Raw genomic sequence first — 57,671 nt, forward strand, 5'->3', positions numbered from 1 at the left:
CATTTCGCCCACGTCTGCCCCGATCCTGCTCTGGGGGGCGTCTCCTCCACACAGCCCCCCCCACCGCACCCGTTTTTCGCCCCGCCACCCGCCCCCGGCCGGGGGGCCGCCGGACCCCCGGCCCGGCGCCCCCCGGCCGTTTCGCACGGCCACGCCCCGCCCGTGCGCGGGTGGGGCGTGGCCGCCGCGTCACGGCCGGAGCCGGGCGGTCAGGTGCGGTAGGCGTAGTACGACGCGTTCGGGTACGACGCGATGATGCTCGTCACCGACCTGCTGTAGGTGTTGGTGGAGTGGTACGTCAGATACGGCACGCCCTGGCTGCGGGACGTGACGATCATGGTGTGGTCCTTCGAACCGTTGTTGTCGAAGTCGATCTGCAGCACGTCGCCGACGTCCATCTGGTGGACGTTGGCGAGGCTGGTCGTCCGCTTCGAGTTCTGGGCGAACCAGGACCACTCGTTGACGCCGACGAACGAGTGCGACTGGATCTCGGCGTTGCCGAACCACCGGGTGTAGTCGTACACGTAGCCGGGGACGTGCTTCCAGCCGCCCTCCTTCAGGGCCTGGCTGACGAAGTTGGTGCAGTCGCCGCCCGCGCCCGCCCCGTTGAAGTTCGGGTAGTCCGGGTTGTAGTTGGACCAGTGGCGCTTGGCGTAGTCGGCCATCGCCTTGTAGTCCAGACCGCTGGCGGTGAAGTTCTTCGGGTTCGCCGGGCCGGGGAACGCGGTCGAGGCCTTGGGCGCCGCGGGCGTGGTGGTGGCCGACTTCACGGTCACGGGCTCGGTGGTCGGCGGCGCGGTCGTCTCGTTCACGGCGAGGTTCTCCTCCTCGGCCGGACGGATCCCGGTCAGCTGCCAGTCGCCCCGCCGGTCCGCGGTGAACGTCAGCTCGTGGCGGGTCTGGAACCCCGTGGTGTTCGGCGCACCGCCGCGGGCCTTCGCGTAGGTGAGGGTCGTGGTCTCGGTGGCCACGGCCTTCGCCTTGCGGCCCTTCACGTTGGTGGCGCCCAGCGTGACGGTCGTGCTGCCCTTGCTGTACTTCTCGCCCAGCTTCGCGAGTGCGTTCCGGCGCCGGTCCAGCTTCGACAGGGCCGTGTCCTCGCTGCGGGCCGTCCCGGAGGACAGCCGGACGTCTCCGGAGAAGCCGCCGGTCCGCGGCTTGTTCCGGTCGCCCTGGCCGCCGGCGACCAGGGCCTCGGTGCGGTCGGTGAAGACCGCGTCCGCGAGGCGCTGGAAGGTGGCCTTGGTCTTGGCGTCCACCGTCGGGTCGTCGGTGACCGCGGCGCCCGCGCTCCAGACGGGCAGCATCGCCGCTCCGGCGACGACGGAGACGGTGGCCGCCCCGAATATGGTGGCACGGCGCCGCGTGCGGCTTATTCTTCTCGACTTCATGGATGTTTCCCCTCTTGCCCCGGCTGGGGGATGCCGGGAAGCCGCATCCTCGCATGAGATGTGCGGCATCTGTGAAGAGGGGTGGGCCAGTTGACCCTGTGGTGACGGTTCCTCACTTCACCACGGTCGCCCAGTCCGGTGACTGGGCCGGGTCGAGGGTGCGCAGCCGCTCCAGCGTCGCGGGCTTCTGCACATCCATCCAGTCGGCCAGTTCCCTGAAGGACACGCACTGGACGTCCTTCTTGACGCACACGTTCCTGATGACCCGTTCCACGGCCCGCATGTAGATGCCGCCGTTCCACTGCTCGAAGTGGTTGCCGATGAACAGGGGCGCCCGGCTGCCGTGGTAGACCCGGTTGAAGCCCGCCATGTAGGTGCCGACGGTCTCCTCCTCCCACTGGGGGTACATGGCCGGATCACCGTCGGTCTTGCCGTCGGACTGGTTGTAGAGGAAGTTGAAGTCCATGGACAGGCCCTGGTACTTGCCGCCCTCGTAGGGGAGCATCTGCAGCGGGAAGTCCCAGACGCCCTCCTTCTTGGTCGGCCATATCTGGAAGTCGCCCGCGGAGCTGGAGTCGTAGCGGTAGCCGTAGTCCTTGATGGCCTTCAGCAGGTTCGCCTGGCCCTCCAGACAGGGGGCGCGCCCGCCGATGACCTCCTTGTCGACGTCGAAGGGCAGCGGGGACAGGTCCGTGTAGCCGGTGTTGGTCTTCCACTTCTTCACGAAGGAGTTGAACTGCTCGATCTCGCTCTTCCACTCCGCGACGCTCCAGTCGCCGCCGCCCTTCTCACCGCAGAAGTGCCCGTTGAAGTGGGTGCCGATCTCGTTGCCCGTCTTCCAGGCCCTGCCCAACTGCTCCAGGGTGGTGCGGATGTGCTCGTCGGTGGGGTAGCTGATCGCCGCGGCTCCCCTGTCGTGCTGGGGCGGGTCGTACAGCTCCTTCTTGGTCTTCGGCACCAGGTAGATCCCGGTGAGGAAGAACGTCATACGGGCGTCGTTCTCCTCGGCCACGTCCAGGAAGTGCGAGAAGAGGCCGTCCTCGCCCTGCAGTGCGCCGTCCCAGGAGAAGACGACGAACTGGGGAGGCTTCTGGCCCGGCTTGAGCGGCTCCGGCTTCAACCGGTCTTTCTGCGGGCCGGTGTAGGAGGTGGATCCGTCTCCCAGGACCTTGGTCTTCCCGTCCCATTCCGGCTCCTCCGCGGCGGCCCCCGCGGCCTTCTTGCCGTCCCCCGAGGAAGCCGTCGGCGCGGTGTCGTCCGTGCCGTTCAGCACCAGGTAGCCCGCCGTCAGCGACGCGACGGTGAGGAGCGCCGCCGACGCCAGGACCGCGGGGCGGAGGAGGACGGCGGTGCGACGCGGCGCCTTGGCCTTGCGGCGGCGCCCCGACGATGGCTTCATGTGCGGCTCGTTCTCCAGAGTCGGTGGGGGGACTGCGGTGCCCGGCCGGTGGTCATCCGGAAAGGCCCAGGGCACCGGACCAGATGCCATAGGGGACGCTGTCGTCGGCGGTGCCGGCGATACCCTCCAGCGGCAGTGGTTCGAGGCTCTCGGTGAGGTCGATGCGGTAGACGACGACGGCCGTGGAGACGGACTCGTGCGTGCCGACGTACCAGGCGGCGGTGTCCTTCTCCGTCGTTCCGGGCTTCCCGCCCACCTTCTCGGTGGCGGGCGCGCCGTCGGGGTGGGCGGTGCGGAAGGACTCCGTGAGCGCGGAGCTGACCTCCTCGGCCACCTCGGCGCGGACCGCCCGACGTGGCTCGGGCAGGTCCAGGGGGATCTTGGCGCCGTTGCGGGTGACGCGGCGCACCGAGTACGGCTCGGTGTGCTCGCCGGCCGCGGCGAACGTCGAGTAGCCGCCGGCCATGCGGATGGCGCTGGGCGTGGAACTGCCCATCGACAGCACGGGCACCCGGGCCCCGATGCTGGAGGGCAGCAGCCCGGAGGCCACGGCGGTGGCGCGCACCTTGTCCAGGCCCGTGTCCATGCCGAGCTGCATGAACGGCGTGTTCACCGAGAGGGCCATCGCCCGGCGCAGGGAGATCTGCCCGTAGGACTTGTCCCCGTCGTTGCTGGCGGCCACCTTGCGGCCGCTGCGGTCCCAGTACGGCCCCTCCGGCGTGCTCACCGGCACGTCGTCGTCGCCGTTGTAGAGGGATTCGCCGGTGACGGGGGTCCGCTCTCCGTCACGGGTGGTGCGGACGCCGTGCTGCAGTGCCGCCGCGTACACGAACGGGGTGAAGGCCGTACCGGCCGGGACAGTCGTGGCGTTGGACTCGTTGTAGCCCTGCTTGCGGTGGTCGGGGCCGCCGTAGACGGCGAGGATCCGGCCGTCGGCGGCCACCGAGGCCGCCCCGTAGTGCACGGTCTTCGCGGCCTTCGGATCGTCCTTCAGCGCCTTCTTGCGGGCCTTGGTGACGACGTCGGTGAGCCGGTGTTCCCGCTCCTTGTCGAAGGTCGTGTAGATCTGGTAGCCGCCGAGGTCGAACTGCTTCTCGGAGATCTTCCCGGACTTCTTGGCGTACTGGGAGGCGAGTTCGACCAGGTAGTCGCTCTGCTCACCGGTGGAGTACAGCGGGTTGCTCTTCAGCGGCTCGGGGAACTTCTTGTACGTGGCCCGCTCGGCCGGTGAGAGCTTGCCGATGTCGACCATCCGGTCGAGGGTCCAGGTCCAGCGCTCCACGGCACGGTCGCGGTTGGCGCTGCTCAGGGTCGGGTCGTACAGGCCGGCGCCCTTGAGCAGGGAGGCCAGGAACGCGGCCTCGCCGGCGTCGAGTTCGCTGACGTCCTTGCCGTAGTAGGCCTGGGCGGCGCGCTGGATGCCGTAGGTGCCGCGGCCGAACCAGCTGGTGTTGAGGTAGCTCTCGAGGATCTCCTCCTTGCTCATCCGGTTGTCGAGCTTGAGGGCGATCATCGCCTCGGTGAACTTGCGGCGGACCGTCTGGTCCTGGTTCAGATAGGCGTTCTTGACGTACTGCTGGGTGATGGTCGAGCCGCCCTGGGTGTCGCCCTGGCCGAACGTGCGGAGCACGGCGCGGGTGAGGCCCATCACGGAGATGCCGGGGTCGTTGAAGAAGTTCTCGTTCTCGGCGGCGAGGACCGCCCAGCGGACGTCCTCGGGGATGTCCCGCAGCGGCATCTCCTGGCGCTGCACCCAGCCGGTACGGGCCATGGGCGTCCCGTCGGCCCAGAAGTACACGTTGTCCTGCTGGGTGGCGTGCGAGTTGAGGTCGTCCGGGATGTCGGTGGCCGCGTAGGCCACGACGAGGAAGAGGAAGCTGAGACCGATGCCGGCGAACGTGCCGCCGAGCCACTGCCGCCCGGAGGGCAGCCAGCGGCGCCAGTCGGTGCGTCCGGGCCGGGGGTACTCCGGCTTCATCCGGCGGGCGTGGGGCGCGAGGCGGGCGGCCGACGCGGCGAGGAAGCTCAGCAGGGGCGCCAGGCGGGGGTTGGCGGCGAGGCGGGAGCGGAGGGAGGGGCGGGGGGCCTTGCGGGGGTTCCGGTTCCTGGAACGGGGAGATCGGCCGGCGTTCTCGCCGCCGCGTATTCGCCCCGAGGGGGCCGGCTCCGCGGCGGCGGAGGCGGACCCGTCGGCCGTCCCGGGCACCTCGGGCACCTCGGTGGCCTCGGGCTTCTCGTTCTTCGTGCCGGCTGTGCGCTGCACGGGCATGCGCAACTGCACGGTCTCTTCTGCCTTGAACGAGCCGAGCGCTTTCAACTGCATGGTGACGTCGGGTTCTTCCCCTCGCCCCTCCGGCGTCACGTGTCCCCCCTCGCACTCAGCACCAGTACCGCACGCAAGACGTACGAGCCTACGACTTGGTTGCGGTCGACACGACTGCGGACCGACTGCCGCCTCACGGTTCAAGGCACTGAAAAGTATCAGCGTCCTGCACAGTACCTCCACACGTGAAAGCGCGCATGGCAAGGCGTGGTTGGTGATGAAGAGCACTCCGGAGCGCGAGGGGTGACATCCGCTCAGGAGGGATCGGTGACGATCCGTCCGGTTCGTCGAACCGCTTCACCGGCGCCGCGGCCGGTGCGTCGTCCTAGAGCGAGCCGACGACCTTGCGCGGGGTGACCCGGACGACGACGCGGGGGGCGTCGGCGGCGGAGGCCGGGTTGAAGTCCGCGTAGGCCTTGCCCGTGTACTTGCGGGAGAGCTCCTCGATCAGCTCCGGGCCGCCGTCCGTGTCGAGCGTGGCCGTACCGCGCACCTCGGCGTAGGTGTACGGCGCGGTGGGCGGGTTGATCATCACGGTGATCCGCGGGTCGCGGCGCAGGTTCCGCTCCTTCCTCCGGCCCACGGTCGTGGAGATCAGCAGGTCGTCGCCGTCCCGCTTGATCCAGGTCACCGTCAGCTGCGGACTGCCGTCGGGCTGGAGGGTGGCCACCGTCGCGAAGACGGGGGTGTCGTCGATGAGCTTCTTGAGGTCGTCGGAGAGTTCGGCAGACACGGCGGGCCCTTCCACGTGGACGTCCCGTACCCGCGGCACGGGACTCGGCAACGGCTGGCACCGCATCACGTTAGCCCCACGGCACGGCGCCCCGGCCCGGGACACGGCGGCCGGGGCCGAGTGGGCGGCTCCCGGCGTCAGCCCCCGTGCACCGCCGCACCGGTCCTGCTCCGCCGGCCGGCGCGGCGCTCCGTGCCGTCGGGCCACAGGCGGGGCCTCCGTTTCGCCGCCAGGTCCTCGACCCAGCCGACCGCGAGGACCGCCAGGCCGATGAGCGGCCAGACCAGGGCGAACATCCACAGCGTGTACGTGCTGCCGATGGCCTCCACCCCGCGCTCGCTCTGCAGGAACGGGACGCGGTACAGCAGGTCGACGAGCGGGACCGTCGCCAGGATCAGCAGGTTGTGCCACAGGTAGATGGTGACCGCGCGGTTGTTGGAGAGGGTCACCAGCTTCTCCCACTGCGCCAGGCGCCCCGGGAGTTCCCGCCACGACGGGGAGTACTGGAGCAGGATCACCACGAAGCCGAACGACCAGGTGGCCTGGGCCAGCGGGATGTCGTTGAGGTCCCAGCCGTCGGGGCCCAGGTGGCCCGAGGCCCACCACAGGCCGAAGGCCATCACCAGGGACGCGCAGGAGACCGAGAGGTAGCGCGGGATCCGCTGCAGCACGCCCTCGTGGTGGGCGAAGCCCAGCACCCAGCAGCCGCCGTAGACCGCGAAGTCGGTGACCGCGTTGCCCGTTTCGCCGGGGATGGTCACCAGGCCCGTGCCGACGACCGCCGTCAGGCCCAGCGGGGCGAGCAGCGTCGGCCAGGGGGCCCGGCGGAACGCCCACAGCAGCAGCGGCGACGCGATGACGAACCACAGGTAGGCGCGCAGGTACCAGAGCGGGCCCGCGGCCTGCACGGCCCAGGTGGCGTCCAGCAGGCCGGAGGCGGAGCCGAGCTGCTCCGGGTAGGGCGGGGCGCCGATCGGGACGAGGTAGTTGGCCAGTCCGGCCAGGCCCCGGGCGCCGTCCTTCGCGGGGTTCCAGCCGTTCACGAACATCATCGTCAGCGCGACCGCGGCGAACGCCCACAAGGGCGGCAGGAGACGGCGGATCCGGCTGCGGATCACGCTCGCCGCCGGGCGCTTCAGGGAACGCGCCATCAGTGAGCCCGCGAGCGCGAACATCACGCCCATCGACGGGAACAGCACCGTCAGCCAGGCCCAGCCGAACAGGTGGTAGACCACGACGCGGACCAGGGCTATGGAGCGCAGCAGGTCGAGGTACCGGTCGCGGCCCGGTTTCGCGGCGTCGGCGGTCCGGGCGGCGGCCGGCTCCGGTACGGGTGCGGGCTCGGTGGTGTGCTGGGTCATGCCACGGGCCTCCGGTCGTCACTGCTCGGCGCGCGCGGGCCGGGTACGGATCCGCCGGGCGCCTCGACGACGCCGGTGCGCCGCAGCTTCTGCCAGCGCAGGCGGCCGCCGGTGAGCGCGGTGATCCAGGACTGGAGCAGCACCACGTACATGAGCTGGCGGTAGAGGACCTGCTGCAGCGGCAGCGAGATCAGATGGGTCATGCGTTCGCGGTCGAGGCGGAAGGCGAAGGCCGCGCAGACCGCCTGGACGGCGAGGACGCCCAGCCACGCCATGATCGTCTTCTGGGTCGGGCCGAAGACGATGCCGTAGAGCAGGAAGACGTCGATCAGGGGGGCCAGCAGCGGGGCCAGGACCATGAACAGGGAGACGAAGGGCAGGCCCACGCGGCCGAAGCGGCCCGAGGGTCCCTTCTCGATCACGGAGCGGCGGTGCTTCCAGATGGCCTGCATGGTGCCGTACGACCAGCGGTAGCGTTGGGACCACAGCTGCTGGACGGTCTCCGGGGCCTCGGTCCAGGCGCGGGCGTTCTCGGCGTAGACCACGCGCCAGCCGGCCCGGTGCAGCGCCATGGTGACGTCGGTGTCCTCGGCGAGCGTGTCGTCGCTCATGCCGCCGAGCGGTACCAGTGCCGAGCGGCGGAAGGCGCCGACGGCCCCCGGGATGGTCGGCATGCAGCCCAGGATGTCGTACATGCGGCGGTCCAGGTTGAAGCCCATCACGTACTCGATGTGCTGCCAGGCGCCGATGAGGCTGTCCTTGTTGCCGACCTTCGCGTTGCCCGCGACGGCCCCCACCTTCGGGTCGCCGAAGGGCTGGACGAGTTCGCGGACGGTGGACGGCTCGAAGACCGTGTCGCCGTCCATCATCACGACGATGTCGTGGCGGGCGTTGGCCAGGCCCCGGTTGAGCGCGGCCGGTTTGCCCGCGTTGAGCTGGCGGATCACCCGGACGTTGGGCAGGCCCATGGCCTCCACGATGCGGGCGGTGCCGTCGCTGGAGCCGTCGTCGATGACCAGGACCTCGATCGGGTGGTCGCTGTCCATCAGGGAGCGGACGGTGTTCTCGATGCACTTGGCCTCGTTGTAGGCCGGGACCAGCACCGTCACCGGCTCGGTGACCGGCGGGCCCCAGCTGAAGCCCCGGCGGCGGACCCGGCGGGCGTGGGCGCCGGCGAGGAGGAGCATCAGCACGAAGCGGGCGATGACCAGGGAGCCGATGACCGCCAGGCCCACCACCAGACCGCCGGTGAGCTTCTCCGAGGCCTGGACCAGGAAGACCCACGCCTTGCCCTTCCACAGTTCGGCACCGGTCACCGGGCTCATCGCGCTGGGCGCGTCCAGGGCATCGGTGAGGTTGTCGAACTCGTAGCCCTGCTCCTTCAGGTCGGGCAGGAGCCTGTCCAGCGCCGCGACGGTCTGGCTGCGGTCGCCGCCGGAGTCGTGCATCAGGACGATGGCGCCCTCGCCGTTCTCCGGCGTGGCGCGGCGGATGATCTCGTCGGCGCCGGGCCGCTGCCAGTCCTCGCTGTCGGTGTCGTTGACGACGGTGATGTAACCGCGGCTGCCGATGTACTCGGTGACCGGCCAGGTCTTGTTGTCCATGGCGGCGGAGAAGGAGGAGTACGGCGGGCGGAAGAGCGAGGTGCGGATGCCGGCCGCGCCGGTGATCGCCAGCTGGTTCTGCGACAGCTCCCAGTCGATGCGCCTCTTGGACTGGAGGGAGAGGTCGGGGTGGTTGAACGTGTGCAGGCCGATCTCGTGGCCCTCGTCGACCATGCGCTGGACGAGGCCCGGGTAGCGGGAGGCCATGGTGCCGGTGACGAAGAAGACCCCGTGCGCGTCGTGCTTCTTCAGCACGTCCAGCACCCTCGGCGTCCAGACCGGGTCCGGGCCGTCGTCGAAGGTGAGGACCAGCCGGTGGTCGGGCACGCTCAGGCTCTCGGTGCGGCCGCCGCGGGCGTCGATGACCGGGCCGCCCCCGAGGATCTCGTCGGGCACCTCGTCGGTGGGCGCGGGCGGCCGGACGCGGTGGTCGGCGAGGATCTCGCTGTGCGTGTATCCGCGCAGCATGAGCATCGCCGCCAGGGCGACGAGCACGAGCAGCGGAAGCATCAGGCGCAGGGGCAGGCGGCGGCGCCTGGGGCGGCTGCGACGCCGGGAACCGCCTCGGTCTCCGGTCGCGGGCCCGGGGCGGCGGGGGTGGGATGCCATCAGAGGACGTGCTCCGGGGACGGTGCGACGGGGGCGGTGGACGGGGTCGGCGGTGCGGCGGGGCTCTCGGCGGCCACGGTCGGCGGGTCGGCGGGCGCCCGGGCGAGGTTGTCGGCGCCGGCGGGTTCCTCGTCGCCGGGGTCCTCTCCGGCGGGGGGTGAGGCCGGAGCGGTACTGGCGCCGCCCGAGGGGGTCGGCGTGGCGGTGGGTTCCGGGCCGGCCGGAGGGTCGGCCGGGGCGGTCGAGGAGGCGCCGGCGCCCGGCTTCGGGGTGGTCCCGGTCGACGGCGTCGGCGACGGGGCGGCGGGCTCGACGGCTCCGTCACCGGCGGCGGTCCCGCCGCCCGCGGGGAGGCCGGCGTCGGACGGGGTGGCGGGGTCGGGTTCGTCGGCGGTCGGCCCGGTACCCGGGTCCGGGACGACATCGGCGTCGGGGGAGGCGTCCGGTTCGGCGGGCCGGGGCGAGGTCTCGGCCTTCTCGGCGGGCTGCCCCTGCTCCTGATCGGGGACGGGCACCCAGGGTGCGTCGGAGTTGCCGGACAGCAGCGTGGCGACGATGACGACGGCGTACGCCGCGCAGGCGAGGCCGAGGACCAGGCCGATACGGCGGTAGCGGCGGCCGCGGCGGCCCGACTCGTCGACGAAGACGGGACCGTCGGAGGGCTCGTGCACCGCTCCGTCGCCGGACCGGTCCGGCGTGCCGAGCAGCGCTCCGTTGCCTATCTGCACGGCGTCGAGCTGGATCGTCACCTCGTGCGGGTCATGGGTCCGCCCGGCGGTGTCGTCGGCGGCGGTGTCGGGTGCGTCGGCCGCGTTGTCGGCGGGTGCCGCGGGGGCGGGGGGCAGGACGGCCGTCGCCGGGTCGTCCTCCTGCCAGGGGTCGCGCAGCGCTCCCTGCGGTCCGCGCTGCACGGGCGTCCTGCGCGTGCCGTCCGCGGCGGGCGTGCCGTCCATCGGACGCGTCACGGCGCTCGTGTCGTACGGATAGGGCCAGTCGTCCCTGGTGGCGGCGTAGGGTCTGGGCTCCGGTTCGGCGGCGCGGTCGGCCGCGCTCCGGGAGAACCAGCTCCCGTGGTCGCCCTCGGACGCGGACGCGGTCTCGGACCGGTCCGGTTGGGCGCCTTCTCGCCACTTCTCCACGCACTTCCCCCACGAGACTGTTCCGGGGTGCGCTCACGGCTCGAGCACCCACCGTCGGATTCGAGCCTCCCACCCGCTCCGAGCGCCCCTTTTATCACACTGTGCTCGAGCGTCGAATGTAGCGTACGCGGAGGTTCTGTGTTCCTCCGGTACTGATTCGTGTCATTCGTGAGACATCAGGAAGAACTCATGACAACAAGATCACTGGCCGAAACCCATCCCTCCGCAGGAGGCCGCAACCAGCCCTCCTCGGCGGCGATATCGGCGGCAGCCCTGCGAAGTCCGTCCAGGGCGGGGTGAATCCTGCCTTTCCGCCATGCCAGCGACACGGGCGACAAGGGAACCGGGTCGACGAGCGGGCGCACCACCATCGAGGTCAGCGCGGGGAAGCCCACCACGGCGAGGACGGGACAGCGTGTTCTGGCCATGATCCGCTCGAACTCCTCGTCCCCGACGGCCAGGGGTTCCGGCGGCGCGAGGGCGATGTCCCGCCCCTCGAACAGCCGCAGGGCGAGGTCGGTCCACTCCGGTGTGCGCGGATTGCCCGCCCCGGCGTACACCGTCTCGCCGGCCATCGCGGCGAGCGGCACCTCCTCCAGTGCGGCCAGCCGGTGGTCCTCGGGCAGCACCACCGCCATCGGCTCGTACCGCACGGGCTGCTGGTCGAGCCCGGCCCGCAGCGCCTCGGGGAGTCCCGCGAACCGCCCGAACGACGCGTCCAGCCGTCCCGCGAGCACCTCGGCCGCGGCCCAGGTCAGACCGCTCTCGTAGCGGGCCATCAGCTCGTGGCCGGGGGTGAGTTCGCGGGCCCGGTGCAGGACCCGGCGCGGGGTCGGCAGGCCCGGGGAGTTGAGGTCCACCAGCAGCGGCCGGGGCTGTCCGGCGGCGGCGATCAGGTCGTCCTGCGCCTGGAGGACGCGGCGGGCGTACGGCAGCAGGTGTTCGCCGTCGGCGGTGAGCGTCACCTGGCGGGTGGTCCGTACGAACAACTCGCTGCCCAACTCCCTCTCCAGCCGCCGCACATCACGGCTGAGCGCCTGCTGGGCGACGTACAGGCGCAGGGCGGCGCGGGTGAAGTGCAGTTCCTCGGCGACGGTGACGAAGGCGCGCAGGAGGCGGGGGTCGAGGTGGGTGGGGGCGGACATCCGGTGAACTTACAACGCCGGTGCGTGAATCGGTGCCGATCAGGTGTTGGACCGGTGCCGCGGGGGCGGGCGACCGTGGGTGCATGCCTCAGCCGACCTTCCACGGCCGCCGTACGGCCTCCCGGGACACCCCGCTGTTCACCGTCACGGCCGACACCCTGGTCGCCGTCGACTTCGCGCCGCGCGGGCGGCCGAAGAAGCCGGAGGACCGGGAACGGGGCCCGTACCGCCGCCTGTTCGCCCTGCCCGGCGCCCGCGCGTTCACCGTCTGGAACCTCGTCGCCCGGCTGCCGATGGGCATGTTCAGCGTGAGCGCGGTCATGATGATCGCCGGGACGCGGGGGTCGTACGCCCTGGCCGGCGCCGTCGTCGCGGCCGGGCTGGCGGCGACCGCGGTGGTCGCCCCGTGGACGGCACGGCTGGTCGACCGGTACGGGCAGGCCCGCGTCGCCCTGCCCGCGACGGTGTTCGCCGTGCTCGGCTCCCTCGCGCTGCTGCTCTGCGTGCGCCACGGCGCCCCCGACTGGACCCTGTTCGCCGCCTACGCCGCCACCGCGACGACGCCCAACACCGGCGGGATGTCCCGGGCCCGCTGGGCCCACCTGCTGAAGGGCCGCGCCGACGCCGCCGAAGGGCTGCACACCGCGAACTCCTTCGAACAAGCCGCGGACGAACTGTGCTTCATGCTCGGCCCGGTGCTCGCGGCCTTCCTCTGCTCGGCGCTCTTCCCGGAGGCCGGCACGCTGGTGGGCGCGGCGCTGCTGCTGACGGGCGTGACCCTGTTCGCCGCCCAGCGCTCCACCGAGCCGCCGGCCGAGCGGCGCGCGCCGGGCCGGGCTCCCTTCCGGGCGCCCGGGATGCGTCCGCTGCTCGTCGTCTGCCTGGCGACCGGTGCGGTGTTCGGCTCGATGGAGGTCGTCACGATCGCGTTCGCGGACACGCAGGGGCACCACGCGGCGGCCGGCGCGGTGCTGGCCCTCCAGGCGGCCGGCTCCTGCGCGGCGGGCCTCGCCTACGGGGCGGTGCGCCCGGCGGGGTCCGCCTGGTCCCGGCTGCCCCTGTGCCTGGCCGCGATGACCGCGCTGATGGCGCTGCCGCTGCTCGCGGCGGTCCTCACCGGCTCGCTCCCGCTGCTGGCGGGGGCGCTCCTGGTGGCCGGAATGGCCACGGCGCCGACGATGGTCACGACGATGACACTGGTCCAGCGCTGCACCCCCGAGGGCCGGCTGAACGAGGGCATGACGCTCGCGGTGACCGGCCTGCTCGGCGGGATCGCCTGCGGCAGCGCGGCCGGCGGCTGGGTCGTGGAGCACGTCTCGGCGGCGGCCGGGTACGGGGTTCCGATGGCGGCGGCCGGGGCGGCCCTGCTGACGGCGCTGGCCCTGTTCGGACCGCTGGGCCCCCGCTCGCCGTTCGGGCCGTCGAACCGCCCCGTCGAATCCCGTCCGGCCCATTGACGGCCCCCGGGCTCACCCATACCTTCACCCGTCGAAGCGCTTCGACACCCTTTCCCCTGCCTTTCCCCTCCCGTTCCCCTCCCGCCCCTTCCCCCGCGAACCGTGTCAGTGGAGGACTCCCGATGGCGAAGATCACGGATGTGGCCCGGCGCGCCGGGGTCTCCCCCAGCACGGTCTCGTACGCGCTCAGCGGCAAGCGGCCGATCTCGGAGGAGACCCGGCGCCGCGTCCTGACCGCCGCCCGTGAGCTGGGCTACCGGACGCCCGTCCGGGGCACCGCCCTGGGCGGCTCCCGGGTCCTGGCGCTGGCGGTCCCGGTGCGCTCCGGCGTCCATGTGCCGGTGGTGACGCAGTTCGCGGTGTCGGTGGTCACCGCCGCCCGCGCCCACGACCACGATGTGCTGCTGCTCACCCAGGAGGAGGGCGAGGAGGGGATCGAGCAGGTCGCGGAGACGGGGGCGGCGGACGCGCTGGTGGTGATGGACGTACAACTCCAGGACCCCCGCCTGCCGTTGCTGCGCTCGCTGCCCCTGCCGTCCGTACTGATCGGCGTCCCGGCCGAGCCGGACGGGCTGACCTGTGTCGATCTGGACTTCGGTGCGGCGGGCGAGCTGTGCGTGGAGCACCTGGCGCGGCTCGGGCACCGGACGGTGGCGCTGGTCGGTTCGCCGCCGGAGGTGTACGTCCGGCGGACGGCGTTCGCGCGCCGGCTCGTGCAGGGCTTCACGGCCGCCGCCGACCGGCACCGGCTCGCCTCCGCCGTGTACCCGTGCGGGGCGGGCCGGGGGGCGGCCCGCGCGATCGCCGAGCGGCTGCTGCGCGAACAGCCCGCGCTGACCGGGGTGGTGGTGCACAACGAGCCGCTGCTCGACCCGCTGATCGACGCCTTCGAGCAGCTCGGCCTGCGGATCCCCGAGGACCTCTCCCTGGTCGCCGTCTGCCCGGCGCCCGTGGCCGCCTCGGCCCGGGTCCCGGCCACCTCGGTCGCCGTGCCGTCCACCGAACTGGGCACCCGCGCGGTGCACCTGCTGCTACGGAAGCTGTCCGGCGCCCCGGTGCCGGAGGCCACCCTGCTCCCGCCCCGCCTGACGGAACGCGCCAGCACCGCACCGCGCGCGGAGGCACGGGCGGAAGGGTGAGGTCAGTGCCGCGGCTCTTCCTTCTCCGCCGCACTCGTCGCCGCACGCGCCGCCGCCGACGCCTCCCATCGGGCCGCGTGCCGTACGAACCAGATCGCCACCGGCGAACCCAGCAGGGCGGGCAGGAACCACACGATCATCCACGGCCCGCCGAACACCACGCCCACCACGGCCGAGCCGTACACCAGTAAGGCCATGGCGTAGACCGCGGCCGACTCCGCCCTCACCCGCCGCACCGCGGCCCACCACCCCACCATCGAAACCGAGCGCTCCCCGTCTCCTGCACACGCCCGCCGCACCGCGCCTCGTGAGCGGCGGCAGGCGTGCATCGGTCGACACGGATCCGATCACGCGACGCGCGCCCCGGGGAGTGAAATCTTCACGAATACGCCCGGACAGAGGTATCGCCGGTCACAGCCAGCCGTGGCGTTCGGCGATGCGAAGGGCGTCGACGAGGGTGCGGGCATGGAGCTTGCCCACGGCGGACGAGAGCCGATTGCGCACCGTGCCGACGCTCAGGAAGAGTTCGGCGGCGATCTCACGGGCATGCGCACCCGAGGACGCCAACCGCAGCACCTCGGCTTCCCGCTCGGTCAGAGGGCTGACCTCGTGGACCCGGCCGCCCCGCATTCGCGAGTCGATCACTCGTCCGCCCACGGCGACCCGGCGGATCGCGTCCGCCGTCTCGGCGGGGGTCGCGTTCTTGAGGAGATAGCCGGAGGCTCCTGCGGCGAGCGCCCGGCCCAGATGCCCGGGCCGGTCCAGCGCCGTGAGAATCAAGGTGCGGCATTCAGGCAGCCGTTCGGCGAGCACGGCGGCTACGGCGATGCCGTCCATGCCGGGCAGATCGATGTCGAGGAGAGCCACATCGGGCCGCAGCCGAGTGGCTTCTGCAAGCGCCGCAGGCCCGTCGGCCGCCTCGCCGACGACGGCGATGCCCAACTCACCCGAGAGCAGCACCGTGAGCCCGGACCGCACGACGGCATGGTCTTCGACCACCAGCACTCTGATCACCGACCGACTATCCCTTTCCGTTCCTGCCCGAGCGCATGAGGTTCAAGAGGTACCCACCCCAGACCAGTGTCAGCCCAGCCAGAAGCCCCCCCAATGCCGTTCGGATCAGCGAACCAGCCTCAGAATCTGCCGATATCTGACCCACCACCTGCAGGGAAACAAACATGAAAACCACAAAGACCAGAGTGGCAAGTACCGCCTTGATGAATTTTTTCACAAAAACCTCTGCAATGCCCTCGAGCGGAAAATCACGACCAGTTAAAGCAACGTTTCGCCGCTGCCGACAAGATCTCCTTGTCGGCAGCGAGTCCGAAACGGTTCCTCAGAGGGATTTTTCACCCTCGACAAGCGTCTGGGGAATCAGAGCCTCCAGGCTCCGCGGTGCCTTCCGCTTCCCCGGAGGACTCGCCAACCGCGAGTCACCGCGCTGCCGCCCACACGCATGGTGACACCACCGACGAGCCCAGCACGGACGTAACCCCCACGCGACCTCTTCGACACACCGGCGCGGTAACCGACTGCACCACCGACCGTACCGCCGAGCCAGAGGCAGCCAGCCGCGAAGGCCCCACCCGTGGCAATGGTGCAGCCACCGGAGACAGCGATTCCGACACCCCAGGTGACAATCGTCTGCTTGTTCTCACTCCAGGTTTTCCGCGCAAAGGATCTAGCATACCTGAGACCCGACCTGCCCTTCTTTCCCCACCGCTTGATCCGTTTACCCCAGCTCCATTTTCCATTGAGGTCGTACCGGTTGAGCGGGTCGGCGTGAGCGTACTCATAGGCGTTGAGGTTGCCGCCGTACACCGGGTCGACCGACAGGAAGCGGCCGGTGGCCGGATTGTAGAGGCGGACGCCCATGAGGGTGAGGCCGGTGAGGGTCTCGGTGGAGCGCTGCTTGGCACCGAGCCAGTTGTAGCGGGCGGGGGTCCGGCCCTCACGCGGGTTGCCGTACTCGTCATTGTCCAGCGCGACGGGAGCCGCGTCCGCGTCCAGCGGCAACTGGAGGGCCACGTCGCCGTGGACCGTGGTGAGTTGGAGGACGGTGTCGCCGGTCTTCGATGTGACGGCCGCGAGGTCGCCGGAGGCGGACTCGACGTTGCGGCTCAGTGCCCCGGTGGCGGTGTCCTCCACGATCCAGCGCGGGTTGTCGCCGTCGCCGTCGTAGTGGTTGAGCTTGGATCCGGTCCGGGCCCAGGTGCCGTCCGTGTCCGTCTCCACCGTCCAGGAGCGGAAGCGCAGTGCGGCGTCGAGCTCCCAGGTCTGGCGTTTGCCGTCCGCGGTCTGACGGTGGACCAGGTCGTTGGTGTAGTAGCCGACCGTGCTGCCCGGCAGCGCGGTGGTGCGGCCGAAAGCGTCGTAGGTGTAACCGGCGTCGACGAGACGGTCGGCGCTGTCGTAGGTGTGGTTGGTGGTGGTGGCTCCCGTGGAGGTGCAGGCGGTGCCGGACTCCGCGGTCGCCGTGGCCAGGGATGTGCGGTTGGTGCGCTTGTCGAAGGTGTAGGTGCGGCGGGTGCAGACCTCACCCGCCGTGTCGTCGACTCCGGTCAGCCGGCCCGCGCGGTCGTAGCGGTAGGTCTGGCTGGACCAGCCCTGGTGGCTGGTGACCTGTCCGTGGACCGACTCGCTGACCCGGTCGGTGTAGACGGTCGTGCCGTCGCTGTCGCGGGTGTAGTTCCGTGAGGCGGTGGAGCCGGTGGGGTCCTCGGTGACGGTCAGGGTGTAGCCGCCGGGGAGTTTCTCGGTGGCGACGGAGCCGTCGGCGTCGTAGGTGGCCGAGAAGGCGCCCGCGACGGAGTCGGTGGTCTTCGTGGCCAGTCCGCGTGGTTCGGCCGCGTGGTCGTAGGTGTAGGTGAGGGTGGACGGAACGGAGTCGGTGACCTTGACCTGGCGGTCGAGCAGGTCGTACTCGGTCTTCGTGACGCCTCCGTCGGCGTCCGTGTAGGAGATCTGGCGGCCGAGCTTGTCGTACGCCTTGGTGATCGTCCCGCCGGTCGGCGAGCTGATCTTGGTCACCGCGCCGGTCGCCGGGTCGTACTCCGTGGTGGTCTCCGGAACCGCCTGGCCGAGGCCGCCGGTCACCGTCGTCTTGATCTCGCGGCCGGCCGCGTCGTACGTCTTCGTGGTCGTCCGGTACGTCCCGCCGACCTCGTCGGTGAAGGTGGCCGGGTTGCCCCAGCGGTCATACTCGATCGTGGTGTTCACCAGCTTGTTCGGCTGGGAGCCACCACCGGTGATGTCACCGGCGGGACCGGTCCAGCACACCTGGTCCGCCCATTCGGGTCGGCCCTTGCACCAGCCGGTGCCGGTGGCCGACCAGTACTCGGTGATCCGGGTCGCGGCATCACTGCCCGTCCCGCCCGGGAGCACCTGGGAGGTGACCCGGCCCTGGCCGTCGTAGCCCGTGGTGGTGGTGAGGTTCAGGCCGCCCGCGTCCTTGGTGGTGAGCGTGGGCAGGCCCTTGACCCAGTCGTACTGGGTGGTCTCGACCCGCTTCTCGCCCATGACGGAGTAGTAATCGCGGACCCGGGCACCGGTGACGGTCAGCGTGACCTGGTCCTTGACCGTGGCCGTGCCGTCGCTCGGGCGGCCCTCGTCGTACTCCTTGACCGTCCACGAACGGGCCGGGACCGAGGTTCCGGCCTCGACCAGGACGGTGCTGCCGTCCTTGAGGTCCTCGGTCAGGTCGACCCGGTGGAGGGGGCCGAACTCCTCGAGCTCGCGCTGTCCGCGCTCGTCGTAGAGCGAGGTGGTGGACAGCAGGTGGGCGCGCTCGGCGGCCGAGCGGCCGATGATGCCCAGGTCGGTCAGCTGCTCCTTCTCCTCGGCGGTGGCTCCGAGCGCCAGGGCACGGTTGCCCGCGTTCAGTTCGCGGACGGTGTTGCCGAAGCGGTCGTACTCCGTGGTGCTGATGTGCCCGCCGGGCGTGGCGGTGTTGACCGTGCGGCCGGAGGCGTTCAGGTACGTCACCGTGGCCCGCTTGTAGGCGGCGGAGGTGAGGTCGGCGCCGTCGTGGGACGCCGGTACCGAGTCGGCGGGGAACACCGCGGTGGCGTCCGTGGGGGCGTCCAGCTGTCCCCACTCGGTGACGGTGGCGGCGCCCATGCCGTACGGCGCCTTGGTGCCGGTGAGCGGCACGCCGTAGACGACGCTGGTGACCGCGTTGCCCTCGACCGTGTCGGTGGTGCCCTGCTTCAGGGCCTGGCGGGACGACTTCAGCAGCATGCCGTCACCCGGCGCCGTGCCGGCGCCCGCGTTGCCGTAGGTGAAGGTGTGGGGCAGCTGGCTCTGCTGCTGCAACCAGGTCACCCGGCCGTCCCAGTAGGCGTACTGGGTCTGCGAGGACTGGCTGAGCCTCGGGTCCCACTGCTGGCGCAGGCTGCCGTTCGAGTCGTAGCGGTACTTGGCCACGACGGTGGCGGTCGCGGCGGAGGCACCGGGGCTGGTGGCCCAGATCCGGATCTCGCTGACCTGGCCGGCGAAGTCGCCGAACTGGCCGTCGTTCTCCGTACCGGTGGCGGTGGTGGTGGACGCGTAGACGAACTCCAGGACCTTGCAGCCCTTGGTCGCCGGGGACGTCTCACAGGCCGCGGTGGTGGCCGCCGAGGTCGGGGCGATGATCCGCTTGGGGCGGGCCAGCTTCTTGCCGTCGACGGTCACGGTCTCGGAGACGACCTTGGTGGTGGTGTTGGCCAGGCCGTCGAAGAGGGTGCTGCTGACCTGCCAGGTGGCGGACGCCGCGTCGGGCTTGGCGAAGGTGGTGACCGTGCCCTCGGTGTCGGACAGGGTCAGGGTCCCGGTCAGGCTGCCCTTGAGGGTCAGGTCCTCGGAGCCGGGCTCGGGGATCCAGCCGTTCTTCGCCGCGTTCGCGGTGAAGTGGATGGCGTCGCCCTCCTCCAGCACCACGTCGACCGCGGTGTCGGAGACCCGGCGGATGTGGCTGTAGTCGGACTCGGTGGTCTCCGCGACGGTGCCGGCGACCCACTCCTTGCCGAAGATCGCCGCCTGGCCCTCCTGCGACGCGCCCCGGTTGGGGGTGCGGGAGGCGGCCGTGCGGGACACCGACAGGTCGAACATCGACACATCGGTCTCGGAGAGCGTGAAGTTGCCGGTCAGCAGGTTGAGGGAGCCGGGGCCCACCTCGGTGGTGGTCGCTCCGTCCGCGTTGCGGTCGACGACCACGGTCAGCGGGGCGGTACTGCTCGCGGCGGAGGACGGGCCGGTGAAGTCGGCCTTCACCTGCACGGTTCCGTCCGGGTCGACGGTTTCCGTCGCGTTCCACACCAACGGTGCGTTCTTGCCATTGGCCAGCGGGACCGGCCAGGCGGTCAGCGGGGTGCCGCCCGAGGTGACGTCACCGAGCGGGATCCGCACCCAGGGGTCCGCCTCGGAGCGCCGCCAGGAGAAGGCCACCGCGTTGTACTTGCCCGCCTCGGCCTCGGCGACCAACGGCAGACGGCGGGCGGTGCGCTCACCCTCCGACGGCTGGACGAACCCACCCGAGCCCGCGTGGAAGAGGTACTCCGCTGCCTCGGACTTGTTGTCCGCCTTGTCGACGGCCCGCACCTGGAGGGTGTGGCTGCCGTTCTTCGGCGGGGTGACGGAGATCGCCTTGTTCGCGCCGGACCCGCCGGTGGCGACCTTGGTCCAGGTCACGCCGTCCAGGGACCACTCGAGCCAGTTGTGGTCGGTCCCGGCGGGCGGGGTGACGGTGAACGTGCCCGGCTGTCCCTCGCCCTTGACCCACTGCCCGGCCGGGTAGTCGGTCGAGGTGATCTTCGCCGGGGCGGACGGGGCCTTGGTGTCGACCGTGAACGTCTTCCACGCCGACCAGCCGGCGTTGTAGTGCGTCCCGTCGTAGGGGCTGGTGCGGAACTTGTACGTCTTGCCCTCGGCCAGCACCCCGGCCGGGACGGTCACCGAGGCGGCCTGACCCGATGCCACGAACTTGGAGACCAGATTGTCGCCGACCTGGGTGTTGGTCGCGTTGTCGTAGATCTGGAAGGTGCCGTTGACCTTGTCACCGTCGGCGTCGACGAAGGTGTCGCGCAGCGTCGGCGTCAGCGTGTTGACCTGGTAGGCGCCGCTGTAGGAGAAGAACGGCGGACCGGCCTCCTGCTTCGTGCCCGTCTTCGGCCGGAAGTTGTAGGTGACCGTCAGCTTCGGCACGTTCGACGCCGCGTTGGCGGAGTTGACCCGCTTCCACTGCGCCGTCGCCGACTCGCTCGTAGCGCGCAGGCCCATGTGCCCGCGCGTCGCCTTGGCCGCGGCCCACTCCTGCGCCAGCGAGGTCACGTCCGCGTTGATCCACCCGTCGGGGGCCGAGCCACAGTCGGGGTTGCCCCTGGTCTCGGTGGACGTCGCCTTCTTCGCGGTCCAGGTCGGCTGCGCCGTCCAGCGTGAAGAGGTCGACGCGGCCCCGGTGGACCACACCTCCCACGACTGGGCCTTGCAGTCGGTGTTGCCCGAATGGAAGTTCCACAGCGACAGCTTCGCGCTGGAGACCAGCGCGTCCGCGATCGGCGAGGTGTTCCAGGAGATGAACGACCGGGCGGTCCGCGGGGTCCCGTTCGGGTTCGTCGTCCCCGGGTTGCCGAAGTCCAGCTCCTTGTCGGTGGACCAGTCGCGGGTCTCGCCCTGCTGCACGTAGGTGTCGAAGACGTTGGAGAGCGCGGACGTGGACGGGTCCACCGTCACCGGGTACGTCGTCTCCGGGTCGGCGAGGAACTCGGCGTCCGGGGTGACCACCAGGTCGATGCCGCCCTTGCGCTGCACCACCTTCATGGCCACCGGCACCCTGCGGGTGTGCTCGCCCGACACCTTGTCGACGCTCGCGTCCCACATGACCGGTGCGGGCATGACGGCCCGCTTCTTGTTCTTCCGGTCGGTGAACAGCACACTGCCGTCCGGCTGCTGCTTCGCCGTCAGGCCCCTGGCCTTCAGCGGCAGGGTGTAGGAGTAGCCTTCGGCCGGTTTCCGCTTGATCTCGACGAACTGCTCGAAGCCGGTGCGGGTCGCCTCGACGACCACGTCGGCGCCCGGTAGGGCGTCGGGGTAGGTCGCACGGGTGCCGTCCAGTTCCGGCGCGGGCAGCCCGCCCTTCCACTGGAGGGTGATCCGCTCGTCTCCCTCACCCAGGGTCACCAGGTCACGGGCCGGGGCCTTGCCCGCCTCGCCGAGCGACCGCGGGACCGTGCCACCCTTGCCCGCCAGCCGCAGTCCTTCGGGGTGCGCCTTGGCCTCCACCACGCCGTCCGTCTCACGGAGTTCGACGTCGATGTCGGTCCACTCGCCTCCCTCCCGCTCGAAGCGGAGCGGGCCGGCCGCCAGCTCGGTGGTGAGGGAGCCGTCCTTGTTCACCAGGTGGTGGAGGTCTCGGTCCGCTCGGACAGCGCCTCGACCCGCTTGCCGCTCAGCCGGGCCGCGACCTTCGCGGAGGGGATGTCCGCAGCGGTGACGGGGCCCTCGGGGGCCGGTTTTCCGACCGCCTGCCGGGTCTTCTCCTGTTCGAGGGCCACCACCTGGCCGGTGGCGGCGACCACCACGGCGGTCTCCGCCGCGAGCACCATGGCGGTCACCACCGCGATCCGGGGCAGCAGCCGTCTGCGTCTCTGCAGGGCGACGGCCGACCCCTCCCACTCGTCGGTGGGCCGTATTCGTTCTGTCACTTCCGGTGTCTCCTTGTTGCTGTGAACATGGTCAAACCATGATCAAAACAGGGGCACCGCAGGGGGAAGAAGTGAAGATTTCACCCCCTGTGCAGAACATGTCAGAATCACAAAGACCGAGGTCATCACCGCTCCCAGCCTCCCCAGGCCACCAGGTGGGGCCACCCATCGACGAGGCCGGCAGGACAGGGGCGAAGGAACGATGCGGAGCGGGGCAGGGGGGAGCCGGACGGCTCCGCCGGGGGCTCGGGTCGCCCTCGGCACGCTGGTCGTGCTGGTGGTCGGATCGCTCGCGCTGACGGCGTTGGACGTCGCCTCGTCGTCGATCGGCAAACGCGCGATGGCCACCGGGCTCACCGTGCTGGTGCTGATGCCCGCCGTCCTGCTCGGGCAGTACGCTCCGCCGCCCTACCGGCTGCCGCACCGCTGGAGGTGGGCCCTGCTGCTGGTGCAGGCCGTGCTCACCTACCTGCCGCTGGTGCTCTTCCACTACCGGTGGCTGACCCTGCTCGGTTTCCTCGCCGGCGCCGTGCTGCTCACGCTGCCCCCCACCACTTCTCTCCCGGTCGCCCTGTTGGTCGGCGCCAGCGGTCCGCTGCTGATCCACACGGGCGTGGTCGTCACCGACCGGGGTTCGCTGAGCGTTCTGCTGAGCACGGCGATCACGGCGAGCACGGTCTTCGCGGTCGCCCACCTCGCCCGGCTCTCCGCCCGGCTGCACGGCAGCAGGGAGCAGACGGCCCTGCTCGCCGAGCAGCGCACCCGTGCACGGATGCGGCAGGATCTGCACGATCTGGTGGGCACGTCGCTGGTGGTCATCGCGATGCGGGGGGAAAGTGCCCTGCGGGCGGAGGCCCCCGAAGGGGCCGCCCGGGCGGCGCTCACGGAAATCGTGGAGCTCGCCCGGCGGACGCATGAGGACGTGCGGCGCATCAGCGGCCCCGAGGTGGCCTTCTCGCTGGCCGAGGAGTTCGCCCACGCCCAGCGGCTGCTCACCGCCGCCGGGATAGCGGTACGCACCTCCCTGTCCCCGCTCGTCGAGCCGGGCGGCGCGGTGGCGGACTGTCTGCGGTCGGTGCTGCACGAGGCGGTGGGCAATGTGCTGGAGCACAGCCGTGCCCGGGTCTGCGAGATCGAACTCCGGACCGGGGCCGACGGCATCCGGCTGACCGTCCGCAACGACGGCGTCACCGCCGCCCCGGCGCCGGCCCTCCCCTCGGCGGGCGGACGACGCCGCGGCACGGGCCTGACCGGGCTCAGGGGCCGGGCCGTCGCACTGGGCGGCACCCTGCACGCCGGACCGGAGGACCAGGATTTCTCGGTGGCGGCGGTTCTGCCGCTGGGCTGACGCGGCCGCACTGCGACGACGAAGGACCGGCCCAAGAGAAGGTCGGCCGCGCACGACACAGGCCCCGCCGCTGCTGCGACGGGGCCTGTGCCCACATGGGAATTGTGGAGATGGCGGGAATCGAACCCGCGTCCAACGGTGCGGAACCAGGGCTTCTCCGTGTGCAGTCCGCTGTGCTTTTCTCAGCCCCGGAGATCACGCGGACAAGTCTCCGACGGGCTCAGTCACTGTTGGATTTCCCTCTTCACCCCGTGACCGGGATCAAGGTTTAGTCCCCTGAATGATGCCAGGATCCGGGTCGGGAACACCCCCGGGCTGACACTCCCTCTAGTAGGAGAGCTGCTGCTCGCTACCTGAAATCAGGCAGCGAGGGCGAGCTCGCCCTGGGAGATGGATCGCTTGGAATTGGCGATTATTTTTTTCGGCCTGTGGTTTACGAGATCATGGCCGCTTCCTCGACACGCTTCCCCTGCTTCGACAGCCGCTGTCGAAACCGATCATCCCCATGTTCTCTTCTCAAGGTGCGCACCCGCTGTGGGGTGCTGTCGCCATCGTACGTGACCAACGCGGGTCGGTGCCAGCGTATTCCCGTGCGCCGGGTCCGGACGGGCCCGGAGCCCTCCTCGCCCACGGCCGGCCGCCGGGGCCGGGCGGGCTACGCCCGCTGCTTGCGGCGGACCGCCGAGATCGCCCGCTCGGTCTCGCGCCGGTCCTGCTTCTCGCGGAGCGTCTGCCGCTTGTCGTACTCCTTCTTGCCCTTCGCCAGCGCGATCTCCACCTTCGCGCGGCCGTCCTTGAAGTACAGGGCGAGCGGCACGATGGTGTGCCCCGTCTCCTGGGACTTGGACTCCAGCTTGTCGATCTCCGCGCGGTGCAGCAGCAGCTTGCGCTTGCGCCGCGCGCTGTGGTTGGTCCAGGTGCCCTGGCTGTACTCGGGGACGTGCACGTTGTGCAGCCACGCCTCGTTGCCGTCGAGCTGGACGAAGCCGTCCACCAGCGAGGCCCTGCCTTGACGCAGCGACTTCACCTCGGTCCCGGTGAGGACCAGGCCGGCCTCGTAGGTGTCGATGATGAGGTAGTCGTGCCGCGCCTTCTTGTTCTGCGCGATCAGCTTGCGCCCTTTTTCCTTAGCCATAGTGCGGCCCATTTTCGCACTACGGAGCGGGTTTGTGGAAAGCCGTTTCCCGCGCGGCTACCGGCCGAGCCCGGCGAGGACCGTCCCCGCCCGCCGGAGTGCCTGCGTGTCGGCCTCCAGGTCGGGGGTGATGCCGTGTCCGTCGACGCCGCGGCCGGACGGGGTGCGGTAGTGGCCGACGGTCAGTTCGGCGACCGAGCCGTCGGGCAGCCGGCCGGGCATCTGCACGGAGCCCTTGCCGAAGGTGCGGGAGCCCACCACGACCGCCCGGCCGCGGTCCTGGAGGGCTCCGGTGAGCAGTTCGGCCGCGCTCATCGTCCCGCCGTCGACGAGCACGACCAGGGGTCTGGTGATGTCGCCGCCGGGCTCGGCGTGCAGGGCGCGCTGCTCGCCCTCGACGTCGTAGGTGGCGACCAGGCCGCCGTCGAGGAAGGCGGAGGCCGCGGTGACCGCCTCGGCGACCAGGCCGCCGGAGTTGCCGCGCAGGTCGAGGACGAGGCCGGCGTCGGCCGGCGCCTCCTCGACGGCGGTCCGGACCTGGTCGCCGGAGCCCTTGGTGAAGGCACCGACCTTGATGACGGTGATCCGGCCGGGGAGTTCGTCGACGGTGACGGTGTCGCGGGAGAGCCGGACCCGGCGCAGGGTCTCGCTCCAGGTGCGCGTGCCGCGTTCCAGGCCGAGGCGGACGGTGGTGCCGGCGGACTCGGCCGCGTCGCCACCCCGGAGTAAGGAGACGACCTCGGTGACGGGCCGCCCGTCGACCGGCTCGCCGTCGACGCTGCGCAGCCGGTCGCCCGCGCGGATGCCCGCGTCGGCGGCGGGGGTGCCGCTGCCCACCCCGGTCACCTCGATCCGGCCGGACCGTTCACGGGCCCACAGGCCGACGCCGGTGTACCGGCCGTCGAGGGCGTCCTCGAACTCCTCGTACTCGCCCGGGGAGTAGACGGCACCCCACCGGTCCCCGCTGCGGCTGACGGCGCGTTCGGCGGCCTCCACGGGGGACGTGCCGGCCGCCATGGCCTCCTCGGCCGCCTCGGCGACCTCCGCGTGGCGTCCGGTGGGGGCGGCCGCCTGGGTGGGGCGCGCTGCGGGCTTCCGGTCGGTCGCGGGCAGGCTGCCGGTGGCCGCGCCGGCCACGAGCACGCCCGCGAACACCAACGTCAGGGCGGATCCGCGACGGACGCGGCGGGACTGACAGAACAGGGCACGACCTGACATGCCGGCGAGTCTAGGACAACGCAAAGGGGCGCACGGCCGGTTGACCGTACGCCCCTTCTTGGCAAGAATCACACCTTCAGGTACTTGCGCAACGCGAAGAAAGCGGCCAGGGCGGGCATCAGCAGACTCGTGGCGAGGATCAGCGGAAGCTTCGTCAACACCGCGTCCCAGCCGATGAAGTTGATCAGGTTCAGCTTCTCCGACAGCGCCAGTCCGTTGTCGATGATGAAGTACCGGCCGACCAGCAGGAATCCGCAGGCGAGAGTGCCGCCGATGAGTCCGGCGACCGCGGCCTCCGCGATGAACGGCGCCTGGATGTAGAAGCCCGAGGCGCCGACCAGGCGCATGATCCCGGTCTCCCGCCGCCGGCTGAACGCCGAGACGCGCACCGTGTTGACGATCAGCATCAGGGCGACGACCAGCATGAGCGCCATCACCGCGCGGGCGGCCCAGTTCATGCCGTTCAGCAGCCCGAAGAGGTTGTCCAGGATGCCCTTCTGGTCCTGCACCGACTGCACCCCGTCCCGGCCGTCGAAGGCGGTCGCGACGACCTGGTACTTCTCCGGGTCCTTCAGCTTGATGCGGTACGACTCCTGCATCTGGTCCGGGGTGAGGGAGCTGGCCAGCGGGGAGTCGCCGAACTGCTCCTTGTAGTGCTTGTACGCCGCGTCCTGGGACTCGTGGGTGATCGAGTCGACGACCGACATCTTCTCCAGGTCGCCCTTGATCTGCCGCTTCTGGTCCTCGGTCACCGCGCCCTTGGCGCAGTTGGGGTCGGACTCGGCGTCGCTCTTGTTGCACAGGAAGATGGAGACGTTGACCTTGTCGTACCAGTAGCCCTTCATGCTGTTGACCTGGTCGCTCATCAGGAGCGACCCGCCGAACAGGGCGAGCGACAGGGCCACGGAGACGACGACGGCGAAGGTCATCGTCAGATTGCGGCGGAGACCGACACCGATCTCCGACAGAACGAACTGGGCGCGCATGGCGTGGGTTGAGCCTTTCCGTTCCTCGTCAGTGCTGGTAGCCGTAGACGCCGCGTGCCTGGTCGCGGACGAGGCGGCCCTTCTCCAGCTCGATGACGCGCTTGCGCATCTGGTCCACGATGTTCTGGTCGTGCGTCGCCATCACCACGGTGGTGCCCGTCCGGTTGATGCGGTCGAGCAGCTTCATGATGCCCACCGAGGTCTGCGGGTCGAGGTTGCCGGTGGGCTCGTCGCAGATGAGCAGCTTGGGCCGGTTGACGAAGGCCCGCGCGATGGCGACGCGCTGCTGCTCACCGCCGGAGAGCTCACCGGGCATCCGGTCCTCCTTACCGCCGAGCCCGACGAGGTCGAGCACCTGCGGCACGGACTTGCGGATCTCGCCCCGGGACTTGCCGATGACCTCCTGCGCGAAGGCCACGTTCTCGGCGACCGTCTTGTTGGGCAGCAGGCGGAAGTCCTGGAACACGGTCCCCAGCTGGCGCCGGACCTGCGGCACCTTCCAGTTGGAGACACGCGCGAGGTCCTTGCCCAGGACGTGCACCTGACCGTGGCTGGCCCGCTCCTCGCGGAGGATCAGCCGCAGGAAGGTGGACTTGCCGGAGCCCGAGGACCCCACGAGGAACACGAACTCGCCCTTCTCGACCTCCAGGGAGACATCCCGGAGGGCTGGACGGTTCTGCTTGGGGTAGGCCTTGGAGACGTTGTCGAATCGGATCACGGGTGCACCACGGGTCGCCGGGGGTAGATGTGCGTGACCTTACGCGAAGCGGAAGCCCGGCCGCAGTCACCGGAGTGGGTTGCGCGCCACTTGCGCGCTTTATGCCGGATGTGCGCCGGCCCCGGCGCGCCCGGAGGCGGGGCGGGAAGGATACGGGGGACGCGCCGATTTCCGGGGAACCTGGCACAGTGGTGGGGGGAACATTCGCGCCCCTGTGGGCGTTGTACTGACTGAGACCGGTGCGTGGAAGGAGAGCGGATGACGTACGACCGGCTGGTGTGCGCCAACTGCGCCGCACCCGTGAGCGAGGGCCGGTGCCCGGTGTGCCGTGCGAGCCGCGAGCGGATGCAGCAGGACAGCTTCTTCGCGGGCCTGAACCCCATGACGCTGATCGCCCTGCTGGCGGTCCTCGTCGCGGCGGTGGCGCTGCTCGCCCACCAGACCGTCTGAGCGTCGCCGCCCGAGCGTCGCGACCGTCGCGGATCCGCCGTCCGGCACGGAGAACCGAGAGCATGCCCGAGGGGCCCGGAGCGCGTGTGCGCTCCGGGCCCCTCGGTCTGTGCCTGTGTCCCTGACCCGCGTACGGTGTGTACGCGCGGCGTCACCGTCAGGCGGTGGCGCCACCGCGGCCGGTCATGAGGCGCGGCAGCACGCGGAAGCCGATGCCGCCGGCGATCATCGTGGCGGCGCCGAGCACCAGGAAGGTCATCTCGGCGGCGCCGGTCTCGGCGAGCTCCTGGCCGTTGCCCTGGGCCGACGTGGCGGGCTCTTCGCCCGTGGCGGTGAGGGCCGAGGAGCCCTGCTCCTGGGTGGAGACGCCGGAGCCGCCGGCGGGGTTGGCGGCGTTGCCGCCACCGCCGTTGCCCTTGTCGTCGCCGTCGCCTCCGTCACCCTGGCCAGCGCCCGGGGCGCTCGGGGCCGTCGTGGGGTCCTCGGTGGGGTCGGTCGTGGGGTCCTCGGTCGGCTCCTCGGTCGGCTCCGTCGTGGGAACCTCGGTCGGGTCCTCGGTCGGCTCCTCGGTCGGCTCCGTCGTGGGGTCCTCCCCGCCCGGGTTCCCCTCGCCCGGGTCCTCTTCGCCGTTGCCCGGCTCCTGGCACTCCGGTTCGGTTCCGATGATGCCGCAGCTCGGGTCCGGGGTGGCGGCGTCGGCCTGAGCAATACCCGTCACCATCAGTGACGCTCCCGCGGCGACCACGGCGCCGGCTGCAATACGTGCGACGCGGATCCGCGTCTTCTTCGTCATATGAGTGCTACCCCCAGTAGCTGATCGTCAATGAGGCGGCGCTCGGGGCCGTGATCGACGGGGTAACTGCGGTGAAACGCGCCCCGGTTCACATGCGCCCCAGAGATACGCATGCCGCGCCTCACCTTTCCCACTTTTCAAATGAACGTCAAGGCCGTTGCGTACGCGATGTCCATGTACGCACGTTTTGCCGAACATCGAAGCCGTGAGTGTGACGTAAAACCCCGACATCCCCGGCAAACGAAAGGCAACTGCCGCCCCGAGGGCGGCAGTTGCCTTGTCGACAAAGCGCTGTCAGCGCGGAGGTCACTTCTCCCGCTGCTTGCGCCAGCGAATTCCGGCCTCCAGGAAGCCGTCGATCTCACCGTTGAACACGGCCTCGGGGTTACCGACTTCCTGCTCCGTGCGCAGGTCCTTGACCATCTGGTAGGGGTGCAGCACGTACGAACGCATCTGGTTCCCCCAGGAGTTGCCGCCGTCGCCCTTGAGGGCGTCCATCTTGGCCTGCTCCTCCTGGCGGCGCCGCTCCAGCAGCTTGGCCTGGAGGACGTTCATCGCGGTGGCGCGGTTCTGGATCTGGGAACGCTCGTTCTGGCAGGAGACCACGATGCCGGTCGGGATGTGCGTGATGCGCACCGCGGAGTCGGTGGTGTTGACCCCCTGGCCGCCGGGGCCCGAGGAACGGTAGACGTCGACGCGCAGCTCGCTCTCGTCGATGTCGACGTGGTCGGCCTTCTCGACGACGGGGAGCACCTCGACACCCGCGAAGGAGGTCTGGCGCCGGCCCTGGTTGTCGAAGGGCGAGATGCGCACCAGGCGGTGCGTGCCCTGCTCGACCGAGAGGGTGCCGTAGGCGTAGGGGGCCTGCACGGCGAAGGTGGTCGACTTGATGCCGGCCTCCTCCGCGTACGAGGTCTCGTAGACCTCGGTCTTGTAGCCGTGCTGCTCGGCCCAGCGCAGGTACATCCGCTGGAGCTTCTCCGCGAAGTCGGCGGCGTCGACGCCACCGGCCTCCGCCCGGATGTTGACGAGCGCCTCACGGGCGTCGTACTCGCCGGACAGGAGGGTGCGGACCTCCATCTCGTCGAGCGCCTTGCGGACGCCCTCGAGCTCGGCCTCGGCCTCGGCGCGGGTGTCCGGGTCGTCCTCCTCCTCGGCCATCTCGAAGAGAATGGCGAGATCGTCGATCCGCCCGCGCAGCGTCTCCGCCTTCCTGACCTCGGCCTGGAGGTGGGAGAGCTTGCTGGTGATCTTCTGCGCCGCCTCCGGGTCGTCCCACAGGGAGGGCGCGGCCGCCTGCTCCTCGAGCACGGCGATGTCTGCCCTCATCCTGTCGAGGTCCAGAACGGCCTCGATCGACTCCATGGTCGAGGAGAGGGACTTGAGCTCTTCGGATACATCGACGACTGCCACACCCCCAGCGTAACGGCTCGCTCGGGCCGCCCCTACCGAACACCGGGCCGGAATCCCCACCGACGGTGTCGGTGCTGGTCACGGCTGGTCACGCGTGGGGCGGGTGCGGCTCAGGGGGTGGCCGGGGCCGAGCTGCCGGTGTCGTTGTTGTCCTTGGGGCGCACTCCCGGCTCGTCGTCCGAGGCGGCCAGCCAGACGCCGGCGCCCACCGCGGCCAGCAGGGTCACCGTCAGCGCGGCCAGGGTCAGCCGGCGCCGGCGGGCGAGCGCGCGGTTGCGGGCCGAACCGGGACGGCGGGCGCCGCTCGCGCGGGGCGCGCGGGCCGTGCCGCGGGCGCCGCCGGCCAGCTCGTCGGGGGACGGCACCCGCATCGAGGTGTGGGTGTCCCGGTTGGAGTCGGCCGGCCTCGCACCCGGCACCAGCGGGACCGCGCCGCGCCGCCGCACGGGCACCCCGGTGCCCGGCGCCGGACCGGAGACCGGGGTGTCCCCCCACTCCGGCCGCTCCGGCCGCTCCGGCTCGACCGGATCGCCGTCCGGCTCGTCCACGTCCAGCGGTGGCATCCCCGCCAGCATCGGCAACAACTCCCGCAGCCGTGCCCCCAGCTCCGAGGCCCGCAGCCGCGAGGCCGGCGCCTTGGCCAGGCACTGCACCAGCAGCTGCCACAGCTCGTCGGGGATGCCGGGGAGCGGGACCACCGACTCGGTGACGTGGCGGCGCAGCACCGCCCCGGGGTGTCCGCCGCCGAACGGCGTGAAGCCCGCGAGCAGCTCGTACAAAACCGTGGCGAGCGCGTAGATGTCGACCGACGCGCGCGGCGGCAGGCCCTCCACGATCTCCGGCGCCAGGTAGTCCGGCGTCCCGATGATCTTCGTGGCCCGGGTGCGGCGCGGGGTGTCGATGAGTTTGGCCACGCCGAAGTCGGTCAGCAGGGCGCGGTGCGAGCCGCCGGGGCCGAGCGGGCCCTCCATGTCCAGCAGCACGTTCTCCGGCTTGACGTCCCGGTGCACGACCCCCGCCGCGTGCGCCGCCGCCAGGCCGTCCGCGATGTCGGCGACGATCGCCACCGCGGCCTCCGGGGCGAGCCTGCGCTCCCGGTCGAGCCGGGTGCGCAGATCCGTGCCGCGCACCAGGTCCATGACCAGGGCGAGATCGTTGCCGTCGACCACCAGGTCTCGCACCGAGACGATGTGCGGGTGCTCCAGGCCGAGCAGTGCCGTCCGCTCCCCCACGAAACGTCCCACGAGCTCCTGGTCGGAGGAGAGGTCCTCGCGCAGCAGCTTGATGGCGACGGGTCCTCGCGGCCCTTCGCCGAGCCACACCGTGCCGGCGCTGCCCCGGCCCAGGATCTGGTGGGCGGTGTACCGGCTGCCGATCTTCCGTGCCAAGACTGCTCCTACCGACGCGTGTTGTCGCCAAAGCTACGCGCCTCGAAAGCCGGCGTTCACCGGGGACGCCGAATTCACCCGCCGGGTGTCGATAAATCAGCAAACAAGTCGGAACCGTCCCGGAGGGGCGGGTTCCTCTCGTGGTCGGCGCTCTACGGAGCCCCGGGCCCGCCCAGGTCCTGGATCCATTCCGTCGCCGTGCCAAACCAGTCGGTGAGCTGGTCCCAGTAGCCCTTGCCGCTGCCGATCCAGCCCTGCAGCGGGCTCAGCTCCCAGATCAGCCAGCTCGCGACGAACAGGATGAGCAGCGTGAACAGGCAGCCCTTCAGGCAGCCGAGGCCGGGGATGCGCATCGGGTTGGCGCTGCGCTGCCGGGGCTCGCGCGCGGGACGCCGCGGCTCCGGCGGCGGGGTGTACCGCTGCGGCTCCGGCTGCCGCGGTCGCTGCGGCGGTGGCGGGGCGTACTGCTGCGGCTGCTGGTACGGCTGTGACTGCTGCCCGTGGCCGGGGGCGGGCCGGCGCTGCGCGCGGCGCTGCTGCGGCTGCTGCGACGGCTGCTGCTGCGACGGCTGTGGCTGCTGCGCGGGCTGTGGCGGCCGGGACACCTGCCGCTGGGGGCGGCGGCGCAGCGGGTCCTCGCCCGGGTCGAGGTAGTGGACCTGCGTCTGCTCGTTGCGGTCGCGGGCCGCGCGCAGCTGGTTCTGCCAGGGGTGCGGGTCCTCGGGCCCGCCCTGCCCCTGACCGCCCTGGCCGGGCGGGCCCGGTGGCACCGGGGGCATGACGGCGGTCGGGTCGGCGGCGCCGGAGGGCCCGCCGGCGTGGGCGCCGGCGTGCGGCAGGACGCTGGTCGCGCCGTTGGGGTCGTACGCGCCCCCGGTGTGCGGCAGTACCTGCGTCGGGTCGGCGGCACCGGGCGCGGCCGGCGTGCCGGGCACGGGGGCGGGCGCCGGGTCGGGCGTGAGGAGCGTGCCGACGTTCTCCGCGGCGGCGATCTGCGCGGAGTTCGCGTGCACACCGATGCCGTCGGCGACGACCCGCAGGCCGCGCGCGAGGTTCTCGGCACCGGGCCGGCGCCCGGGGTCCTTGCTGAGGCAGCGCTCGATGATCGTCCACAGCGGGTCCGGGACCGTGGAGGGGCGGCGCGGTTCGGCGCTCAGGTGCTGGTGCAGCACCTCCAGGGCGGAGCCGCCGGAGAACGGCGGGCGGCCGGTGACCAGCTCGTACAGCAGGATGCCGGCGCCGTAGATGTCGACGGCGGAGGTCTGCGGGCGGCCCTCGGCGGACTCGGGCGCGATGTACGCGGGCGTGCCGACGAACTCGTGGGTGCGGGTCAGGCCCGGGGAGTCGGCCAGCCGGGCGATGCCGAAGTCGGTCAGCATCGGGTGCAGCGCGCCGCCGTCCTGCCTGAGCAGGACGTTGGCGGGCTTCAGGTCGCGGTGCACCACGCCGTCGGCGTGGCTGACGGCGAGCGCGTCGGAGATCTGGGCGGTCAGCAGTGCGGCGGCGACGGGGGTGAACGGGCCGTTCTCCCGCAGGTAGCGGTGCAGGTCGGGGCCCTGGACGAGGTCCATGACCAGAGCCAGCAGATCGCCCTCGACGACCAGGTCGCGGACCCGGACGATGTTGGGGTGGGTCAGCCTGAGCAGGACGGAGCGCTCGCGCAGGAACCGCGTCACGATGTCCGCGTCGCTCGCGAGCTCCTCCTTGAGGACCTTGATCGCGACGGTCTCGCCCGGCTGGCCGGGCACCGCCGCCTCGGCCCCCGCGGTCTCCCTCTGGCGGCCCCGCCAGACGGTGCCCGTGGCGCCGCGTCCGATCTGCTCCTCGAGCAGGTACTTGCTCCCTACCGGCCGCACGTCATGCGCTCCCTGCTGCTTGCCTGGCCGGCGTACACCGTGGTTCGTCGTACCCCGGAACGAAAATGCTCCGCCCCACTGTAGTGCCGCCCCACGGAACACCGGCCTGTCGACCTCGACGTCTTCCCGTCCTCTTCGCGTCGGGGCGTGTGAGGTCTTCTACGTACGTCCTCCCGTCCGCGTTCGACGGAAGACGCTCGACTCGGTCCGTTTGGTTGCCGGACAGCGGACGTGACCGATCTCAATCGGTGCTGAAACGATCATCCGCAACGCATTGGTCAGGCACTTTTGAGGGCAGAGCCGACCAATCAAGATCATTTGATGCCGGGGGGCGGGCACGCCGCCGGTGTCAGGTGCGAGGATGCCTGCAGTACTGGCCGTACGTGCGCGTGTGGTGGTGGGGGAAGTCCGCGGTGGGGGACCGCGGGGCCGCTTCGTCCCCTGTGCCGCGGCGCCCGCGCAGAAGGGACCGCTCCCGGCGATGCAGATCCGGCTGACCGTCGTAGACCCGCTGGGCCCGCCCTCCCCCGCGCGGGGCCACGTGGTCGTCACCGCCCCCGCCGGCACGGCCCTGGCGGCGGTGGCCGCCGCACTGGTCTCCGCGGTGTCCGGCGGTGACGGGGGATCCGGCTCCTCCTCCTCGGGATCGGGCGCCCCGGTGCTGTACACCGGTGACCAGCGGCTGGACGTCCAGCGCTGCACCCTCGGCGAGCCTCCGCTGATCGACGGCGCGGTGCTGGCCGTGGGCGCCCCCGGCGCACCCGAACCGCATCCCGAGCTGGACGACGCCCCGACCAGGCTCCATGTCGTCGCCGGTCCCGACGCGGGCGGCGTCCATCTGCTGCACGGCGGCGAGATCCGCATCGGCCGCTCGGCCGACGCCGACGTGCCGCTCGACGACCCGGACGTGTCCCGGCTGCACTGCGCGGTGACGGTCGGCCCGGACGGCAGGGTCTCGGTCGCCGACCTCGGTTCCACGAACGGCACGACCCTGGACGGCCGGCGGGTGGGCCCGCGCCCGGTCGCGCTGGCGCCGGGCGCGCTGCTGCGGATCGGCGAGTCGGCCCTGCGCCTCACCCCGGCCGCCGGACCGGGGGCACGCGCGCGGACGACCCCGGACGGGGAGGGGCACGTACGCGTACCGGGTCCGCGCAGGGGCGACGGCCGTGCCGGCGATGACGGCGGTGACGGCGGCGGCGGCAGCGGGGAACCGGCCGGAACGACGTCGGGGACGGGGACGCTGGGGTCGGGGTATGCGCGGGTACCGGCCGCGCATCCGGCGCAGCCGGGCCGTCCGACGCACCACGGCTACGGTTCCGCGCCCTGGGCCACCTCCCCCGGCGGGTACGGGGCGGGCGCGCCGCTGGTGCCCGGCCAGGGCGGCGCGCCGGGCATCGAGAACCCCGGAACGGACGCCTCCGGTGCCGGTGGGCGCACGGTGCACGTCGCTCCCCGGGGCGAGCTGCCCCGGGTCCCCAAGGGGCGCCGGGTGTCGCAGCCGGTGCCCGCCGACGGCGCCCCGGGCACCGGGCGCCCGGGCGACCCGTACGGCGGGACGGCCCCAGAACCCGCCGCGCCCGCCGCGCCGCCGGCGCCCCCCACCGGGGCCACCCACTCGGGCACCGGCGGCACCGGGCTCGCGCAGCAGCCTTCCGGCGCCCGCAGGCGCGGCGGGCTCTCCGCGTGGGCGCGGCGGCTGGCCGGGGGACGCCAGGGGCCGGAGACCGCCGGGGCGGACGGGCCCGGCGGGGAGGCGGCCGGCGCCGTCCCGCCCGAACGGGCCGTGGCCGCGCCGGGCCCGCCCGAGACCTGGCCCGACCCCGCCGCCCTGCTGCTGACCGCGCTGGGCCCCGGCCCCCGGCTCTGGGAGCGCGGGCCCGGCCATCCGGAGACCCTCGCGATACGCCTCGGCACGGCCGACCGGGCGGTGCCGGGCGGCTCGGGCCTGCTGCCCGCCGTACCGATGACCTCGGGACTGCGCGAGGTGGGCTCGCTGGGCCTGGCCGGCCCGCGCGAGCGGCTCACCGGGCTGGCCCGCGTGGTGCTGGCCCAGCTCGCCGCGCTGCACTCCCCCGACGTGCTGGAGATCGTCCTGGTCGCCGCGGACCGCTCCCGCTCCCTGGAGGAGCGGACCGCCGACTGGGCCTGGCTGGGCTGGCTGCCGCACGTCCGCCCGGGACACGGCCAGGACTGCCGGCTGCTCCTCGCCCACGACCGCGAACAGGCCGCGGCCCGCACCGGGGAACTGCTGCGCCGCCTGGCGGACCACGACCATGCGGCACGGACCTCGCCCACCCGGCCGGCCCCGCCCGCCGGACCGGCCCCCGCCGCCCCGCTCATCCCGGAGCAGCCCCGGCCCGCCGACGCCGACCGGAGCGGGCACCGGCCCCCGCACCCCTCCCCGGCCGTGGGCGACGGCGTCGGCCCGGCGGACGGCTTCACGGGGCCGTACACCGTGGTCGTCGTGGACGGCGACCCCGGGGACGCCGAGGCGCGCGACGCGCTGGTGCGGCTGGCCGTGGAGGGGCCGCGGGCCGGGATCCACCTGGTGTGTCTCGCCGAGACGTCCGCCGCCTCCGCCGCGTCCCCGGTCACCCGGACGTACGAGGCGGCCTGCGCGGTGACCCCGGCGTTCCGGGAGTGCGGCGCCGTCGCCCTGCTCAGCGGGGACGTGGCGACCACCCTGCGGCTGCTGCGGGTGGCCGGCACCGGCGCCGGTACGGGGACGGCGCCGGCACGGGGCCCGGTCGGTCACGGCACGGTCGCCACGGTCGACGCGGTCTCCCCGGCGTGGGCCGAACGCTTCGCGCGGGCGCTGGCGCCGCTGCGCCCGGAGGGCGTGCCCGGCGCGGTGCACACGCGCGTGTCGGCGCCGCTGCCCCCGTCGGCGCGGCTGCTGGACGAGCTGGGGCTGGCCCGTGCCACCCCGGCCTCGCTGATGGCCCGCTGGGCGGACGCGGCCGACGACAGGGAGAGCGTCGGCGGCCGGGTGTCCGCGGTGCTGGGCGCCGGTCCGCGCGGCCCGGTCCCCGCCGACCTCGCGGCCGAGGGGCCGCACCTGCTGGTGGAGGGGCCGTCCGGCAGCGGCCGTACCGAACTGCTCCGGGCCGTCGTCGCCTCCCTGGCCGCGGCCGAACGACCGGACCGGCTGGCCGTCGTCCTGGTGGACGGCCGCGCCGCGTCCGGCGGCGGGCCGGGCGACGGACTGCGGATGTGTACGGACGTACCGCACGTCACCACCCATCTCAGCGCCAACGACCCGGTGCGGATGCGGGAGTTCGCCCAGTCGCTGAGTGCCGAGCTGAAGCGGCGTGCCGAACTGCTCGGCCGGTCGGACTTCGTGGAGTGGCACACCGGGCGCGAGCTGTCGGACCGCATGGTCGCCCAGCGCACGACCGCGCCCCGCGGTCAGGCGGCCGGCGGCGGTGAGCACTCCGGGGACCTGGACGCCCCGCCCAGTTCGACACTGCGGCTGCGGCCCGGGGCCGCGCGGCGCAGGGCGGAGGCCCCGCCGCCGTTGCCCCGGCTGGTGGTGGTCGTGGACGACCTGGACGCACTGGTGTCCCCCGCGCTCGGCTCGCCGGGGCGGCCCGCCGCCGGTTCGGTGCTGCGGGCGCTGGAGGCGGTCGCGCGGGAGGGGGAGCGGCTGGGCGTGCACCTGGTGGCCGCCACCGGCCCCTGCGCCCGTACGGCGGAGAGCGAGCCGGTGCGGCGGGCGACCCTGCGCGTGACGCTCGACCCGCCCGCGCCGGGTGTCCGCGGGGACGCCTCCCCGTTCGAGCAGGGCCGGGGCAGTGACGGGGAACCGGCGCCGGGCCGCGGGCAGTTGGCCCACCCGGACGGCACGGTGACCGTGTTCCAGGGCGGCCGGGTGACCGGTCGCATCCCGCGCACGGCGACGCTGCGGCCCACGGTCGTGCCGCTGGAGTGGCACCGCATGGGCGATCCGCCGGCCCGCCGCCCGGTCCGGGAACTCGGGAACGGCCCGACCGACCTCGCGCTGCTCGCCAGCGCGTTGGAACGCGCGGCCCGCCAGGTCTCGGCCACCGAGGTGCCGTCCCTGCTCTGACCTGACTCCGCGTCACCCGATCGCGCGTCACCGGCTTTCGCGTCACCCGACCCCGCGTCGCCCGACCGCCCCGCAGCCGTTCCCGGGTCACCCGACCGCGCCTCGCCCGCTTTCGCGTCACCCGCCACGCGGCACGGACACGCCCCGCCCCGGCATGCGCCGTCCCGGCGTGCCCCGATCCGGCGCCCCACGGCCCCGGAGAGTCACGACGCGGTCACGATCCCGGACTTGACGCGGGAGGCGGTCTTGCCGCCCCGTCCTCCCGGGCGTACACAGAGCCCACGGGACAGCGCTCGACGTTCGACGAGGTACGAAGAACGGGGCAGTGATGCGCAGGACGAGCAGAATCATCCGCATACGCAGGTCGCCCGGCACACCCACGAAAACGCCGACTCCCCGCACCGGCAGGGCGGCGAGAACATCCGCCGCCGTCGTCGCGGGTGTCCTCGCGGTCTCGCTCACCGCGTGCGGAGGGGGCGACGACAACGGCAGCGACGACGGCCCGGACGGCACCCCGGACGAGACCGCGGCCACCGTCACGCTCCCCCGGCTGGACGGTGAGAGCCTCGAGGTCGCCGCCGTGTGGACCGGCACCGAACAGGCCAACTTCAAGAAGGTCCTGGCGGAGTTCGAGAAGCGCACCGGCGCGAAGGTGACCTTCGTGCCCGCCCAGGACCCCATCGTCAACTTCCTCGGGTCGAAGATCGCGGGCGGCGCCCCGCCCGACGTGGCGCTGCTGCCGCAGCCGGGCGCCATCAAGCAGGCCGTGGAGAAGGGCTGGGCCAAGCCGCTGGGCGCCGAGGCGCGGGCGGAGCTCGCCGAGAACTACTCGCGGGGCTGGCAGGACATCGGCACGGTCGACGGCAAGCCGTACGGCGTCTACTACAAGGCCGCCAACAAGTCGCTGATCTGGTACAACACCAAGGTCTTCGAGAACGCGGGCGCGAGCGAGCCCAAGACGTGGGACGAACTGCTCACCGCGGCGCAGACGGTCTACGACTCCGGCGTCACCCCGTTCTCGATCGGCGGCGCCGACGGCTGGACGCTGACCGACTGGTTCGAGAACGTCTACCTCTCCCAGGCGGGCCCGGAGAAGTACGACCGGCTCGCCGCGCACGAGATCAAGTGGACGGATCCCTCCGTGAAGGAGGCGCTGACCACCCTGGCGGAGATCTGGGGCAAGCCGGACTACGTGGCGGGCGGCCCGAGCGGCGCGCTGCAGACCGAGTTCCCGGCCTCCGTGACGCAGACGTTCACCGGCGGTGACCAGCCCAAGGCCGGCATGGTCTACGAGGGCGACTTCGTGCAGGTCAACATCGGTGAGACCAAGGCGAAGGTCGGCACGGACGCGAAGGTGTTCCCGTTCCCCGCGGTCGGTGACGGCCCGCCCGTGGTGTCCGGCGGCGACGCGGCCGTGATCCTGAAGGACTCCGAGGCGTCGCAGGCCCTGGCGACCTTCCTCGCCTCCCCGGACGCGGCCGTCGTCCAGGCGAAGCTGGGCGGCTACCTCTCGCCGAACAGGAACGTGCCGAACTCGGCGTATCCGAACGCGGTGCAGCAGAAGATGGCCAAAGCGCTCATCGACGCCGGGGACGACTTCCGCTTCGACATGTCCGACCAGGCTCCGCAGGCGTTCGGCGGCACACCCGGCAAGGGCGAGTGGAAGGCGCTGCAGGACTTCCTGAAGAACCCGAAGGACATCGCGGGGACGCAGGCGAAGCTGGAGGCCGACGCGGCCGCGGCGTACGGGGACTGATCCGGCGATGACCTCGGACACGGCGGCGGGGGTCCCCGAGACCCCTGCCGCCCCCACGTCGCGCAGGAGCGTCACCGGCACCCGCAGGACCGTCGCGGCGCTGTTCCTGCTGCCCGCGCTGCTGCTGCTCGGTGCGCTCGTGGTCTACCCGATCGGGTACTCCGTCATCCGCAGCTTCTACGACCAGTCCGGCGACGGCTTCGCCGGACTCGACAACTACCGGGCCCTGTTCACCGACGACGGCATCCGCACCGCCCTGAAGAACAACGTCATCTGGGTGGTGTTCGCGCCGACGGTCGCCACCGCGCTCGGTCTGGTCTTCGCGGTGCTGACCGAACGGATCCGCTGGGGCACGGCGTTCAAGCTGGTCGTCTTCATGCCGATGGCGATCTCGATGCTGGCGGCGGGCATCATCTTCCGCCTGGTGTACGACCAGGACCCGGACAAGGGCGTCGCGAACGCGGTGTGGGTGGGGGTGCACGACACCTTCGCCGAGTCGTCGGCGTACCCGAAGGCGCACCCGGGCCGCGAGTCGCCGCTGGAGGCGGCCGGCGGGGGCGCCTTCGTCACCAAGGGGACGGTGCGCGTCGGCGACACCGTCACGCTGCCGCTGGTCGGTGTCGCCCCCGACCTGATCCCGGACGACGCCGAGCGGGCGGCCGTGCCGGAGCCGGAGCCGGACCGGATCACCGGCACGACCTGGCAGGACTTCACCCGCGGCAAGGGCGTCGGCACGCTGAACGGCGTCGACGCCGACGAGCTGGGCTACCCCGGCATGAGGATCGAGGCGGTCCGGGACGGCACGGTGGTGGAGACGGCCACGGCGGCGGCCGACGGCACGTTCTCCCTGTCGGCCAAGGCGGACGGGGCACACCTCCGGCTTCCGGCGGGCAACTTCAAGGAGCCGTACAACGGCCTGGACTGGCTGGGCCCGGCGTTGGTCACGCCCGCCGTCATCGGCTCGTACATCTGGATGTGGGCGGGCTTCGCGATGGTGCTGATCGCGGCCGGACTCGCGGGCATGCCGAGGGAGTTGCTGGAGGCCGCGCGGGTCGACGGAGCCAACGAGTGGCAGGTGTTCAGACGGGTCACGGTGCCCCTGCTGGCGCCGGTGCTCGCGGTCGTCACCGTCACCCTGATGATCAACGTGCTGAAGGTGTTCGACCTGGTCTTCATCATCGCCCCCGGCTCCTCCCAGGACGACGCCGACGTCCTCGCGCTGGAGCTGTACCGCAAGGGCTTCTCCGAGGACCAGCCGGGCGTCGCCAGCGCGATCGCGGTGTTCCTGCTGCTCCTGGTGATCCCGGTGATGTGGTTCAACGTGCGGCGGCTGAGGCGGGAGGTCAGGCGATGAGCTCACGTCCGCCCGAGACGCGGCGGCCGGCCGGGACACGGCGGCCGGTCAAGTCGCGTCCGCCGAACTCCCGTTCACTCGCCTCCCGGATCGCCGACCGGGTCGGCGGGGGGCTGGTCCAGGCGTTCCTGATCGTCGTCGGGATGTTCTGGCTGGTCCCGACGATCGGGTTGCTGCTGGCCAGTCTGCGCACCCCCGAGGACATGGCCTCCGACGGCTGGTGGACGGTGTTCACCGAGCCCTCGCAGCTCACCTTCGGCGCCTACGAGGCCCTGTTGGAGAACGGCGACATCACCGGCTCCCTGCTGAACACGGCGTACATCACCGTCCCGGCGACGGTGCTGGTGGTGGTGATCGGTTCGCTCGCCGGATACGCCTTCGCCTGGATGGAGTTCCCGGGCCGGGACTGGTGGTTCCTCGGTGTGGTGGGGCTGCTGGTGGTGCCGGTGCAGGTGGCGCTGATCCCGATCGCCGAACTCTTCGGCAGCCTCGGCGTCTTCGGCTCGCTGGCCGGGGTGGTGCTGTTCCACGTCGGCTTCGGTCTGCCGTTCGCGGTGTTCCTGCTGCGGAACTTCTTCGCGGAGATCCCGAAGGAGCTGCTGGAGGCGGCCCGGCTGGACGGCGCGGGTGAACTGCGCCTGTTCGCCCGGGTGGTGATGCCGCTGGCCGGGCCGGCCATCGCCTCGCTGGGCATCTTCCAGTTCCTGTGGGTGTGGAACGACATGCTGGTCGCGCTGATCTTCACGGACTCCGGGAACCAGCCGATCACGGTCGCCCTGCAGACACAGGTACGGCAGTTCGGCAACAACATCGACGTGCTGGCGCCGGGCGCGTTCATCTCGATGGTGATCCCGCTGGCCGTGTTCTTCGCCTTCCAGCGGCAGTTCGTCTCCGGTGTGATGGCGGGCGCCGTGAAGTGAGCCGCGCGGAGGCGGAGTCGGATGACGGACCCGGGGCTCGGCACACAGGGCCCCGGGCCCGTTCCTCGATCACTCGGCCGCTCGGCTACTCGGCCGCTCGGCTACTCGGTCACTCGATGACGAGGTCGACCGGGACGTTGCCGCGGGTGGCGTTGGAGTAGGGGCAGACCTGGTGGGCCTGCTCTACCAGCTTGCGTCCGGTCTCCTCGTCCACCGTGTCGGGCAGCTCGACGCGCAGCGTCACGGCGAGCGCGAAGCCCTCGCCCTCCTTGCCGATGCCGACCTCGGCGGTCACCGCGGCCTCACTGACGTCGACCTTCGCCGCCCGGCCGACCAGGCCGAGCGCGCTGCCGAAGCAGGCCGCGTAACCGGCGGCGAACAGCTGCTCCGGGTTGGTGCCCTCGCCGCTGCCGCCCAGCTCCACGGGGGCGCTGAGACCGAGGTCCAGCTTGCCGTCGGAGGTGACGGCGCGGCCCTCGCGGCCGTGGGTGGCGGTGGCGACAGCGGTGTAGAGCGCGTCCATGGGGAACCTTCCCTCTCGAGTCGTGGTCGGGCGACCGGCCGGGCCTCTGTCTCCGAAGACTCCGAGAACTCCAAGAACTCCGAGGGCCCCGACCGTCGCACGACTACAAGTACAGCACACAATTGAATTGCACACAATCAAATGGCCCGAAAGGGCTACCCTGGAGCCATGACACCGACCCCGAGCCTTCCGCCGGCCGCTCCTTTGCCGTCGGCCCCGGACCCGACCGGTGCCCCGCCGCCCGGTTCCGCCGACGACTGGCTCCGCCTCGACCGGCAGATCTGCTTCTCCCTGCACGCCACCTCGCGCGCCTTCAACGGCGTGTACCGGGTGGCCCTCAAGGACCTCGGCCTCACCTATCCCCAGTACCTGGTGATGCTGGCCCTCTGGGAGCACGGCACGCTGCCCGTCAAGAAGCTCGGCGAACACCTGCGGCTCGACTCCGGCACCCTGTCCCCGCTGCTCAAACGGCTGGAGGCGGCCGGTCTGGTGCGCAGGGAGCGCAGCGCGCGCGACGAGCGCTCGGTGGAGGTGCGGCCCACCGAGGAGGGCGCCGCGCTGCGCGAGCGGGCCCGGGACGTCCCGCGCCGGATCGTCGCCGCGACCGGTTTCGAGATCGACGAGATCCAGTCCCTGCGGGCCCGCCTCGACCGGCTCACCGCCGCACTGGACGCGGCGGCGGCGAACGGCGCCTGAGGGCCACCTCGGCGCCGTCGCGGCGAACACAAGGGTACAAAGGGCCACTTAACGGGCAAAAGGTCAGTGACCAGTCACCCGAGCCCCAGGGGAGGCCCATGCACCCCCACCGGACCGCCGCCACCGGCGTCACCGTCGTGGTGATAGGCCACGACGACGCCGCCCATGTGACCGACGCCGTGCGCTCGGCGCTCGCGCAGGGACCGGCCGTGCGCGAGGTCGTGGCCGTCGACGACTGCTCGACGGACGGCAGCGCGGGCCTGCTCGCCCGGCTGGCCGGGACCGAAACCCGCCTCCGGCTGATCCGGCACCGCGCCAACAGCGGCGGCTGCGGCTCCCCGCGCAACACCGGACTCGACGCGGCGGCCTCGCCGTACGTGATGTTCCTGGACAGCGACGACGTCCTCCCGCCCGGTGCCGTGGACGCGCTCCTCGGCGCGGCGGGGGCGGCGGACGCGGACGTCACCGGCGGGCTGTGCGTGCGCCGCGAGCTGCCGTCGGGGCGCGAGGTGCCCTGGCAGCCCGGCCTGTACGCGGCGCCCCGGGTGCTCCCGCACCCTGCCCGGCGTCCCCGCCTGGTGCACGACACCCTCTGCGTCAACAAGCTCTACGCGACGGCGTTCCTGCGCGCGCACGGCATCCGTTTCCCCGAGGGGCGCTTCCCCTACGAGGACTTCGTCTTCACCGCGCGCCTGTGGGCCGCCGCCCCGCGCATCGCCCTGGTCCCGGACCGGGTCTACGTCTGGCAGGTGCGCCGGTCCGCCCGGCGGCTGTCGATCTCGCTGGACCGCGCGGGCCTCGACAACTGGCGGGACCGCACCCGCGCGTGCCGCACGGCGTACGAGATCCTGCTGGCCGCCGGGCAGAAGGAGCTGGCGCGGGCGGCGCGGGCCAAGTTCCTCGACCACGAGCTGCGCATGTACGTGCGGGAGCTGCGGCTGCACGACGCGGACCACCGGCGTGCGTGGTGGGCGCACACGCGGACGTTCCTCGCCGAGTACGACGCGGCCGACTGGGCCCGCGACCCGGTCGCGCCCGGCCGGCTGATCGGGCGGGTCCTGCTGGCCTCCCCCGAGCCGCGCGACCTGCCCCGCCTCCAGGAACTGGCGGGCCGCCCGGCGCGGCTGTGCCCGCCCTACCCCCGCACGGCGGACGGCACGCCCTGCTGGTCCGCCGACCTGCCCGGGATCACCCTGGAACCCCTGTCGGCCCGTCCCGTGACCCGACTGCCGCTCGCCGTCGACGCGGAGCTGCGCCCCCGCACCCGTACCGCCCGCCTGCACCTGGACCTGCGCCTTCACCTGCACGAGCTGTACGGCCTGCTGGAGCGGGCGCACCCCTCGGAGCTGGAGATCGAGTGGCGGCACCGGGACGGCGGCGGCAGGAGGACGTGCACGGTGCCGCTGCGGGCGGCGGCCGGGGGCGGCTGGTCCGCCGAGACGACCGTCCGGCCGGCCCGGCTGGCCGCGCTCGGCGCCGGCGCCTGGGACCTGCGCCTGCGGGTGCGCTTCGGTGACGGCTCGAGCCGCGAGGTCACCGCGCACGCGTGTGCGGGCCCCGGTCTGCTGCGCCGCCGCGCGGTGCCGAGCGCCCGGCACGGCGTGGTGCTGGTCCGGCCGTACGCCACCCACTCGGGCTCACTGGCCCTGCGGGTCGCGCTCGGCGCACGCGGCGCCGTCTCGGTCGTCCGCGGGAGACTGCGGCGCCTGCTTCATTAGGATCCGGGGGACGGCGGGAACCACACCCGCCGCGGGCCAACGACGAGGGGACGTCCGCACATGACATGGTTGATCACCGGCGGCGCCGGCTACATCGGGGCGCACGTCGTACGGGCGATGACCGAGGCGGGCGAGCGGACGGTGGTCTACGACGACCTGTCCACCGGCGTCTGCGACCGGGTGCCGGACGGAGTGCCGCTGGTGGTCGGCTCGACCCTGGACGGCGAGCGGGTGGCCCGCGCCCTCGCCGACCACGAGGTCACCGGCGTCGTCCACCTCGCGGCGAAGAAGCAGGTCGCCGAGTCGGTGGAACTTCCCCTGCTCTACTACCGGGAGAACGTCGAGGGCCTGCGCGTCCTGCTGGAGGCGGTGACGGCGGCCGGCGCCGTGTCGTCCTTCGTCTTCTCGTCCTCGGCCGCGGTGTACGGCATGCCGGAGACCGCCGCCGAGCTGGTGACCGAGGACACCCCCTGCGCGCCGATGTCCCCGTACGGGGAGACGAAGCTGGCCGGCGAGTGGCTGGTCCGCGCGGCGGGCCGGGCCACCGGCCTGTCCACGGCCTCCCTGCGCTACTTCAACGTGGCGGGCGCCGCGAGCCCGGACCTCGCCGACACGGGCGTCTCCAACCTCGTCCCCATGGTCTTCGAGAAGCTCACCGCGCAGGCGTCCCCGCGCATCTTCGGCGACGACTACCCGACCCCGGACGGCACCTGTGTCCGCGACTACATCCACGTGGTCGACCTCGCCGAGGCCCACGTGGCCGCGGCCCGCGCCCTGCGCGCCGCCCCCGGCCGGGACCTCACCCTCAACATCGGCCGCGGCGAGGGCGTCTCCGTCCGGGGCATGATCGACCGCATCAACGCCCTCACCGGCCACGACCTGCCGCCCGCGGTCGCCCCCCGCCGACCCGGGGACCCGGCGAGCGTCGTCGCCTCCGCCGACCGCGCCGCCACCGAACTCGGCTGGAAGGCCCGCCACACCGTCGACGACATGATCACCTCAGCCTGGCGGGGCTGGCTCCGCCTCCACCCGCCGGCGTGACCGCTCCCGCTCACAGCGCCTTGAGGGCCGCCGTCGTGGCGCGGGCGAGGGCGGGCAGGTAGTTCTTCGGGAGTTTCGGGTTGCGGATGACCACCGAGCGCCAGTACAGGGGGCCGGAGATCAGGTCGAGGGCCAGGGCGTGGTCGACGTCGGGGCGGACCTCGCCCCGCTCCTGCGCCGCCGTGACGACGCCCCGGGCGACCCCGTCCTGGCCCTCCCGCAGCGCCTTCTGGAGTGCCTCGGCGATGTCGGGGTTGCGGGCGGCCTCGGCCTGGAGGTCGGGGAGGATCTGCGAGGCGACCGGGTGGCGCAGGGCGCGTGAGGTGACCTCGTACAGCAGCCGCAGGTCGCCCTCCAGGGAGCCGGTGTCCGGCGCGGGCAGCCCCTGCACGGCGATGGCGGAGACCAGGTCGAGGACCAGGTGCAGTTTGGAGCGCCAGCGGCGGTACACCGCGGTCTTGCCGACGCCCGCGCGGCGCGCGATCCCCTCGATGGACATCCGCGCGTAGCCGACGGCCGCGAGTTCCTCGAAGACGGCCGCCCGGATGGCCTCCGTCACGTCCTCCCGCAGGACGGCGGCCCCGGCGGGGGCCCTGCGGCGCGGACGCGGCTGGGGCTCGTCGGCGTTGGTCGTCATGCGGCCCAGCATAGGGCGTGACGACGATACGGACCCGTTCTGACGCCAGGACGTACACCGATCCGGCACAGAACGGCGCCGCACCCTCGGCCGCCACGACGGAACGGTTGCGTTCCGACGTGCGTTCGCCCTACGCTCGCGTTGCGACGATACGGTCCCGTCCCGACGCAAGTGAACGCGCGAAGGCGTGCGGGGAACACCGGGCGGAACACGGCATCGCATCGCCGCCCCCACCCCCACCCCCTAGCGAAAGAAGCGGATGTGAGTCAGGCCCTCCACACACCGCCTTCCCCACCGGCCCGCCCGGTCCCGGTCGAGGACGACCTCCCGGCGCTCGCCGCCCGGTACGGGCTGACGGTCAGCGGCGCCCGGCCGTCGCTGCCCCGGTACGTCCGCCGGCTGTGGGCGCGCCGGCACTTCATCCTGGCCTTCTCCCGGGCCAAGCTGACCGCGCAGTACAGCCAGGCCAGGCTGGGCCAGCTGTGGCAGGTGGCCACCCCGCTGCTGAACGCGGCGGTGTACTTCTTCATCTTCGGGCTGCTGCTGGGCGCCCGGAGGGGCATCCCGCACGATATCTACGTGCCGTTCCTGGTGACCGGGGTGTTCGTGTTCACCTTCACCCAGAGCTCGGTGCTGGCCGGGGTGCGGGCCATCTCCGGCAACCTGGGGCTGGTGCGGGCGCTGCACTTCCCGCGCGCCGCGCTGCCGGTCTCCTTCGCGCTGCAGCAGCTGCAGCAGCTGTTGTTCTCGCTGGTGGTGCTGGTGGTGGTGGTGCTGGCGTTCGGCAGCCCGCCGGCGCTGTCCTGGCTGCTGGTGGTGCCCGCGCTGGCGCTGCAGTTCGTCTTCAACGCCGGGCTGGCGCTGTTCTTCGCCCGGCTGGGCAGCCGGACGCCGGACCTGGCCCAGCTGATGCCGTTCGTGCTGCGCACCTGGATGTACGCCTCGGGGGTGATGTTCAGCATCCCGGCGATGCTGGCGGACAAGGAGGTGCCGGGCTGGCTGGCCGACGTGCTGCAGTGGAATCCGGCCGCGGTCTATATGGACCTGGTGCGGTTCGCGTTGATCGACGGGTACGGGTCCTCGTATCTGCCGCCGCATGTGTGGGCGTTCGCGGTGGGCTGGGCGCTGCTGGTCGGGGTGGTCGGTTTCGTCTACTTCTGGAAGGCCGAGGAGACCTACGGTCGTGGCTGACAACACTGACAACGCTGACAACGCTGACAACACTGTCAACGCCGGAAACACCGGCGAGAAGATTCCCACCGTCATCGCCGACGGCGTCGACATCGTCTACCGGGTCAACGGGGCCAAGGGCGGCAAGGGCAGCGCCACGGCGGCGCTGAGCCGCATGCTCCGGCGGGGCAAGGACGACGCGGCGCGGGGCGTGCGCAGGGTGCACGCCGTGCGCGGGGTCTCCTTCGTCGCCTACCGGGGCGAGGCCATCGGCCTGATCGGCACCAACGGCTCGGGCAAGTCGACCCTGCTCAAGGCCGTCGCCGGACTGCTCCCGGTGGAGAACGGCCGGATCTACACCGGCGGCCAGCCCTCCCTGCTCGGCGTCAACGCCGCCCTGATGAACGACCTGACGGGCGAGCGGAACGTCCATCTCGGCGGGCTTGCCATGGGCATGTCCCGCGAGCAGATCAAGGAGCGCTACCAGGAGATCGTCGACTTCTCCGGGATCAACGAGAAGGGCGACTTCATCACCCTGCCGATGCGCACCTACTCCTCGGGCATGGCCGCCCGGCTGCGCTTCTCCATCGCCGCCGCCAAGGACCACGACGTCCTCCTCATCGACGAGGCGCTGGCCACGGGCGACCGCTCCTTCCAGAAGCGGTCCGAGGCGCGCATCCGGGAGCTGCGCAAGGAGGCCGGCACCGTCTTCCTGGTCAGCCACAGCAACAAGTCGATCCGGGACACCTGCGAGCGCGTGCTGTGGCTGGAGCGCGGTGAGCTGCGGATGGACGGGCCCACCGACGAGGTGCTCAAGGAGTACGAGGCGTTCACCGGCGGTCCGGACAAGGCCCGCAAGCCCAAACCGAAACCCAAGCCCAAGGCCGAGACCAAGCCGGAGGCCGAGACCAAGCCGGAGGCCGAGGCCGAGCCGGAGGCCGAGGCCGAACCGAAGGCCGCGACCGGGCCCACGACGGTGACCGGGCCGAAGGCCGGCACCGCTCCCTCCTGAGGCGCCGCTCGTCCGTCTCCGGGCGGCCCCTTCGCCGTATTGATGCCAATATGACCGAAGGGAACGCCCGGATCGGTGACGAGACGAAGGAGCCCCGAGATGCCCGAGCTCAGCGTCATCGTCCACGGGCCGAACACCCAGGACCATCTGACCGGCCTCCTCGGCTCCCTCTGCTCCCCCACCGCCCTCGCCCCCTCGGACACCTCCCCCTCCCCGGACGTCGAGATCATCGTCGCCGCCGTGGGCGACTGGGCCCGGGAGACAGCCGAACGGCACACCCCCGACGTCCAGGTGCTGCCCCTGCCCGAGGGCACCTCCGACGCGGCGGCCCGGGCGGCGGGGGCGGACCTGGCCGCCGGCCGCTGGCTGCACTTCGTCCGCGCCAAGGACGGCCTGCCGCCCGGCGGCCCGCGGACCGTCGCCGAGCACCTCGCCCGGCTCCCCGGGACCGTGGACGTCCTGCTCCTGGACCACGTCCGCAGCACCTGGCGCAGTTCCGGCCTGCCCTCCCCCGACGGCCCCCTGCTCGTCCACGCGGGCCGCGCCGACCTCGCCCTCGACGACTGCGCGCGCCTGCTGCGCCTCACCCCGCTGCTCGGCAACCGCGTCCTGCGCGCCGCCTTCTGGCGGACCCACCGCACCCGGCTCACCACCCTCGGCACCCCGGCCGCCACCCCGTTCGACGAGCCGTACGCCGCCCGCGCCGCCCTCCTGCTCGCCGACCGCGTCGCCTGTCTGCCCCGCGTCGCCCACGAGGACCGGCAGCTGCGTCCCGCCGCGCTCCCCCCGGTCACCCCCGAGCAGCGCCACGCCCTCGTCGAGCACTACGAAGCCCTCCTCGGCCTCGCCGGTGACCACCGCCCCGCCGTCCACGACGTGCTGTACGAGATCATGGTCGGCGACTGTCTGCGCACCTTCGCCCGCGGCGGCATGCCCGATCCGGTCGCCCGGGAGTTCTTCCGCCGCGCCTCCCTGGCCGCCGTACGGCACCGCCCCGAGGACCACCAGCGCCCGGCCGGCCTCGAGGGCGTCCGGCGCTCGCTGCTCGAGGAGGGCGCCTACACCCGGTACCGCGCCCTCCGGGCCGCCCACCGGACCCGCCGCGCCGCCGGGTCCGCGGCGCGCACCGGCGGGCGGCGGCTCGGCACCCTGCTCGGCGACCACCACTACCGCCGGGCCCTGCGCCGCCCCGTCGACCCGGAGCTGGCGGTGTTCTCGGCGTACTGGAACCGCGGTGTCGCCTGCAATCCGGCCGCGATCGCCGCCGAGCTCGGCGAACTCGCCCCGTGGATCCACCCGGTGTGGGTGGTGACCGCCCGCAACGCCGCCCTGCTCCCGCCCGGCACGGACCACGTGGTGCCCGGCACCCGCCGCTACGGGGAGGTGCTCGCCACCGCGAAGTACCTCGTCAACAACGTCAACTTCCCGGACTCCGTGGTCAAACGCCCCGACGCCGTCCACCTCCAGACCCACCACGGCACCCCGCTCAAGCGCATGGGCGTGGACCAGATGCCGTTCCCGGCCGCCGCCCGGGGCCTGGACTTCCAGGCCCTGCTGGAGCGCGTCGACAAGTGGGACTACAGCCTCTCCGGCAACAGCCACACCACCCGCATGTGGCAGCGGGCGTACCCGTCCCGCCATGTCTCGCTCGACTACGGCTATCCGCGCAACGACGTCTACTACACGGCCGGCGCCGACGACGTCCGCGCGATCCGCGAACGCCTCGGCATCGCCCCCGGCCGCCGGGCCCTGCTGTACGCGCCCACGCACCGCGACTACGAGGCCGACTGGGTCCCCCACCTGGACCTCGCCGCCCTCGCCGACCGCCTCGGCGAGGACACCGTCCTGCTGGTGCGAGGCCACTACTTCTACGACGGAGGCGCCGGGACCGCCTCCCCCCTCACCTCGCTGCGGCGCGGCGGCCGCGGCGCCCGCATCGTGGACGTCTCCTCCTACGACCCGGTCGAGGAGCTGTGCCTGGCCGCCGACCTGCTGGTCACCGACTACTCGTCGATCATGTTCGACTACGCCAACCTGGACCGCCCCCTGGTGATCCACGCCGACGACTGGGACGTCTACCGGCAGACGCGCGGCGTCTACTTCGACCTGACGGCCGAGGCGCCGGGTCCGGTGGCCCGGAGCCAGGAGGAGCTGACCGGGATCCTCACCACCGACGCCTGGCGCGACGCGAGCGCGGCGAAGGCGCGGGCCGTCTTCCGGCGCCGGTTCTGCGAGTACGACGACGGCCGCGCCGCCGAACGCGTCGTACGCCGGGTCTTCCTCGGCCAGGACGAGGAGTCGCTGCCGCCGGTGCTGCCCCTGGAGGAGCGCACCCCGGCGCCCGACCCCGAGGAGGCGAGCTCCTGATGAAGCCACCTGCCGAGGAGCGCGGACCTCGAGAAGCGCCCGGTGCGCCCGAGGCGTCCCCCGTACCCGACGTCACCGTGACGGTCATCGTCCACAACGACGCCGAACGCCTCCCCCGCGCGGTCGAGTCGGTCCGCCGGCAGACCCACCGCGATCTCGAGATCGTCATCAGCGACGACCACTCGACGGACGAAACCCCGCAGGTGGCACGGCGGTTGGCGGCCGCGGACCCGCGCATCCGGTACCTGCGCCTGCCGTACAACAGCGGCGGCTGCAGCGCGCCCCGCAACCGCGCCCTGGAGACCGCCCGCGCGCCGTACCTGGTGTTCCTCGACAGCGACGACGAACTCCCCCCGGACGCCGTGGCGTTGCTGCTCGCCGCCCACCGCGAACGGGACATCGACTTCGCCATGGGCGCGGTCCGACGCATCCGCACCGACACCGGCCGCCGCTCCACCTGGATGCCGCACCTGGTGCGCGAACGCCGCACCCTCGACGGCATCGAGGCCGATCCGCGGCTGTTCTTCGAGCACCTGTCGACCGGCAAGATGTACTCCCGGGCCTTCCTCGACCGGCACGGCCTGCGTTTCCCCGAGGGCATCCACTACGAGGACCAGTTGTTCTCGGCGCAGGCGTACTGCCTGGCGAGGAGGTTCACGATCGTCCCGGAGCCGGTGTACCTCTGGTACATAGCGCCCTACGCGGCCCGGGAGTCGGCGTCCATCTCCAACCAGCGGCACAAGCCGGCCAACGTCCGCGACCGGGTCCGCGTCCAGCACCTCATCGACGCCTTCCTCGTGGAGAGCGGGCACGCGTCGCTGCGTGCGGACAAGGACCACAAGTTCCTCAAGCACGACGTCCGGATGTACACGGGCGACCTGCCCCACCGGGACGACGAGTGGCTCGCGGCCTTCGCGGACCTGCTGAACCCGTACCTGGAGACGCTGTCGCCCGGCGCGTACGCCCGCCTCCCGCGCGCCGAACGGGTCGTCCTCCAGTTGCTCCGCGACCGCCGTCTGTCCGAGGCCCGGCAGGCGGCCCGCGGCCTGGGCCACGACATCGCCCCGAGGCGGCTGACCGTGGGCCCGGACGGCCGTGCCTACTGGGGCGACCGGATTCCCGCGACCGCCGCCGCCCGCGCCGAACTGGACCTCTCCGACCTGGAACCGGACACCCGCCCCTTCCCCACCGCCCTGTTCCGGCACGAGATCACGGACATCGCCCGAGGTCCCGGCGGATCGGTCGGGCTGACGGTGCGCACCTACGATCCGGCGCTGCGCCTCCCGTTCGGCCCGCAGCGCGCGACCCTCCTCGTCTCTCCCGGCCGGCGCTGCCTCACCGCGCCCTTCCGCCTCTCCCCCGTCCGCCCCGGTGTCTTCGAGGGCCGCGTCGGCCTCGACCTGGCGGCCGCCGCCCTGCCGGTGGGCGGGTTCGCCGGGGTGCGCCATCCGCTGCTCCGCCTCACCCTGCGGGGGCAGAACAACACGGGTCTCCTGCTGGCTCCCCTGGCCTTCCCCCCGTTCACCGCCCGCCTCCCGTACCGTCGCGGCACGGCCCCGCACCGCGTCACCGTCGAACCGGAGGGCCACGGCGCGGGCCGCCTGCAGATCCGCTGGGCGCCCGTGGGGGTGACGGCCCGGGTGACCCGTCCGGCGGTACAGTGCCTGGCCGGCCCGGTGGTACGGCGGCTGGCCCGCCCGGTGGTGAACGCGCTGGGCCGGTGAGGCGTCCGGTCAGCGCACCGCGTAGAGCGTCTGGCCCTCCGGTCCCCGGGTCACGGCCCGCAGCCCGGTGTCGTGCAGTGTGCCCGTCGTGTCCACCACCCACCGCACTCCGTACGCCCGCTCGATGCCCCGGCGCACCCGCTGCGGCGTGCCCGGCTCGAAGTACCGCTCCGTGGCCGCCGCCCTGCGTTTCTCGTCCGGCAGGAAGAAGTCGGGGTAACCGGGGGCGACCGTGTAGGGCCCGTACGCGGGAATCCGGCGGGCCGGCTCCGTCCCGGCCATGACGACGTCCCCGTACTCCACCCACGGTGTCATCCAGTGGTACCCCGTCCACGGCTCTTGGTACCGGGCCTCGACCACCCGGGGCAGCGCCTCGCGCGGGACGACGTAACCCACCGCTCCGGCCTGCGCCCACGCGCCGACGGCCAGCGCACCGGCCAGGACGACGGCCCACCCGGCGCGCAGGGCGCGCCGCGCCGGCCCGAACGTCTCCAGGGCGGCCGCGAGCTGTGCCGGGATCAGCGCGGCGGGAAGGGCGCGCCCCCACGAGGGGTGGCCGCTCAGCCGGCCCGCCGCGAAGACCAGCGCGCCCAGCGCGAAGAACAGCGCGAGCGGGTCCCACCGGTCGCGCCGCCGGCGCACCGCCAGTGCGGCCACGCCGAGCAGCACGAGCCCGCACCGGGCCGGCAGGTCCCGGTACAGCTCCCGGTGCACCGGTTCCAGCCCGGCGCCGGCGCCCGTCAGCGCGAAGAAGTCGTAGTACGGCCAGGCCCACAGCACGAGGACGCCCAGCAGCAGTCCGGCGCCGAGCCGCGGCCACACCGCCCGCGGCAGTCGCGCGGGCCGGGCCGACAGCACCGTGGCGAGGGCGCCGATGGTGGCCACGACGCCGGTGAACTGGTGGCACAGCAGGATCACCGCCCACAGCGTGCCCAGCCCCGCCCACGTTCCCCACCCGGCCCGGCGGCGCAGGGCGGCCGTCAGCCAGGCCCAGAGGTGGAAGGCGAGGCCGAGGGCGAGGGTGCTCGGGTAGGAGACCGTCAGCGCGAGCGAGTGGAGCCCCGGGAAGCCGCTCCACAGGAACGGGGTCGTGCCCCACAGGAACAGCAGGCTCAGCAGGGCGAGCGCGAAGACGGCCCGCGGCCCCGCCCCGTACGCGGCCGGAGTCCCGGCCGCGGTCCCGGGCCCGTGCGCGGCAGCGGTTCCGGTACCGCGAGCCGTCTCGCGTGCGGTCAGTGCCCGTACGTAGCGCCATACGCCGGTCACCAGCAGCACGAGTCCGGCCAGGGCGGCGAGCCGCAGCACCGCGAAGACCGACAGCTCCGACAGTCCCGGCAGCCGGGCGAGGCCGCCGAGCAGTACGGTCCACGGCGAGTAGTACGGGCTCTGCGTGTCCGCGTCGACCAGGGGGTTGCCGGGGTCGGCCAGGTCGTGCCGCAGGCGTTGCAGGGTCGCCGCGTGCATGCCGAGGTCGCCGGCCCACGGGAGCCGGACGATCACCGCGAGCAGCAGGACCAGGGCCAGCCCGGCGGCGATCTGGACGGCGGTCCGGGCGATGTCCGCCGGCCGGGGTGCCCCACCCGGCCCGCCGGTCCCCCCGGGCAGGCCGGACCACCGGGTGCCGGTAGAACGGCCGGCACGGTCGGATCGGGCGGGCCGACCGGATCGGCCGGATCGGGCGGGGCGGACACTCACTCTCAGAGCCTTAACACCCCACCGGCTCCACGGCACCCCGAGCACACCGCAGGGGTGTCCCGGAGCCGATGCTCCGGGACACCCCTGAGTGCGTCAGTGCCCTACCGGCGCCGCCGCCTACGCGTGCGGGCGCAGCAGCGTGCGCATCGTCCGCATCGCCACGGACAGGTTGGCCAGGTCGAACGTGTCCGAGCTGCGGATCTCGTCCAGAGTGGTGCGGGCCCGGCCCAGGAGGGCCTCGTTCTTCTCCTCCCACGCCTGGAACCGCTGCTGCGGTGACGCCGTTCCGTTGCCCTGCGCCAGCACCTCGGCCGTCACCGCCGCGTGCGCCGCGTACAGGTCCTCGCGGATCGCCGCGCGGGCCATGGACTGCCAGCGGTCCGCGCGGGGCAGCTCGCTGATCCTGTCCATCAGCTGGGTGATGCGCAGCCGGTCGGCGAGGTCGTAGTACACCTCGGCGACGTCCAGCGGCTCCTTGCCCAGGTGGTCGGCCACCGAGACGATGTCGATCGCCGCGAACGCGGAGGAGAAGCCGGCCACCCGGGTGGCGAGTTCGCCGGGGACGCCGACGCCCGTCAGCTCGTCGTAGATCTTCTGGAACCACTCCAGGTCCGCGCCGCGCAGCAGCTTGGGCAGCTGCGACCAGACCTGCTCGACGCGCTCGGCGAAGAACGCCACCGTCTCCTCGAGCTCCAGCGGCTGCGGCCGGTTGTTGAGCAGCCAGCGCGTGCCGCGCTCCACCAGCCGCCGCGAGTGCAGCCGGATCCGGGTCTGGACGTCCGCGTCGACCTTGTTGTCGAGCTCCTCGACGGCGTCCCACACCAGGGCGGAACGGAAGATCGCGCGGGCCGCGGTCTGGGCCCGGACGATCTCCTCCAGCGACGCGCCCGTCTCCTCCCGCATCCGGTGCAGGTACGTCGTACCGCCGGTGTTGACCGTGTCGTTGACCAGGACGGTCGTGGTGATCTCGCGGCGCAGCGGGTGTCCGTCGATCCGGTCGAGGAACTGCTCGCGCAGCGGGGTCGGGAAGTACGCGTGCAGCAGGGACTTGAGGTACGGGTCGTCGGGCAGCGAGGTGCGCAGCAACTCCTCGGCGACCGTGATCTTCGTGTACGCCAGCAGGACGGCCGTCTCCGGGCCGGTCAGGCCCTGCCCGGCGGCCAGCCGCTCGCGGATCTGGCGGTCGGTGGGCAGGAACTCCAGGGCCCGGTCGAGGTGGCCCTCGCGCACCAGGTGCTTCAGGAAGCGCTGCTGGGCGTGGAGCATGTCCTTGGACTGGGCCAGGGCGTTGGCGATGGCGGTGTTCTGCGCGTAGTTGGTGCGCAGCACCATCCGGCCGACCTCGTCGGTCATCGAGGCGAGCAGCTTGTTGCGCTGCTTGACCGTCATGTCGCCGTCCGTGACCAGGCCGTTGAGCAGGATCTTGATGTTCACCTCGTGGTCGGAGGTGTCCACGCCCGCGCTGTTGTCGATGGCGTCGGTGTTGATCCGGGCGCCGTGCAGCGCGGCCTCGATCCGGCCGAGCTGGGTGAAGCCCAGGTTGCCGCCCTCGCCGACGACGGCGACCCGCAGGTCCTTGCCGTCGACGCGGATGGCGTCGTTGGCCTTGTCGCCGACGTCCGCGTTGGACTCGGTGGACGCCTTGACGTACGTGCCGATGCCGCCGTTCCACAGCAGGTCCACCGGCGCCTTGAGGATCGCCTTCATCAGGTCGGTCGGGGTCGCCTTGGTGACGCTCTCGTCGAGGCCGAGGGCCTCGCGGATCTGGGCGTTGACCGGGATGGACTTGGCGCTGCGCGGGAACACACCGCCGCCGGCCGACAGCAGATCGGTGTCGTAGTCCGCCCAGGAGCTGCGCGGCAGCTCGAACAGGCGGCGGCGCTCGGCGTGGCCGACGGCCGCGTCCGGGTTCGGGTCGATGAAGATGTGCCGGTGGTCGAAGGCGGCGACCAGCCGGATGTGCTCGCTGCGCAGCATGCCGTTGCCGAACACGTCACCGGACATGTCACCGATGCCGACCGCGGTGAACTCCTGGCTCTGGGTGTCCACGCCCAGCTCCCGGAAGTGCCGCTTGACGGACTCCCAGGCACCGCGGGCGGTGATGCCCATGCCCTTGTGGTCGTATCCGGCGCTGCCGCCGGAGGCGAAGGCGTCACCGAGCCAGAAGTCGTAGGACGCGGCGACCTCGTTGGCGATGTCCGAGAACCGCGCGGTGCCCTTGTCGGCCGCGACGACGAGGTAGTTGTCGTCCCCGTCGTGCCGGACGACGTCCACCGGGGGCACGACCCGGCCGGCCACCATGTTGTCGGTGATGTCCAGCAGCGCCGAGATGAACGTCTTGTAGGAGGCGACGCCCTCGGCCATCCAGGCGTCGCGGTCCACGGACGGGTCGGGCAGCTGCTTGGCGACGAAGCCGCCCTTGGCGCCGACCGGCACGATGACGGTGTTCTTCACCATCTGTGCCTTGACCAGGCCGAGGATCTCGGTGCGGAAGTCCTCCCGGCGGTCCGACCAGCGCAGGCCGCCGCGCGCCACCTTGCCGTAGCGCATGTGCACGCCCTCGACCCGCGGCGAGTACACCCAGATCTCGAACGCAGGACGCGGCGCCGGCAGGTCGGGGATGGCCTGCGGGTCGAACTTCATGGAGATGTAGTCGTGCGGACGGCCGTCGCCCGCCTGCTGGAAGAAGTTGGTGCGCAGCGTCGCCTTGATCACGGTGAGGAAGGAGCGCAGGATGCGGTCCTCGTCGAGCGAGGCGACCTGGTCGAGGGCGGCGTCGATCTCCTCCAGCAGGGCGTCCAGCAGTTCGAACCCGGCGCCCTGCCGCTCCGGCGACATCCGCGCCTCGAACAGGGAGACGAGCAGCCGGGTGGTGTGGACGTTGTTGCGGAGGGTGTCCTCCATGTAGTCCTGGCTGAACGTGGAGCCGGCCTGGCGCAGGTACTTGGCGTACGCGCGCAGCACCGTCGCCTGCCGCCAGTCCAGTCCGGCGCTCAGCACGAGGGCGTTGAAGCCGTCGTTCTCCGCCTTGCCGGTCCAGGTCGCGGCGAAGGCGTCCTGGAACCGCTCACGGGCGTCGTCACCGAGGTGCTCGGCGCCGGACAGCTTGGGCATCCGCAGCCCGAAGTCGTAGATCCAGGCGACGCTGTGGTCGGCGCGGCGCAGCTCGTAGGGCCGCTCGTCGACGACCTCGACGCCGAGCCGCTGGAGCACGGGCAGTACGGCGGACAGGGAGACGGCCTCGCCCTGGCGGTAGATCTTGAAGCGGCGCTCCTCGGGGGCCGCGCCCACCGGCTCGTACAGGCTGAGCTCGAAGTCCTTCTCCTCGTCGAGCTGTTCCAGCCGGACGATGTCGGCGACGGCGCTGCGCGGGCTGTGGTCGTCCTTGTAGCCCTCGGCGAAGGCGCCCGCGTAGCGGCGCAGCAGTTCGGCGGCGCGCTCCTCGCCCAGTTCGGCGGTGAGCGCCTCGCCGAAGCCGTCGGCCCAGGAGCGGGCGGCCTCGACCAGGCGGGCCTCGAGGCGCTCCTTGTCGGCGTCGGACAGCTGGCGCAGCTCGGTGCCCTGCGGGACGCGGACCACGAAGTGCAGCCGGGAGAGGATCGACTCGGTGTTCCAGGCGGTGAAGTCGACGCTGATGCCGCCGAGCTCCTCCTTGAGGATGTCGATGATCCTCAGGCGCACCCCGGTGGTGTAGCGGTCGCG

General features: G+C 72.2%; 37 protein-coding genes, 1 other RNA gene and 1 pseudogene (1 of these 39 running past the window's edge). 15 read left to right on the forward strand and 24 right to left on the reverse strand.

The window, feature by feature from the left end:
* Window positions 1–209: 209 nt before the first annotated feature.
* The 8 genes from ACWEQO_RS26095 to ACWEQO_RS26130 form a co-directional block, all read right to left on the reverse strand.
* Window positions 210–1,391, reverse strand: a complete 1,182-nt coding sequence (locus ACWEQO_RS26095; protein ID WP_361448854.1) for an amidase domain-containing protein — start codon at window positions 1,389–1,391, stop codon at window positions 210–212.
* A 112-nt stretch (window positions 1,392–1,503) separates the two neighbouring features.
* Window positions 1,504–2,790, reverse strand: a complete 1,287-nt coding sequence (locus ACWEQO_RS26100; protein WP_452985441.1) for a hypothetical protein — start codon at window positions 2,788–2,790, stop codon at window positions 1,504–1,506.
* A gap of 52 nt (window positions 2,791–2,842) precedes the next feature.
* Window positions 2,843–5,113 carry a transglycosylase domain-containing protein gene (locus ACWEQO_RS26105; protein WP_452985442.1) on the reverse strand — a complete coding sequence of 757 codons (2,271 nt, stop codon included), beginning with the start codon at window positions 5,111–5,113 and terminating at the stop codon, window positions 2,843–2,845.
* Window positions 5,114–5,438: 325 nt separating this feature from the next.
* A complete protein-coding gene (locus tag ACWEQO_RS26110; protein ID WP_361448845.1) occupies window positions 5,439–5,846 on the reverse strand; it encodes a PPOX class F420-dependent oxidoreductase in 408 nt (135 codons plus the stop codon).
* A gap of 137 nt (window positions 5,847–5,983) precedes the next feature.
* Entirely contained in the window at window positions 5,984–7,207 is a 1,224-nt protein-coding gene (locus tag ACWEQO_RS26115) for an acyltransferase family protein (protein WP_452985443.1), read from the reverse strand.
* Window positions 7,204–9,420 (reverse strand): glycosyltransferase, encoded by a 2,217-nt coding sequence (locus ACWEQO_RS26120; protein ID WP_452985444.1) that lies wholly within the window; start codon window positions 9,418–9,420, stop codon window positions 7,204–7,206. The genes ACWEQO_RS26115 and ACWEQO_RS26120 overlap by 4 nt, the downstream gene beginning before the upstream one ends.
* Complete coding sequence (locus ACWEQO_RS26125; protein WP_452985445.1) at window positions 9,420–10,559, reverse strand: hypothetical protein; 1,140 nt, start codon at window positions 10,557–10,559, stop codon at window positions 9,420–9,422. The genes ACWEQO_RS26120 and ACWEQO_RS26125 overlap by 1 nt, the downstream gene beginning before the upstream one ends.
* A gap of 176 nt (window positions 10,560–10,735) precedes the next feature.
* On the reverse strand, window positions 10,736–11,704 hold the full coding sequence (locus ACWEQO_RS26130) for a LysR family transcriptional regulator (RefSeq protein WP_452985446.1): 969 nt from the start codon (window positions 11,702–11,704) through the stop codon (window positions 10,736–10,738).
* 83 nt (window positions 11,705–11,787) lie between these two features.
* Here ACWEQO_RS26130 and ACWEQO_RS26135 point away from each other — a divergent pair, with 83 nt between their 5' ends.
* Both ACWEQO_RS26135 and ACWEQO_RS26140 read left to right on the forward strand, forming a co-directional pair.
* On the forward strand, window positions 11,788–13,161 hold the full coding sequence (locus ACWEQO_RS26135) for an MFS transporter (protein WP_452985447.1): 1,374 nt from the start codon (window positions 11,788–11,790) through the stop codon (window positions 13,159–13,161).
* Window positions 13,162–13,283: 122 nt separating this feature from the next.
* Window positions 13,284–14,300, forward strand: a complete 1,017-nt coding sequence (locus ACWEQO_RS26140) for a LacI family DNA-binding transcriptional regulator (RefSeq protein ID WP_452985448.1) — start codon at window positions 13,284–13,286, stop codon at window positions 14,298–14,300.
* Window positions 14,301–14,302: 2 nt separating this feature from the next.
* Here ACWEQO_RS26140 and ACWEQO_RS26145 read toward each other — a convergent pair whose 3' ends face one another.
* The 3 genes and pseudogenes from ACWEQO_RS26145 to ACWEQO_RS26155 form a co-directional block, all read right to left on the reverse strand.
* Complete coding sequence (locus ACWEQO_RS26145) at window positions 14,303–14,557, reverse strand: hypothetical protein (protein ID WP_452985449.1); 255 nt, start codon at window positions 14,555–14,557, stop codon at window positions 14,303–14,305.
* A 154-nt stretch (window positions 14,558–14,711) separates the two neighbouring features.
* Complete coding sequence (locus tag ACWEQO_RS26150) at window positions 14,712–15,314, reverse strand: response regulator (RefSeq protein ID WP_452985450.1); 603 nt, start codon at window positions 15,312–15,314, stop codon at window positions 14,712–14,714.
* Window positions 15,315–15,674: 360 nt separating this feature from the next.
* Window positions 15,675–21,883, reverse strand: a pseudogene (locus ACWEQO_RS26155) (RHS repeat-associated core domain-containing protein).
* Between the two features lie 301 nt (window positions 21,884–22,184).
* Here ACWEQO_RS26155 and ACWEQO_RS26160 point away from each other — a divergent pair.
* Entirely contained in the window at window positions 22,185–23,330 is a 1,146-nt protein-coding gene (locus ACWEQO_RS26160; protein ID WP_452985451.1) for a sensor histidine kinase, read from the forward strand.
* Window positions 23,331–23,432: 102 nt separating this feature from the next.
* Here the strand turns inward: ACWEQO_RS26160 and ssrA are convergent.
* From ssrA to ftsE, 5 genes are all read right to left on the reverse strand, one after another.
* Window positions 23,433–23,835: a transfer-messenger RNA gene (gene ssrA / locus ACWEQO_RS26165) on the reverse strand.
* A gap of 150 nt (window positions 23,836–23,985) precedes the next feature.
* Window positions 23,986–24,465, reverse strand: a complete 480-nt coding sequence (smpB, locus tag ACWEQO_RS26170; RefSeq protein WP_109378307.1) for an SsrA-binding protein SmpB — start codon at window positions 24,463–24,465, stop codon at window positions 23,986–23,988.
* A 57-nt stretch (window positions 24,466–24,522) separates the two neighbouring features.
* Window positions 24,523–25,683, reverse strand: a complete 1,161-nt coding sequence (locus ACWEQO_RS26175) for a S41 family peptidase (protein WP_452985452.1) — start codon at window positions 25,681–25,683, stop codon at window positions 24,523–24,525.
* 68 nt (window positions 25,684–25,751) lie between these two features.
* Window positions 25,752–26,669: a permease-like cell division protein FtsX gene (ftsX, locus tag ACWEQO_RS26180; protein WP_361448812.1), complete on the reverse strand. Its 918-nt coding sequence runs from the start codon at window positions 26,667–26,669 to the stop codon at window positions 25,752–25,754.
* Window positions 26,670–26,697: 28 nt separating this feature from the next.
* Window positions 26,698–27,387: a cell division ATP-binding protein FtsE gene (gene ftsE, locus ACWEQO_RS26185; protein ID WP_109378302.1), complete on the reverse strand. Its 690-nt coding sequence runs from the start codon at window positions 27,385–27,387 to the stop codon at window positions 26,698–26,700.
* A gap of 258 nt (window positions 27,388–27,645) precedes the next feature.
* Between ftsE and ACWEQO_RS26190 the strand changes: the two genes are divergently transcribed.
* Window positions 27,646–27,837, forward strand: coding sequence for a hypothetical protein (locus ACWEQO_RS26190; protein WP_361448809.1), 192 nt, complete (start codon window positions 27,646–27,648; stop codon window positions 27,835–27,837).
* A gap of 157 nt (window positions 27,838–27,994) precedes the next feature.
* Here the strand turns inward: ACWEQO_RS26190 and ACWEQO_RS26195 are convergent, their stop codons facing one another.
* The 4 genes from ACWEQO_RS26195 to ACWEQO_RS26210 all read right to left on the reverse strand — a co-directional run bounded on the left by ACWEQO_RS26195 (window position 27,995) and on the right by ACWEQO_RS26210 (window position 33,287).
* Window positions 27,995–28,630 carry a hypothetical protein gene (locus ACWEQO_RS26195; protein ID WP_452985453.1) on the reverse strand — a complete coding sequence of 212 codons (636 nt, stop codon included), beginning with the start codon at window positions 28,628–28,630 and terminating at the stop codon, window positions 27,995–27,997.
* Window positions 28,631–28,936: 306 nt separating this feature from the next.
* Window positions 28,937–30,043 carry a peptide chain release factor 2 gene (prfB, locus tag ACWEQO_RS26200; protein WP_361448803.1) on the reverse strand — a complete coding sequence of 369 codons (1,107 nt, stop codon included), beginning with the start codon at window positions 30,041–30,043 and terminating at the stop codon, window positions 28,937–28,939.
* Window positions 30,044–30,153: 110 nt separating this feature from the next.
* Window positions 30,154–31,431: a protein kinase domain-containing protein gene (locus tag ACWEQO_RS26205; protein ID WP_452985454.1), complete on the reverse strand. Its 1,278-nt coding sequence runs from the start codon at window positions 31,429–31,431 to the stop codon at window positions 30,154–30,156.
* 152 nt (window positions 31,432–31,583) lie between these two features.
* Window positions 31,584–33,287, reverse strand: a complete 1,704-nt coding sequence (locus ACWEQO_RS26210; RefSeq protein ID WP_452985455.1) for a serine/threonine-protein kinase — start codon at window positions 33,285–33,287, stop codon at window positions 31,584–31,586.
* Window positions 33,288–33,768: 481 nt separating this feature from the next.
* Between ACWEQO_RS26210 and ACWEQO_RS26215 the strand changes: the two genes are divergently transcribed.
* From ACWEQO_RS26215 to ACWEQO_RS26230, 4 genes are all read left to right on the forward strand, one after another.
* Window positions 33,769–37,356 carry an FHA domain-containing protein gene (locus ACWEQO_RS26215; protein WP_452985476.1) on the forward strand — a complete coding sequence of 1,196 codons (3,588 nt, stop codon included), beginning with the start codon at window positions 33,769–33,771 and terminating at the stop codon, window positions 37,354–37,356.
* Between the two features lie 328 nt (window positions 37,357–37,684).
* On the forward strand, window positions 37,685–39,112 hold the full coding sequence (locus tag ACWEQO_RS26220; protein WP_452985456.1) for an ABC transporter substrate-binding protein: 1,428 nt from the start codon (window positions 37,685–37,687) through the stop codon (window positions 39,110–39,112).
* A 7-nt stretch (window positions 39,113–39,119) separates the two neighbouring features.
* Entirely contained in the window at window positions 39,120–40,466 is a 1,347-nt protein-coding gene (locus ACWEQO_RS26225) for a carbohydrate ABC transporter permease (RefSeq protein WP_452985457.1), read from the forward strand.
* The gene (locus ACWEQO_RS26230) at window positions 40,463–41,386 is read left to right on the forward strand and encodes a carbohydrate ABC transporter permease (protein WP_452985458.1); all 924 of its coding nucleotides are present in this window, start codon (window positions 40,463–40,465) and stop codon (window positions 41,384–41,386) included. The genes ACWEQO_RS26225 and ACWEQO_RS26230 overlap by 4 nt, the downstream gene beginning before the upstream one ends.
* A gap of 109 nt (window positions 41,387–41,495) precedes the next feature.
* Here the strand turns inward: ACWEQO_RS26230 and ACWEQO_RS26235 are convergent, their stop codons facing one another.
* Window positions 41,496–41,909, reverse strand: coding sequence for an organic hydroperoxide resistance protein (locus ACWEQO_RS26235; RefSeq protein WP_279335654.1), 414 nt, complete (start codon window positions 41,907–41,909; stop codon window positions 41,496–41,498).
* A gap of 168 nt (window positions 41,910–42,077) precedes the next feature.
* Between ACWEQO_RS26235 and ACWEQO_RS26240 the strand changes: the two genes are divergently transcribed.
* The 3 genes from ACWEQO_RS26240 to galE all read left to right on the forward strand — a co-directional run bounded on the left by ACWEQO_RS26240 (window position 42,078) and on the right by galE (window position 45,364).
* Window positions 42,078–42,605: a MarR family winged helix-turn-helix transcriptional regulator gene (locus ACWEQO_RS26240; RefSeq protein ID WP_361448785.1), complete on the forward strand. Its 528-nt coding sequence runs from the start codon at window positions 42,078–42,080 to the stop codon at window positions 42,603–42,605.
* Window positions 42,606–42,703: 98 nt separating this feature from the next.
* Window positions 42,704–44,323 carry a glycosyltransferase family 2 protein gene (locus ACWEQO_RS26245; protein WP_452985459.1) on the forward strand — a complete coding sequence of 540 codons (1,620 nt, stop codon included), beginning with the start codon at window positions 42,704–42,706 and terminating at the stop codon, window positions 44,321–44,323.
* A gap of 60 nt (window positions 44,324–44,383) precedes the next feature.
* Window positions 44,384–45,364, forward strand: a complete 981-nt coding sequence (galE, locus tag ACWEQO_RS26250; protein WP_361448779.1) for a UDP-glucose 4-epimerase GalE — start codon at window positions 44,384–44,386, stop codon at window positions 45,362–45,364.
* A 10-nt stretch (window positions 45,365–45,374) separates the two neighbouring features.
* Here galE and ACWEQO_RS26255 read toward each other — a convergent pair whose 3' ends face one another.
* Entirely contained in the window at window positions 45,375–46,001 is a 627-nt protein-coding gene (locus ACWEQO_RS26255) for a TetR/AcrR family transcriptional regulator (RefSeq protein WP_452985460.1), read from the reverse strand.
* Between the two features lie 261 nt (window positions 46,002–46,262).
* Here ACWEQO_RS26255 and ACWEQO_RS26260 point away from each other — a divergent pair, with 261 nt between their 5' ends.
* The 4 genes from ACWEQO_RS26260 (at window position 46,263) to ACWEQO_RS26275 (ending at window position 52,274) form a co-directional block, all read left to right on the forward strand.
* Window positions 46,263–47,192: an ABC transporter permease gene (locus tag ACWEQO_RS26260; RefSeq protein ID WP_452985461.1), complete on the forward strand. Its 930-nt coding sequence runs from the start codon at window positions 46,263–46,265 to the stop codon at window positions 47,190–47,192.
* Between the two features lie 61 nt (window positions 47,193–47,253).
* Window positions 47,254–48,183, forward strand: coding sequence for an ABC transporter ATP-binding protein (locus ACWEQO_RS26265; RefSeq protein ID WP_452985477.1), 930 nt, complete (start codon window positions 47,254–47,256; stop codon window positions 48,181–48,183).
* A gap of 99 nt (window positions 48,184–48,282) precedes the next feature.
* Complete coding sequence (locus ACWEQO_RS26270) at window positions 48,283–50,550, forward strand: CDP-glycerol glycerophosphotransferase family protein (protein ID WP_452985462.1); 2,268 nt, start codon at window positions 48,283–48,285, stop codon at window positions 50,548–50,550.
* Window positions 50,550–52,274 (forward strand): glycosyltransferase, encoded by a 1,725-nt coding sequence (locus ACWEQO_RS26275; RefSeq protein WP_452985463.1) that lies wholly within the window; start codon window positions 50,550–50,552, stop codon window positions 52,272–52,274. Before ACWEQO_RS26270 ends, ACWEQO_RS26275 begins: the two co-directional genes overlap by 1 nt.
* Before the next feature lie 9 nt (window positions 52,275–52,283).
* Here ACWEQO_RS26275 and ACWEQO_RS26280 read toward each other — a convergent pair whose 3' ends face one another.
* Both ACWEQO_RS26280 and ACWEQO_RS26285 read right to left on the reverse strand, forming a co-directional pair.
* Window positions 52,284–53,831 carry a hypothetical protein gene (locus ACWEQO_RS26280; RefSeq protein WP_452985478.1) on the reverse strand — a complete coding sequence of 516 codons (1,548 nt, stop codon included), beginning with the start codon at window positions 53,829–53,831 and terminating at the stop codon, window positions 52,284–52,286.
* A 255-nt stretch (window positions 53,832–54,086) separates the two neighbouring features.
* Window positions 54,087–57,671, reverse strand: the 3' portion of a protein-coding gene (locus ACWEQO_RS26285; RefSeq protein WP_361461453.1) for an NAD-glutamate dehydrogenase. 1,341 nt of this gene lie beyond the right edge of the window; the window shows 3,585 of its 4,926 coding nt (coding positions 1,342–4,926); the start codon falls outside the window, past its right edge; its stop codon occupies window positions 54,087–54,089.

It is taken from the genome of Streptomyces sp. NPDC004051 (assembly GCF_053604275.1).

What these genes read in the sequence shown, in the direction of transcription:
- ACWEQO_RS26225 (WP_452985457.1), top strand. Translation starts at nt 39,120, where the DNA reads ATGACCTCGGACACGGCGGCGGGGGTCCCCGAGACCCCTGCCGCCCCC.
- ACWEQO_RS26130 (WP_452985446.1), bottom strand. Translation starts at nt 11,704, where the DNA reads ATGTCCGCCCCCACCCACCTCGACCCCCGCCTCCTGCGCGCCTTCGTC.
- ACWEQO_RS26095 (WP_361448854.1), bottom strand. Translation starts at nt 1,391, where the DNA reads ATGAAGTCGAGAAGAATAAGCCGCACGCGGCGCCGTGCCACCATATTC.
- smpB (WP_109378307.1), bottom strand. Translation starts at nt 24,465, where the DNA reads ATGGCTAAGGAAAAAGGGCGCAAGCTGATCGCGCAGAACAAGAAGGCG.
- ftsX (WP_361448812.1), bottom strand. Translation starts at nt 26,669, where the DNA reads ATGCGCGCCCAGTTCGTTCTGTCGGAGATCGGTGTCGGTCTCCGCCGC.
- ACWEQO_RS26245 (WP_452985459.1), top strand. Translation starts at nt 42,704, where the DNA reads ATGCACCCCCACCGGACCGCCGCCACCGGCGTCACCGTCGTGGTGATA.
- ACWEQO_RS26215 (WP_452985476.1), top strand. Translation starts at nt 33,769, where the DNA reads ATGCAGATCCGGCTGACCGTCGTAGACCCGCTGGGCCCGCCCTCCCCC.
- ACWEQO_RS26230 (WP_452985458.1), top strand. Translation starts at nt 40,463, where the DNA reads ATGAGCTCACGTCCGCCCGAGACGCGGCGGCCGGCCGGGACACGGCGG.
- ACWEQO_RS26175 (WP_452985452.1), bottom strand. Translation starts at nt 25,683, where the DNA reads ATGTCAGGTCGTGCCCTGTTCTGTCAGTCCCGCCGCGTCCGTCGCGGA.
- ACWEQO_RS26190 (WP_361448809.1), top strand. Translation starts at nt 27,646, where the DNA reads ATGACGTACGACCGGCTGGTGTGCGCCAACTGCGCCGCACCCGTGAGC.
- ACWEQO_RS26160 (WP_452985451.1), top strand. Translation starts at nt 22,185, where the DNA reads ATGCGGAGCGGGGCAGGGGGGAGCCGGACGGCTCCGCCGGGGGCTCGG.
- galE (WP_361448779.1), top strand. Translation starts at nt 44,384, where the DNA reads ATGACATGGTTGATCACCGGCGGCGCCGGCTACATCGGGGCGCACGTC.
- ACWEQO_RS26240 (WP_361448785.1), top strand. Translation starts at nt 42,078, where the DNA reads ATGACACCGACCCCGAGCCTTCCGCCGGCCGCTCCTTTGCCGTCGGCC.
- ACWEQO_RS26100 (WP_452985441.1), bottom strand. Translation starts at nt 2,790, where the DNA reads ATGAAGCCATCGTCGGGGCGCCGCCGCAAGGCCAAGGCGCCGCGTCGC.
- ACWEQO_RS26105 (WP_452985442.1), bottom strand. Translation starts at nt 5,113, where the DNA reads ATGCAGTTGAAAGCGCTCGGCTCGTTCAAGGCAGAAGAGACCGTGCAG.
- ACWEQO_RS26145 (WP_452985449.1), bottom strand. Translation starts at nt 14,557, where the DNA reads ATGGTGGGGTGGTGGGCCGCGGTGCGGCGGGTGAGGGCGGAGTCGGCC.
- ACWEQO_RS26120 (WP_452985444.1), bottom strand. Translation starts at nt 9,420, where the DNA reads ATGGCATCCCACCCCCGCCGCCCCGGGCCCGCGACCGGAGACCGAGGC.
- ACWEQO_RS26275 (WP_452985463.1), top strand. Translation starts at nt 50,550, where the DNA reads ATGAAGCCACCTGCCGAGGAGCGCGGACCTCGAGAAGCGCCCGGTGCG.
- ACWEQO_RS26115 (WP_452985443.1), bottom strand. Translation starts at nt 7,207, where the DNA reads ATGACCCAGCACACCACCGAGCCCGCACCCGTACCGGAGCCGGCCGCC.
- ACWEQO_RS26220 (WP_452985456.1), top strand. Translation starts at nt 37,685, where the DNA reads ATGCGCAGGACGAGCAGAATCATCCGCATACGCAGGTCGCCCGGCACA.
- ACWEQO_RS26135 (WP_452985447.1), top strand. Translation starts at nt 11,788, where the DNA reads ATGCCTCAGCCGACCTTCCACGGCCGCCGTACGGCCTCCCGGGACACC.
- ACWEQO_RS26140 (WP_452985448.1), top strand. Translation starts at nt 13,284, where the DNA reads ATGGCGAAGATCACGGATGTGGCCCGGCGCGCCGGGGTCTCCCCCAGC.
- ACWEQO_RS26235 (WP_279335654.1), bottom strand. Translation starts at nt 41,909, where the DNA reads ATGGACGCGCTCTACACCGCTGTCGCCACCGCCACCCACGGCCGCGAG.
- ACWEQO_RS26255 (WP_452985460.1), bottom strand. Translation starts at nt 46,001, where the DNA reads ATGACGACCAACGCCGACGAGCCCCAGCCGCGTCCGCGCCGCAGGGCC.
- ACWEQO_RS26270 (WP_452985462.1), top strand. Translation starts at nt 48,283, where the DNA reads ATGCCCGAGCTCAGCGTCATCGTCCACGGGCCGAACACCCAGGACCAT.
- ACWEQO_RS26195 (WP_452985453.1), bottom strand. Translation starts at nt 28,630, where the DNA reads ATGACGAAGAAGACGCGGATCCGCGTCGCACGTATTGCAGCCGGCGCC.